The 56,819-nt window shown below is 63.9% G+C and carries 50 protein-coding genes and 3 pseudogenes; 36 read left to right on the top strand and 17 right to left on the bottom strand.

Features of this window, described 5'->3' with window-relative positions:
- Together YU9_RS0127235 and YU9_RS0127230 are read right to left on the bottom strand one after the other, a co-directional pair.
- Positions 1–250 (bottom strand): annotated as a pseudogene (locus tag YU9_RS0127235) (IS110 family transposase); the annotation flags it as partial.
- 106 nt (positions 251–356) lie between these two features.
- On the bottom strand, positions 357–539 hold the full coding sequence (locus tag YU9_RS0127230; RefSeq protein ID WP_156952148.1) for a hypothetical protein: 183 nt from the start codon (positions 537–539) through the stop codon (positions 357–359).
- Between the two features lie 183 nt (positions 540–722).
- Between YU9_RS0127230 and YU9_RS0127225 the strand changes: the two genes are divergently transcribed.
- A complete protein-coding gene (locus YU9_RS0127225; RefSeq protein WP_156952147.1) occupies positions 723–1,016 on the top strand; it encodes a hypothetical protein in 294 nt (97 codons plus the stop codon).
- A gap of 198 nt (positions 1,017–1,214) precedes the next feature.
- On the opposite strand, the gene YU9_RS0127220 is transcribed toward YU9_RS0127225, so the two are convergent.
- A complete protein-coding gene (locus YU9_RS0127220) occupies positions 1,215–1,841 on the bottom strand; it encodes a LysR family transcriptional regulator (protein WP_027575638.1) in 627 nt (208 codons plus the stop codon).
- Between the two features lie 130 nt (positions 1,842–1,971).
- On the opposite strand from YU9_RS0127220, the gene YU9_RS0127215 reads away from it, so the two are divergent.
- Together YU9_RS0127215 and YU9_RS0127210 are read left to right on the top strand one after the other, a co-directional pair.
- On the top strand, positions 1,972–2,364 hold the full coding sequence (locus YU9_RS0127215) for a RidA family protein (RefSeq protein ID WP_027575637.1): 393 nt from the start codon (positions 1,972–1,974) through the stop codon (positions 2,362–2,364).
- A 46-nt stretch (positions 2,365–2,410) separates the two neighbouring features.
- The gene (locus YU9_RS0127210) at positions 2,411–3,112 is read left to right on the top strand and encodes an L-2-amino-thiazoline-4-carboxylic acid hydrolase (RefSeq protein WP_027575636.1); all 702 of its coding nucleotides are present in this window, start codon (positions 2,411–2,413) and stop codon (positions 3,110–3,112) included.
- A gap of 311 nt (positions 3,113–3,423) precedes the next feature.
- Here YU9_RS0127210 and YU9_RS0127205 read toward each other — a convergent pair whose 3' ends face one another.
- Genes YU9_RS0127205 through YU9_RS0127195 form a run of 3 tightly spaced genes read right to left on the bottom strand, consistent with a single transcriptional unit; the run spans position 3,424 to position 7,006 of the window.
- The gene (locus YU9_RS0127205; protein ID WP_027575635.1) at positions 3,424–4,449 is read right to left on the bottom strand and encodes an ABC transporter permease; all 1,026 of its coding nucleotides are present in this window, start codon (positions 4,447–4,449) and stop codon (positions 3,424–3,426) included.
- Positions 4,450–4,460: 11 nt separating this feature from the next.
- Complete coding sequence (locus tag YU9_RS0127200; protein WP_027575634.1) at positions 4,461–5,963, bottom strand: sugar ABC transporter ATP-binding protein; 1,503 nt, start codon at positions 5,961–5,963, stop codon at positions 4,461–4,463.
- 20 nt (positions 5,964–5,983) lie between these two features.
- Entirely contained in the window at positions 5,984–7,006 is a 1,023-nt protein-coding gene (locus YU9_RS0127195; protein ID WP_027575633.1) for a sugar ABC transporter substrate-binding protein, read from the bottom strand.
- 730 nt (positions 7,007–7,736) lie between these two features.
- Here YU9_RS0127195 and YU9_RS0127190 point away from each other — a divergent pair.
- From YU9_RS0127190 to YU9_RS0127155, 8 genes are all read left to right on the top strand, one after another.
- The gene (locus tag YU9_RS0127190; protein WP_027575632.1) at positions 7,737–8,111 is read left to right on the top strand and encodes a DUF2946 domain-containing protein; all 375 of its coding nucleotides are present in this window, start codon (positions 7,737–7,739) and stop codon (positions 8,109–8,111) included.
- Between the two features lie 95 nt (positions 8,112–8,206).
- The gene (locus tag YU9_RS0127185) at positions 8,207–10,633 is read left to right on the top strand and encodes a TonB-dependent receptor (RefSeq protein WP_027575631.1); all 2,427 of its coding nucleotides are present in this window, start codon (positions 8,207–8,209) and stop codon (positions 10,631–10,633) included.
- A gap of 26 nt (positions 10,634–10,659) precedes the next feature.
- Positions 10,660–11,871, top strand: coding sequence for a sialidase family protein (locus YU9_RS0127180; RefSeq protein ID WP_027575630.1), 1,212 nt, complete (start codon positions 10,660–10,662; stop codon positions 11,869–11,871).
- Positions 11,868–12,365: a TlpA disulfide reductase family protein gene (locus tag YU9_RS0127175; protein WP_027575629.1), complete on the top strand. Its 498-nt coding sequence runs from the start codon at positions 11,868–11,870 to the stop codon at positions 12,363–12,365. Before YU9_RS0127180 ends, YU9_RS0127175 begins: the two co-directional genes overlap by 4 nt.
- A 28-nt stretch (positions 12,366–12,393) precedes the next feature.
- Positions 12,394–12,930, top strand: coding sequence for a copper chaperone PCu(A)C (locus tag YU9_RS0127170; RefSeq protein WP_027575628.1), 537 nt, complete (start codon positions 12,394–12,396; stop codon positions 12,928–12,930).
- 246 nt (positions 12,931–13,176) lie between these two features.
- Positions 13,177–14,496: a proline--tRNA ligase gene (gene proS / locus YU9_RS0127165; protein ID WP_027575627.1), complete on the top strand. Its 1,320-nt coding sequence runs from the start codon at positions 13,177–13,179 to the stop codon at positions 14,494–14,496.
- A gap of 73 nt (positions 14,497–14,569) precedes the next feature.
- Positions 14,570–15,850 carry a lipoprotein-releasing ABC transporter permease subunit gene (locus tag YU9_RS0127160; protein ID WP_027575626.1) on the top strand — a complete coding sequence of 427 codons (1,281 nt, stop codon included), beginning with the start codon at positions 14,570–14,572 and terminating at the stop codon, positions 15,848–15,850.
- 7 nt (positions 15,851–15,857) lie between these two features.
- Entirely contained in the window at positions 15,858–16,562 is a 705-nt protein-coding gene (locus YU9_RS0127155; protein WP_027575625.1) for an ABC transporter ATP-binding protein, read from the top strand.
- A 93-nt stretch (positions 16,563–16,655) separates the two neighbouring features.
- Here YU9_RS0127155 and YU9_RS0127150 read toward each other — a convergent pair whose 3' ends face one another.
- Positions 16,656–17,735 (bottom strand): zinc-binding alcohol dehydrogenase family protein, encoded by a 1,080-nt coding sequence (locus YU9_RS0127150; protein ID WP_027575624.1) that lies wholly within the window; start codon positions 17,733–17,735, stop codon positions 16,656–16,658.
- 119 nt (positions 17,736–17,854) lie between these two features.
- Between YU9_RS0127150 and YU9_RS0127145 the strand changes: the two genes are divergently transcribed.
- On the top strand, positions 17,855–18,643 hold the full coding sequence (locus YU9_RS0127145; protein ID WP_027575623.1) for a helix-turn-helix transcriptional regulator: 789 nt from the start codon (positions 17,855–17,857) through the stop codon (positions 18,641–18,643).
- A gap of 145 nt (positions 18,644–18,788) precedes the next feature.
- On the opposite strand, the gene YU9_RS42630 is transcribed toward YU9_RS0127145, so the two are convergent.
- Entirely contained in the window at positions 18,789–19,091 is a 303-nt protein-coding gene (locus YU9_RS42630; protein ID WP_051380538.1) for a hypothetical protein, read from the bottom strand.
- 131 nt (positions 19,092–19,222) lie between these two features.
- Here YU9_RS42630 and YU9_RS42625 point away from each other — a divergent pair, with 131 nt between their 5' ends.
- Positions 19,223–22,243 carry a BTAD domain-containing putative transcriptional regulator gene (locus tag YU9_RS42625; protein ID WP_051380537.1) on the top strand — a complete coding sequence of 1,007 codons (3,021 nt, stop codon included), beginning with the start codon at positions 19,223–19,225 and terminating at the stop codon, positions 22,241–22,243.
- Here YU9_RS42625 and YU9_RS48160 read toward each other — a convergent pair.
- The 3 genes from YU9_RS48160 to YU9_RS0127120 all read right to left on the bottom strand — a co-directional run bounded on the left by YU9_RS48160 (position 22,240) and on the right by YU9_RS0127120 (position 24,510).
- On the bottom strand, positions 22,240–22,404 hold the full coding sequence (locus YU9_RS48160; protein WP_156952145.1) for a hypothetical protein: 165 nt from the start codon (positions 22,402–22,404) through the stop codon (positions 22,240–22,242). The genes YU9_RS42625 and YU9_RS48160 overlap by 4 nt on opposite strands.
- Positions 22,405–23,145 (bottom strand): helix-turn-helix domain-containing protein, encoded by a 741-nt coding sequence (locus tag YU9_RS0127125; protein ID WP_051380536.1) that lies wholly within the window; start codon positions 23,143–23,145, stop codon positions 22,405–22,407.
- Between the two features lie 456 nt (positions 23,146–23,601).
- Positions 23,602–24,510: a LysR substrate-binding domain-containing protein gene (locus YU9_RS0127120; RefSeq protein ID WP_027575621.1), complete on the bottom strand. Its 909-nt coding sequence runs from the start codon at positions 24,508–24,510 to the stop codon at positions 23,602–23,604.
- Between the two features lie 107 nt (positions 24,511–24,617).
- On the opposite strand from YU9_RS0127120, the gene YU9_RS0127115 reads away from it, so the two are divergent.
- Entirely contained in the window at positions 24,618–25,994 is a 1,377-nt protein-coding gene (locus tag YU9_RS0127115) for an FAD-binding oxidoreductase (RefSeq protein WP_027575620.1), read from the top strand.
- A 23-nt stretch (positions 25,995–26,017) separates the two neighbouring features.
- Here the strand turns inward: YU9_RS0127115 and YU9_RS0127110 are convergent, their stop codons facing one another.
- Positions 26,018–27,424: a PLP-dependent aminotransferase family protein gene (locus tag YU9_RS0127110; RefSeq protein WP_027575619.1), complete on the bottom strand. Its 1,407-nt coding sequence runs from the start codon at positions 27,422–27,424 to the stop codon at positions 26,018–26,020.
- A gap of 115 nt (positions 27,425–27,539) precedes the next feature.
- On the opposite strand from YU9_RS0127110, the gene YU9_RS0127105 reads away from it, so the two are divergent.
- Together YU9_RS0127105 and YU9_RS42620 are read left to right on the top strand one after the other, a co-directional pair.
- Positions 27,540–28,001, top strand: coding sequence for a carboxymuconolactone decarboxylase family protein (locus YU9_RS0127105; RefSeq protein WP_027575618.1), 462 nt, complete (start codon positions 27,540–27,542; stop codon positions 27,999–28,001).
- 41 nt (positions 28,002–28,042) lie between these two features.
- Positions 28,043–28,681: pseudogene (locus YU9_RS42620) on the top strand (HD domain-containing protein).
- Between the two features lie 13 nt (positions 28,682–28,694).
- On the opposite strand, the gene YU9_RS42615 reads toward YU9_RS42620, so the two are convergent.
- Together YU9_RS42615 and YU9_RS0127090 are read right to left on the bottom strand one after the other, a co-directional pair.
- Positions 28,695–29,000 (bottom strand): DUF3551 domain-containing protein, encoded by a 306-nt coding sequence (locus YU9_RS42615; protein WP_051380535.1) that lies wholly within the window; start codon positions 28,998–29,000, stop codon positions 28,695–28,697.
- 1 nt (position 29,001) lies between these two features.
- Positions 29,002–29,310: a DUF3551 domain-containing protein gene (locus YU9_RS0127090; RefSeq protein ID WP_027575617.1), complete on the bottom strand. Its 309-nt coding sequence runs from the start codon at positions 29,308–29,310 to the stop codon at positions 29,002–29,004.
- 253 nt (positions 29,311–29,563) lie between these two features.
- Between YU9_RS0127090 and YU9_RS0127085 the strand changes: the two genes are divergently transcribed.
- From YU9_RS0127085 to fabZ, 15 genes are all read left to right on the top strand, one after another.
- Positions 29,564–30,286 carry an outer membrane protein gene (locus YU9_RS0127085; protein ID WP_027575616.1) on the top strand — a complete coding sequence of 241 codons (723 nt, stop codon included), beginning with the start codon at positions 29,564–29,566 and terminating at the stop codon, positions 30,284–30,286.
- 453 nt (positions 30,287–30,739) lie between these two features.
- Positions 30,740–34,243, top strand: a complete 3,504-nt coding sequence (dnaE, locus tag YU9_RS0127075; RefSeq protein WP_027575615.1) for a DNA polymerase III subunit alpha — start codon at positions 30,740–30,742, stop codon at positions 34,241–34,243.
- Positions 34,244–34,508: 265 nt separating this feature from the next.
- A complete protein-coding gene (locus YU9_RS0127070; protein ID WP_027575614.1) occupies positions 34,509–34,871 on the top strand; it encodes a DUF2846 domain-containing protein in 363 nt (120 codons plus the stop codon).
- 217 nt (positions 34,872–35,088) lie between these two features.
- Entirely contained in the window at positions 35,089–37,743 is a 2,655-nt protein-coding gene (locus tag YU9_RS0127065) for a caspase domain-containing protein (RefSeq protein ID WP_027575613.1), read from the top strand.
- Positions 37,744–37,947: 204 nt separating this feature from the next.
- Entirely contained in the window at positions 37,948–38,943 is a 996-nt protein-coding gene (locus YU9_RS0127060) for a 30S ribosomal protein S2 (protein ID WP_027575612.1), read from the top strand.
- Between the two features lie 134 nt (positions 38,944–39,077).
- Positions 39,078–40,001 (top strand): translation elongation factor Ts, encoded by a 924-nt coding sequence (gene tsf / locus YU9_RS0127055; protein ID WP_027575611.1) that lies wholly within the window; start codon positions 39,078–39,080, stop codon positions 39,999–40,001.
- A gap of 61 nt (positions 40,002–40,062) precedes the next feature.
- Complete coding sequence (gene pyrH / locus YU9_RS0127050) at positions 40,063–40,779, top strand: UMP kinase (protein ID WP_027575610.1); 717 nt, start codon at positions 40,063–40,065, stop codon at positions 40,777–40,779.
- 67 nt (positions 40,780–40,846) lie between these two features.
- Positions 40,847–41,410 (top strand): ribosome recycling factor, encoded by a 564-nt coding sequence (gene frr / locus YU9_RS0127045; protein WP_027575609.1) that lies wholly within the window; start codon positions 40,847–40,849, stop codon positions 41,408–41,410.
- 12 nt (positions 41,411–41,422) lie between these two features.
- Positions 41,423–42,181 carry an isoprenyl transferase gene (locus YU9_RS0127040; protein ID WP_027575608.1) on the top strand — a complete coding sequence of 253 codons (759 nt, stop codon included), beginning with the start codon at positions 41,423–41,425 and terminating at the stop codon, positions 42,179–42,181.
- Positions 42,178–43,020 (top strand): phosphatidate cytidylyltransferase, encoded by an 843-nt coding sequence (locus tag YU9_RS0127035; protein ID WP_027575607.1) that lies wholly within the window; start codon positions 42,178–42,180, stop codon positions 43,018–43,020. The genes YU9_RS0127040 and YU9_RS0127035 overlap by 4 nt, the downstream gene beginning before the upstream one ends.
- Before the next feature lie 4 nt (positions 43,021–43,024).
- Positions 43,025–44,248: a 1-deoxy-D-xylulose-5-phosphate reductoisomerase gene (gene dxr / locus YU9_RS0127030; protein WP_027575606.1), complete on the top strand. Its 1,224-nt coding sequence runs from the start codon at positions 43,025–43,027 to the stop codon at positions 44,246–44,248.
- Positions 44,249–44,292: 44 nt separating this feature from the next.
- A complete protein-coding gene (gene rseP, locus YU9_RS0127025; protein WP_027575605.1) occupies positions 44,293–45,444 on the top strand; it encodes an RIP metalloprotease RseP in 1,152 nt (383 codons plus the stop codon).
- Positions 45,445–45,620: 176 nt separating this feature from the next.
- Positions 45,621–48,161, top strand: coding sequence for an outer membrane protein assembly factor BamA (gene bamA / locus YU9_RS0127020; RefSeq protein ID WP_027575604.1), 2,541 nt, complete (start codon positions 45,621–45,623; stop codon positions 48,159–48,161).
- Between the two features lie 125 nt (positions 48,162–48,286).
- Complete coding sequence (gene lpxD / locus YU9_RS0127015; protein ID WP_027575603.1) at positions 48,287–49,354, top strand: UDP-3-O-(3-hydroxymyristoyl)glucosamine N-acyltransferase; 1,068 nt, start codon at positions 48,287–48,289, stop codon at positions 49,352–49,354.
- Entirely contained in the window at positions 49,351–49,812 is a 462-nt protein-coding gene (gene fabZ / locus YU9_RS0127010; RefSeq protein WP_024341283.1) for a 3-hydroxyacyl-ACP dehydratase FabZ, read from the top strand. The genes lpxD and fabZ overlap by 4 nt, the downstream gene beginning before the upstream one ends.
- A gap of 6 nt (positions 49,813–49,818) precedes the next feature.
- Here the strand turns inward: fabZ and YU9_RS0127005 are convergent, their stop codons facing one another.
- On the bottom strand, positions 49,819–50,163 hold the full coding sequence (locus tag YU9_RS0127005; RefSeq protein ID WP_027575602.1) for a KTSC domain-containing protein: 345 nt from the start codon (positions 50,161–50,163) through the stop codon (positions 49,819–49,821).
- Between the two features lie 176 nt (positions 50,164–50,339).
- On the opposite strand from YU9_RS0127005, the gene lpxA reads away from it, so the two are divergent.
- The 4 genes from lpxA to YU9_RS0126985 all read left to right on the top strand — a co-directional run bounded on the left by lpxA (position 50,340) and on the right by YU9_RS0126985 (position 54,361).
- Positions 50,340–51,131 carry an acyl-ACP--UDP-N-acetylglucosamine O-acyltransferase gene (gene lpxA / locus YU9_RS0127000; protein WP_027575601.1) on the top strand — a complete coding sequence of 264 codons (792 nt, stop codon included), beginning with the start codon at positions 50,340–50,342 and terminating at the stop codon, positions 51,129–51,131.
- A 19-nt stretch (positions 51,132–51,150) separates the two neighbouring features.
- Positions 51,151–52,008: an LpxI family protein gene (locus tag YU9_RS0126995; RefSeq protein WP_036018239.1), complete on the top strand. Its 858-nt coding sequence runs from the start codon at positions 51,151–51,153 to the stop codon at positions 52,006–52,008.
- The gene (gene lpxB / locus YU9_RS0126990; protein WP_027575599.1) at positions 52,005–53,189 is read left to right on the top strand and encodes a lipid-A-disaccharide synthase; all 1,185 of its coding nucleotides are present in this window, start codon (positions 52,005–52,007) and stop codon (positions 53,187–53,189) included. Before YU9_RS0126995 ends, lpxB begins: the two co-directional genes overlap by 4 nt.
- Positions 53,190–53,341: 152 nt before the next feature.
- A complete protein-coding gene (locus tag YU9_RS0126985) occupies positions 53,342–54,361 on the top strand; it encodes a glycosyltransferase family 2 protein (RefSeq protein WP_371259202.1) in 1,020 nt (339 codons plus the stop codon).
- 231 nt (positions 54,362–54,592) lie between these two features.
- Here YU9_RS0126985 and YU9_RS44735 read toward each other — a convergent pair whose 3' ends face one another.
- Both YU9_RS44735 and YU9_RS0126975 read right to left on the bottom strand, forming a co-directional pair.
- Positions 54,593–55,588: a dienelactone hydrolase family protein gene (locus YU9_RS44735; RefSeq protein WP_198028306.1), complete on the bottom strand. Its 996-nt coding sequence runs from the start codon at positions 55,586–55,588 to the stop codon at positions 54,593–54,595.
- A gap of 334 nt (positions 55,589–55,922) precedes the next feature.
- Positions 55,923–56,384, bottom strand: coding sequence for a MaoC/PaaZ C-terminal domain-containing protein (locus tag YU9_RS0126975; RefSeq protein ID WP_027575596.1), 462 nt, complete (start codon positions 56,382–56,384; stop codon positions 55,923–55,925).
- Positions 56,385–56,624: 240 nt separating this feature from the next.
- Here YU9_RS0126975 and YU9_RS42605 point away from each other — a divergent pair.
- Positions 56,625–56,819 (top strand): annotated as a pseudogene (locus YU9_RS42605) (IS5/IS1182 family transposase); the annotation flags it as partial.

Below are 56,819 nucleotides of genomic sequence, written 5' to 3'. Positions count from 1 at the left end.
ATTTCGCCGGCATCAGGCGGGCGTCGTGGCCAAGCATTTGGAGCTTGCGGCTGAGATGATGCGCACCGACGCAAGCCTCCATACCGATCAAGCACGGCGGCAGGTTGGCGAGCCGCGTTTCCACCTGGCCGCGTGACCACTTCTGCCGGAGCACGATGGCACCGCGGTGATCATGACCCACGAGGTGGAACGAGTTCTTGCCGATATCGATGCCGATCACGGCGATCGCTGCATTGAGCTTCCGAGACATGGTGTGCTCCTTGTCTTGAGCGCCCCNTGCCAGCTTCTCGCACTGGCAGGGCCGGAGCACGGCCGGACCATTCCATTAGCGGGCGTGAAACTTCGAATGCGAGTCCTTACTTGGCCGCACGATTGCGGGCCAGTTTGAAAAATCCCAACCCAACGATGAGAAATACTGGAAAAATCATGAATGAGAGGGCGAATGTAAGCATGCTGAGATACGCAACCAGAAAATAGATAACCAAGCCGACGACAATCAGCGCAAAGGTCGCCCCTGTGACCAGGAGCGTCTGCTTCATACCCTCCAACATGCTTGACATGATAGCACAACAGCCCCCTCGGTTCACCGCTCTTCAGACCAGGAGTGTAGGCTTTAACGAGGTTCAACGTGTAGAACTCTACCCATTTCTCGGGCCTATCGTTTGACGTGCTAGAGCTAAGTTGGTGGGCATTGCAGCTTGGTCCAGCCCGGAGTGGAGATCATGCCGATAAACAAGATGCCGGATTTTCCCTCGTATATTGGCTATTGGCTTCTTTGGCTGGTTGCGGGTTTCGTCGTTTGGCTATTCAGCATTGCGCTATTCTGGTCTGGACACTGGATCATTGGCGTTATCGTCATTCTCGCGACCATCGCTCTCTACTTCCGTCACGGAAGGGCAATCGCAAAGCAGCGGGAACGATGGCTGCGCTTTTCATACGGCGCCCGCTATCGGCCGCATTCTCTCCGAAAGCGTTTCGGCACGGCTTTTCTGTTTCGACGTCGCAACGAGAGCTGATCCGGCGCAAATCAGACTTCCGCTTGTGGCCCAACTCTGACGTGATGAGACCGGCTTCTGCGCGACTATGAAGAGCACAGCGGACCTCATCCGTGCTTCAACCGCGGCGCGGGTTCATGACGACGCGCCCTGGACGGTCATCGCGATCTTCCCTGTAGGGGTAAACTTGGCTTGAGTTGAACGGCAACGTTGGCCCCGTCAACTCCCGACGCCGCCGACCAGACGCGGGCGGCGGTTTGCGAGCGGTTTCGCCGCGGGCAGGGCGCGTAGCCACACGCGAAGACTGACGATCTCCGGACAATCTGCCGTGCCTTCCGGCGCAACCAGCCAATCACCCGGGCCCGATCCCTCATCGATCCGTTCGCAGCGATAGCCCGGATGGCGGCTCACGCCGCGGCCGATCAGCACGTCCACCTTGCCCTCAACGAGCTCGTGCAGGCCGGCGGGCTGCAGCACGCGCAAACCGAGCTCTGCATGTGAGCTACGAAACGCCGCAAGTTCGAGGCGGCGCAGGTCGCAACTGCCGTGGACGCCCAATTGCAGCAGCACTGCACCTGCCGGCTTCAATTGCGAGGTCGCCTCGGCAATGTGGCGGAAGCCTTCGGAGATCCCGGGCAGATAGGCCTGGCCGGCCTCGGTGAGGATGAGCTGCTTGTGCAGCCGCTCGAACAGCTGCACGCCGAGGCGCGCCTCCAGCGCTTTCAACTGCTGCCCTACCGCCGCGGGCGTGACGTGCAGTTCGTGCGCGGCCAGCTTGAAACTGAGATGGCGCGCGGCGGCCTCGAAGGCGCGGAGCGCATTGAGTGGGGGAACGGCGTAGGTCATCGCAACTGCACTTTGACACCGATAGGAGGCGTCCCTGCAGTAGATTTTCTTGCGCTGAACCGCAGGAATGATGCTTTGCGCAGCCCTGATGTCGCCGGCTAGGCTTGACGCGCAAATCCGGAGAAACGTCATGCCCCCCGCTCACATCGTCAGCCACAATCCCGCAACGGTTCACCCGCCCGCCGGCGGCTACAGCATGGGCCTCGAGTTGAAGCAGCATCGCCGCCTGCTGTTCATCAGCGGCCAGGTGCCTGAAAAGTCCGACGGCAGCGTGCCTGACGGCTTCGAGGCGCAATGCGAGCAGGCCTGGCGCAATGTCAGGGAGGTGCTCGCCGCGGCAGGTCTTGGCGTCGAGCACCTGGTCAAGGTCACCACGTTCCTGACTGACCGCAGCCAAGTCATCGCCAACCGGGCCATTCGCCGCGCCATGCTCGGGGAGCACCAGCCGGCGTTGACCGTCGTGGTTGTCGAGACCGTCGACAGCAAATGGCTGCTGGAGATCGAGGCGATCGCCGCGGAATGAGGCGGCGTCGTCGATGTTGCAATGAGCCAATCATATCGGGTGTCCAATGGCTGAGATCCATCCGTTCTACCAGACGCACCGGCTCGCGATGGAAGCCGCCATGCGCGAGCGACTAGACCTTGCCGAAGCGATGCTCCGCGAGCGCACGCATCTCTCCGATATCGACGGAATCAGGCAGGACGTGATGGACGAGTTCGAGATCGTCCTCACCCAGATGCCCTATGTCGGTGGCGCGGCAAGCCGCATGAGTGATTTCTTCATGCGCCTGACCGGCTTCATGGCCATCAGTCGGGTGCTGCGGCGCCATGGCGTGCCGGTGCCCGTGATCGGCGAGATCGAGCGGGAAATTTACAGGGCGCAGCTGCTGACGACACCCGAAGCCGAGCGTCTTGCCGCAGGGCGGCAGTTCATGTCACGGGAGAACCAGGCCTTAATGCGCGAACAGGCCGCAAGAAGCGCTACAGAAGCTCACCAAACGGAGTTTCCGGAAGATTTCGTCTACGATTTCGTCGAGCCGGGTCCGCAAGACAGCTTCGAATTCGGCATCGACTACAAGGCCTGCGGCTTCTGCAAGCTCGCGGCGCGCCGCGGCGACAAGGAGATCCTGCCGAACATCTGCGGCCTCGACTTCGACGCCTACGCCACGCGAGGCATCCGCCTCGAACGGACCCAGACGCTGGCGGGCGGCGCAACCCACTGCAATTTCCGATTCTCGCGGCTCGCTGATACCGAAGCACCGTCACCCTGAGGTGCCGGAGCGCAGCGAAGGCCTCGAAGGGCGACGGCCCGGCTAGAGCTCGGCCGCTCATCCTTCGAGGCTCCCCATGGGGCGCGTTGCGTCCCCTGCCTCGCACCTCAGGATGACGGGTTATCTTTTCGGCAGCTGGGGAGAGCTGTCGGCGGCATCGGCCATGATGACATCATGCCCCTGTTTTGCCCGACGAGTCAAATCGACTTCGCCAAATCGCAAGTCAACGACGCCGCCGGCAAGCCATTGATTCCACTAGCCCCGGCTACTGTGCATGGGGTTGTTTTCGCAGTTTTTGTTTTGACGGCCGTCTACTCAGCCGCTTTCTCCCTCAACCGCTGCGCATAGACGTTGATGACCAGCGCCGCCAGGAGGATCAGGCCGCGGATCAGGATCTTCAGGAAGCTGTCGATGTTGACGTGGTCGAGGCCGTTGTTGAGGACGCCGAGCACGAACAGGCCGACGATGGTGTTGCCGATGCCGCCGCGGCCGCCGAACAGGCTGGTGCCGCCGACCACGACGGCGGCGATGGAATCGAGCAGGTAGGTGTCGAACTCGTTCTGCTGCGCGCTGCCGAAATGGGCGACGCCGAGCATGCCGCCGATGCCGGAGCAGACCGCCGAGATCACCATGACCGCACCGAGGATGAGCTTGACGTTGAGGCCGGAATATTCGGCTGCCTCGCGATTGCCGCCGACCATATAGACGTAGCGGCCGAAGCGCGTGTAGGTCAGCACCAGATGGCCGCCGAGCAGCATGATTGCGGCGACGATGACGATCCAGGGGATGCCTCCGATCGAGCCCGAGCCGAGCGTGGTGATCAGGCTCGGCACCTTGTAGGCGATCTGGCCGCGCACCAGGAGCGCCGAGATGCCGGCGGCGATCTGCATCATCGCCAGGGTCATGATGAATGAAGGGATGCCGATCACCGTCAGCCCCAGCGCGTTGACGAGGCCGAGCAGGGCGCAGAGCAGGATCGACAGGATGATCGCGACTGCGCCGGGCAGGGGGATGTTGGCGATGTTGACGTAGGATTCCTGCAGCGTGAAGTAGGCGACCGCGATGCCCGTGACGTTGGCGATGCTGGCGATCGACAGGTCGATCTCGGCGCAGAGGATCACGAAGGTGAGGCCGACCGCGATGATGCCTGTCACAGAGACCTGCGTCAGGATGTTGCCGAGATTGTCGAGCGTCGCGAAGGAAGGGCTGGCGAAGGCGAAGAAGGCGGAGAGGAAGATCAGCGTCAGGAACGGCGCGATGTTGCGCATCTGCGAGCGCAGGAAGGGCGCAAGGCCCCGCGCCCGCTGTCCCGTCGCCAAAGCCGTCTCGCTGCTCATGTGCTTCTCCGTCACGCCGCTTCCAGCAGGCGGTCCTTGCTGACCGGCTCGTTCTTGAATTCCCGCACCAAGGCGCCGCGCTTGAGCACGAGGATGCGGTCGGCCAGCGACAACACCGTTTCCGGCTCGGTCGACAGCACGATGATCGCCAGCCCTTTTGTGCGGAGGTCGCGGACGATGTTGATGACGTCGTTCTTGGCGCCGACATCCATGCCGCGGGTCGGCTCGCACAGCACCAGGAGTTTCGGTGGGTAGGTGAGCCATTTCGCCAGCGCGACCTTCTGCTGGTTGCCGCCCGAGAGCATGCCGAGATCGAGGCCGACCACGGGAGGCCGGATCTGCAGCTGATCGACCTGGCGTTTGGCGATGTCGCGCTCCTGTGCCGGCTTGAGCAATAGCGCCGAGATGCGGTCAAGAATGCTGATCGAGATGTTCTTGTAGACCGGCTCCTGGTGAAACAGCATGTCGCGTCGGCTCTCCGGCACTAGCGCCACGCCGGCGCGCCGCGCCGCCGCAGTGCTGGCAAAGGTCTTGCGCGTGCCGTCCACGGCGAGCGTGCCGCTGTCCGGCTTCAGCTTGCCGAACAGGATGCGTGACAGCTCCTGCTGACCGCAGCCCATGAAGCCGTAGATGCCGAGCACTTCGCCGGCGCGGGCCTCAAACGAGACGTCCTGAAGGCTGCGGGACAGCGACAGCTGGTCGACCCTGAGAACGACCGAGCTGTCGCTCGGCTGCGGCAGCATCAGATCGTCGGTATAGCTGTGCTCGAGCGCCTCGCCGCCGCGGCCGATCATGGCCTCGATCAGTGCGCCCTTGCTGGTCGCAGCGCTTGCCGTCTCCGCAACCTTCCGGCCATTGCGGAACACGGTCACCGTGTCGGACACAAGCAGAATGTCCTCGATGAAATGCGAGATGAAGACGATTGCAGTGCCTTCCTCGCGCAGCCGCCGGAGCGTTGCGAACAGCCGCTCGACCTCGGGTGGGGAGAGGGCGGAGGTCGGCTCGTCCAGGATGACGATGCGAGCGCCGGAGAACAGCACGCGCGCGATCTCGATCAGCTGCTGCAGCCCGATCGGGAGATCGCCGAGCCGCGCCATCGGGTCGACGTCGATGCCGAAGCGGGCCAGCTGCTCGCCCGCCTCGCGCGCCATCCGCCGCCATTGCACGAGGCCGAGCGCGTTGGTCGGCTGATTGCCGAGGGAGACGTTCTCCGCGACCGTCAGGTCGGGCGCAACGCTGAGCTCCTGATGCACCATGGCGATGCCGGCGGCGTGCGCATCGCGCGCCGAGCGGAAATGCATCTCCCGGCTGTCGACCAGGAAGCGGCCGGAGAACTCGGTGTGCACGCCGGCGATGATCTTCATCAACGTGCTTTTTCCGGCGCCGTTCTCGCCGACGAGACCGTGGATCTCGCCGGGATAGAGCGCGAAGTCGACACCACGAAGCGCTTCGACGCCGCCGAAGCTCTTCGTGATGCCCTGGAGTTCCAGGATGGGCTGTTGTCCCGCAGTCATGGAAGTTCAGATCTGGAGACTCAGATCAGGAAGTGATCCTGCATCCACTGCATCCCGGCGGCGTTGGCTTTGGTTACGACCGGGCCGTCGGTGACGACGTTCTTCGGGATTCCCTGTCCGCTCTTCTCGCCGCCGACCACGGCCGACACGCCTGCAATGATGGAGCCGCCATGGATGCGGCAGGAGGGATTGCGGACGGTCGCGAACATGCGGCCTTCGCTTACCGCCTGGATCGCCGGCGGCATGGCGTCGACGCCGCCGATCAGGATGTTGGTGCGGCCCCGTGCCTTCATGATGTTGGCCGCCGCAAGCGCCATGTCGTCATTGTGGAAGAACGCCGCGTCGATCTGGGGATATTTGGTGAGGTACGTTTCCCACAGACGCGCCGTCTTGGACACGTCCCAGTCGGCCGGCTGGGTGTCGAGCACCTCGATGTTCGGAAATTGTTTGACAACCGAGTTGAAGCCCTTGGCCCGGCCTTGCGCTCCTGTATGCCCGAGCGCGCCCTGGGTCATGATGATCTTACCCTTGCCGCCCATGGCGTTGCACAGCGCCTGCGTCACCGAGGCGCCCATGAACTCATTGTCGGGAGCGAGGAAGGAGTGGACGTTGATTTGATCGAGCGGCGCAATCAGCGTGTCCATGTCGATCACGGGCGTGCCGGCGTCGATCATCTTCTGCACGGGCTGGGTGAGGGTGCCGATGCCGAAGGCCTGGATCGCGACGAAGTCCCATTTCTGCGAGGCCATGTTGTCGATCGCGGCGCGCTGCTTCACCGCGTCGAGCTGGCCATCGAACCAGGTGACCTCGACATTGAACAGCTTGCCCCAGAATTCCGCAGCCTGCTTTCCTTGCGCGCACCAGGTGGCCTGGAGGCCCGCATTGGAGAATGCCGCCTTCAGCGGCTTTTCGCTGCGTCCGACTTCGGCTGCAAGTGCAGGGTTTATGCCCATGCTGCCGAGGATGGCAGTTGCGGCGCCGGCGGTCGCTGCCGCCTGAAGAAGATCGCGCCTGGTCGTCGAGAAATCTTTCGTCCCGGACATCGCTCGCTCCCATATATCTTGTCGTCGGCGCGTCATTGCTTGCGCGACCGATGTCCGAAAGTCTCTCACAAGAGTTGTTGCCACTCAATCTGCAATCAACCGCGAGACAGGCGTCGCATCAGCCGGGAGTGTCCGCTGCGCGCTACCGGTCGAGCATCGCCTGTCAGCGCGCGCATCGATCCTTGCGCGAGCGGGAAGCCTCGTGCGCGCAATGCTCGGCTACGATGACTGCTCGATGTGGTCGGAAGAACCGTTCATCGGCCATGCACGCAAAAAAAGAGCGGGGCCCTGGCCCCGCTCAAAAATTGTGTCGACCCTATTATCCCCGATCTTAAGATTTGCTCTTGATTGACGGGGCGACGCTGCGTTTTGCGCGCCAGGGGCTCCTCCCGAGACTTGGACCACCAGGCCTCGACCTCGCGGTCAGCGCCTGAGCAAGAGGATGCTAGATCAACTTTTCTCACTTGTCATCATTTTCGGCAACGAATGTTCAAAATTCGAGCAGCTGACGAAATGATCGGGCTCTCAGCCATATAACCATATGACAAATATAAGAAATTTGTGGACAAGCGGGGTGGGTTGCCCTGCCTCAAATGCCGGACCGGCGCCGGTGGCACACGCCGACCACAGCTTTCGAGAAAGTTGCGCGGGGCCAAGAAGGCGGCGGAACTGACCTCGACTCGGCTCCGGCCGCAGTGTTTAGTTAGCGCACGAACGAATGGTTCGGCGAATGCGCGCGCGGCTACAGAAATACTTACCTTTGGTCCTGCTCGCCCTGGTGATGCAGGTGCTGGCGCCGATTGCCGCCTGTTTGGCGGCCGGCCAAGCCGTTGCCGATCCATTGTCCGCCGGCGTGATCTGCCACAGCGCGAGCGAGCAGGGCGGCCTGAACGATCAGACGGGCGGGCCGACCGCGCATGCCGGCGCGTGTGCCCTGTGTTGCCTGGCCCAGGCCAACGCGTCGCTCGATTCGCCGACGCATGCGGCACTCGCGATTCCCGTCCGCCATGCCGAGCGGGTGGTATGGCATCCGGCGCATGCGTCCGCGATCTCCGCTTACAAGGGCTCGAGCGCCCAGGCACGCGCACCGCCTCAATTTTCCTGACGTAGCGACAAACCGAACCATTGGCGCGTGCCGTTGCCGTGCCGGTGGCGTCCTCAATGGACCGGCCGACGTGCCGGATGTCAGGAATTCAACAGATGTTACGCATTCGTGCGATCAGCCGCGCGGGCTTGCCCGTGCTTTGTGGGCTGGTGTCCTCGATCGGCTCAGGCGCGCTGGCCCAGGGTGCCTCGGAAGCGCTTCCCGCGGTGACAGTGGAGGCGCCGCAGGCTCCCCGTCCCAAACCAATCACCCGGCCGTCGCCACTGCCCTCCACTTCCGCGCGACGCGCAGCGAAACCCGCTGCGCAGAACGCGGCTGCCAGCGCGCCGAGCCAAAACCTGGCCGCATCCGCCGGCGCAGTGCGTGCCGGTCTCAATCAGTCGCCGGCCGGTCAGACCGCGACGACGATCGATCGCAGCCAGTTCGACAACCGCCCGGCGTTCTCGGTCAGCGACGTCTTGCGGGACAGCCCGGGCATTTCGGTCAAGCAGGGTAATGGCCCCCGCGATTTCGGCATCTCGATTCGTGGCTCCAATGCCCGCAACGGTTTCGCTATCCGTAATCTCGTGATCTTCGAGGATGGCTTTCCGGTGACACAGCCGGACGGCCTGTCGCGCAGCGACCTGATCGATCCCCATGCCTATGGTGCAATCGACGTGATCCGTGGCCCCTCGTCGGCGCTCTATGGCAACTACGCGACCGGTGGCGCGCTCAATTTCCGGACACCGCCGGGCGGCGCGATCGATGGCGTCGAATATGGCGTCGACGGCGGCAGTTACGGCTACCTCAACAATTACCTGACGGCCGGCAAGAAGGTCGGGAATTTCGAGGGCTCGCTGTTCGCAAGCGACGTGCGAGGCGACGGCTACATCGGCAATAGCTGGTTCAATACGCAGACGGTCAACTTCCTCGGAACGCTCAAGGCGACGCCGGACGACCGCTTCACGGTCAAGATCATCAACAACGACCTCAGCGCGCGGCTGCCGATCCGGCAGTCGCTGAACCAGTTTTACACCAATCCCTTCCAGCAGGGGTGTACGACCGGTGCGACAGCGGCCGCCGGATGTCCCACCGTGTCTCTTTTCAACAACGGCTTCAACGCAAGAACGGGCGTCGCCGCCGACAAAGACACCGAGACGGCGACGCAAGCAGGTCTCGGGCGAAACGATCGACGAACCATTGTAGGAGCACGATGGGAGCACGACTTCGATAACACGATGACTTGGCGGAACCAGTTCGTTTTCGACGACAGGAACATCAGCCAGCCCACCGGCACGACCAGCGCTATCGGCGATTTCCCCTCGTACAACTACGTGAGCGACATCACGAAGCGCGGCGAAATCTTCGGCATGGAGTCCACCACATTGGTCGGCGCTTGGTACAATACACTCGTGGCGTCGAGCGATACGCGTAACGTCATGCCGGGCGGAAACGCCACGTTGGGACTGCTCTCGGCCAATACCTTCAGCGATACATCCAATTACGGGATACGGGCGAGGGAGGAGTTGAAGCTCACTCCTGACTTGACCGCGATAGCCGGAATTGGGTGGGAAACCACAATTCTGAAGGGCGTCAATACCCTCTACAAATACGACACGTTCAACGTTCCGGTAGCTGCGATACCTACGCCTACCACCGTCGATCGCAGGATCGAGAATACGGCTCCCGAATTGGCGCTCCTCTACAGACTCAATCCGGAATGGCAGTTTCGCGGACGGGTAGCGACCGGATACGGAACGCCGCAGGTGTCGAATCTGTTCGTCCTTCCGAACGGTGATTTTGGCAACAACACTCAGCTCCAGACGCAAACCAATGTCGGCTATGATCTCGGCTTTGATTGGACGCCAAGCAATGCGGTCAAGATGAGTGTGACGGCATTCTACGAGTTTTTCCGGAATGAGCTGGTCAGTCAGGCCGCCAGCAATCCCAGCGCGAGCAACGCGACCTATACGTTCAACGCGCCGCGCTCGGAACACCGAGGCATCGAGCTTGCCGCCGACTGGAAGTTCTATCCGGGCTGGCGGTTCATGGCCGCCTACACCTACCTCGACGAGGTCTATGCCGAATATGTCGAGAACATCACCAATGGCGCGGTGTTCAGCTTCAACCGGGCAGGCAACAAGATCCCCGGTATCTCGCCCAACGAGCTGACAGCTCGAATTGGCTACGACGAGTTCGCCGGGCCGCGGGTCGGCCTCGGCGGCTTCGTCGAACTCCAGTGGAAGGACTCCTTCTTCATGGACAATGCGAATTTGCTCAAGGCGCCCGGCTATGAGCTGGTCAATGTGAATGTTCACTACAAAACCGATCTGGTGTCCGACACCTTCAGATCCCTGAACCTGTTCCTGGAAGTCAGAAACGTGTTCGACCGCACCTACGTCGCTTCGGCGAACAACATCGCCAACACGGTTACGGGGGCCGGCCTTCAAAATCCTGCGAGCGTGCTCGCAAACACGACAGGATCGATCTATGCGGGCTCGCCGCGCACATTCGTTGCGGGTATGAAGGCGGCATTCAAATGATCCGGGCTCTCGAAGGAATTAGGGCGATGATCCGAACTGGCTTGCTCGGCATTGTCGCTCTCGCATTGCTGCAAGGTGCGGCGCTCGGGCAGATGCACGGTAAGCACGCGTCCGAAGCTGCGTGCGAGGAGCCGACGCTGCGCTGTGCGACCAAGGCGACGCCCGCCTTCGGTCCGGACGGTACGCTGTGGCTGCTCTGGATGGCGGGAGGCCAGGTCTCGGTCGCAAATTCGCAGGATGCGGGCCGCAGCTTTTCGGCGCCCACCCAGGTCACGACAAAGCGGTTGAACCTCGATTGGGGGCCGGATGCCCGGCCGAAGATCGTGGTCGATCACAAAGGCGGCATCGCCGTCGCGTTCTCGATCTTCAGGGACGAGGCCTTCAACGGCCAGGTGCTCTACACGCGTTCGGCCGATGGTGGAAAGAGCTTTGCCGAGCTGAAGCCTATCACCGCCAACAACGAGAGCCAGCGGTTTGAGGCGTTGGCGCTCGATCAGGATGGAACGGTCTTTGCAGCCTGGCTCGACAAGCGCAACCGTGTCCCTGCGAAAGAGGCGGGGCGGAAGTACGAGGGAGCGGCGCTGTTCTTTGCTTCATCGCGAGACGGCGGCGCCACCTACGCAGAGGCCGCTCTCGCGCGTGACGGCACCTGCGAGTGCTGCCGCTTAGGGTTGGCGTTCGCGGCACCCGGACGGCCGGCCGTGATCTTCAGGAACATCTTCGACGGCGGCGTGCGCGATCATGCGGTCATGACCTTCGCCGACGTATCGACGCCCGGCGAAGTTCATCGCGTCAGCACCGATGATTGGCAGATCAACGCCTGCCCGCATCATGGGCCGAGCCTCACCGTTGCGCCGAACGGGACCTATCATGCCGTCTGGTACACGAACGGGAAAGCACGAAAGGGATTGTTTTACGCGCATTCCCGCGACGAAGGCCGCATCTTCTCTGCACCCATGGCGCTGGGGCAGCCGGGCCGCAACCCGACGCGGCCCTTCGTGCTTGCAGGTCCTGCGGGAACAGTGATGGTCTGGAAGGAATTCGACGGCGAGAAGACCTCGATCCAGATGACGATCTCGCGTGATGATGGCGAAACATGGTCGCCGCCGAAGACGATATCAAGCACGAGCGACACGTCCGATCACCCCTTGCTCGTCTCCGACGGCAAGCAGACCTACCTGTCGTGGATGACCAAGGCGGACGGTTATCGGTTTACAGCTATCGAGGACCAGCCATGAGATTTCGATTTGCAGGCGTTGCGGGTCTGGCCGTTCTGATCGCATCGGTGGCTGCGCTCGACGCTTCTCCCGCTCTGAAACCGTTCGAACGCGGCACTTGGCAAGGCGTCCTCAAGGGACATGCCGGCCGCCCCGTGCTCGTGCATTTCTGGGGTGTGACCTGTGGTCCCTGTAAAGTCGAGCTGCCGCTGCTCGGGAAGTTTGCCAAGGATCATCCCGACGTCGACGTCGTCACGGTCAGCGCCGATCTGGTGCCGAACCTGCCGGCCGCCACGCAGTCGATGCTCGACAAGGCGGGGCTGTCGTCGACCGAGAATTTCATCTTCAACGACGGATTCGTCGAGCGCCTGCGGTTCGAGATCGATCCGGCCTGGCAGGGCGACATCCCTAGGACCATGCTCATCTCCCGGGACGGGACCATCACGACGATCGAAGGCTCGGCTGAAATTGCCGATCTCGAAAAGTGGTCGGCGCAACAACTCTCCAAATACTGAAGTTCAAGTCTGCAAAGGGAATACCGATATGAAGACAATCTCAGGAAATGTGCTGCTCGCGGCGTTCGCTCTCGCAATCAGCGCAGCACCGGCGTTCGCCGAAGACGTCAAGGCCGGCGATCTCGTCATCTCGCAAGCGTGGAGCCGCGCGACACCGGGCGGCGCGAAGGTCGCCGGCGGCTATCTCGTCATCGAGAACAAGGGGACAGGGGCGGACAAGCTGGTCAGCGTGTCCGCCGATATCGCCGGCAAGGCCGAGATCCACGAGATGGCGATGGACAACGGCGTGATGAAGATGCGCCCGCTCGACAAGGGGGTGGTGATCGATCCCGGCAAGACCGTTAAGCTCGCGCCGGGCAGCAATCATCTGATGCTTCAGGATCTGAAGGGACCGTTCAAGCAAGGCGACAAGGTGCCGGTGACGCTTCAGTTCGAGAAGGCCGGCAAGGTCTCCGTCTCCCTCGACGTCCAGGGCGTCGGCGCGCAGGCACCGGGCGATGCCGGGCACTCGGGTCACATGGACATGAAGAAAATGCCGGATCACTCGGGAATGAAGATGAAGTGAGACTAATCGAGCCGGCCGTCCCTACGCGCGGATCGACGGGTTGGTGACCGATTTCGAGCAGGTCACGCTGGAGAGCGGCTGAGCCGCCGCCGTAAGGAGCGCCGCGGCGGCTCAACCTGAATCTGAAGTCGACGGAAAAATGACAGGAATTCCGCCGCGTTAGCGGCTTTTCCTCATTCCCGGTCTTGTGTTTTCGCTCCCAATCCGGTTTCACTGCGGGCGATCACTGATTCCCAGAGTATTACCATGCGGTTGTCGCGGTTCTTTCTGCCCATCCTGAAGGAAAATCCGAAAGAGGCGGAGATCGTCTCGCATCGGCTGATGCTGCGCGCCGGCATGATCCGGCAGGAGGCCGCCGGCATCTACGCCTGGCTGCCGCTCGGCTTCCGCGTGCTCAAGAAGATCGAGCAGATCGTGCGCGAGGAGCAGGACCGGTCCGGCGCGATCGAGGTTTTGATGCCGACGCTCCAACTCGCCGACCTCTGGCGCGAGAGCGGTCGCTACGATGCCTATGGCCCGGAGATGCTGCGCATCGCCGACCGCCACAAGCGCGAGCTCCTGTATGGGCCGACCAACGAGGAAATGATCACCGAGATCTTCCGCGCATACGTGAAGTCCTACAAGAACCTGCCGCTGAATCTCTATCATATCCAATGGAAATTCCGCGACGAGCAGCGTCCACGCTTCGGCGTGATGCGCGGCCGCGAGTTCCTGATGAAGGACGCCTATTCCTTCGACCTCAACGAAGCCGCGGCACGCGTCGCCTACAACAAGATGTTCGTCGCCTATTTGCGGACCTTCGCACGCATGGGGCTGAAGGCGATCCCGATGCGCGCCGAGACCGGCCCGATCGGCGGCGATCTCAGCCACGAATTCATCGTGCTCGCGGAGACCGGCGAATCCGGTGTCTTCATCAGTCGCGACGTGCTGGACCTGCCGGTGCCGGGCGAGGACGTCGACTATGAGAGTGACCTCACGCCGATCATCAAGCAATGGACCTCGGTTTATGCCGCCACTGAGGACGTCCATGATGCCGCGCGTTTCGAAAAGGAAGTGCCCGAGGAGAAGCGGCTCAACACCCGCGGCATCGAGGTCGGCCAGATCTTCTATTTCGGCACCAAATATTCGGAGCCGATGAAGGCGCTGGTGGCGGGCCCGGATGGCGTCGACGTGCCGATCCATGGCGGCTCCTACGGCGTCGGCGTCTCGCGCCTGCTAGGCGCCATCATCGAGGCCTGCCATGACGATGCCGGCATCAAATGGCCGGAGGCGGTGGCACCGTTCCGCGTGTCGATTCTCAACCTCAAGCAGGGCGATGCCGCCGTCGATGCGGCCTGCGAGAAGTTGTATGCCGAGCTCATGGCCAAGGGCGTCGACGTGCTCTACGACGATACCGACCAGCGCGCCGGCGCCAAATTTGCCGCCGCCGACCTGATCGGCATCCCCTGGCAGATCATGATCGGCCCGAAGGGGCTCGCCGACGGCAAGGTCGAGATCAAGCGGCGCAGCGACGGGGCCCGCGAGACCATGTCGCCTGCGGACGCGGTCGCCCGGCTGGTCGGCTGAATATTGTTCATCGCGCGATATCGCGGCCGCCAATCCGGCCACAATTGACCCCGAATCATGGGATTATCGAGCGATGGATGAGACCATGACCGAAACCGTGCAAACCGCGCCTTTTGCGCCATTCGAGTGGATGCTGTCGGCGCGCTATTTGCGGGCGCGCCGCAAGGAGGGATTCATCTCGGTCATCGCCGGGTTCTCCTTTCTCGGCATCATGCTGGGCGTCGCGACGCTGATCATCGTCATGGCCGTGATGAACGGCTTCCGCAAAGAGCTGCTCGACAAGATTCTGGGGCTTAACGGCCACATCCTGGTCCAGCCGCTGGAATCGCCGCTGACCGACTGGAAGGACGTCGCCGAGCGCATCAGCCAGGTCGAAGGCATTCGCCTTGCGGCCCCCGTCGTGGATGGTCAGGCGCTGGCGTCATCGCCATGGAACGCCTCGGGCGTCCTGGTGCGGGGCATCCGCTCCGACGATCTCAACAACCTCACCTCGATCGCCAAGAACATCAAGCAGGGCTCGCTCGAGGGCTTTGACGACGGGCAGGGCGTCGCGATCGGCCGCCGCCTCGCCGACCAGCTGTCGCTGCATGCCGGCGACAGCGTGACGCTGGTGGCACCGAAGGGCGCGGTCACGCCGATGGGCACGACGCCGCGGATCAAGCCCTACAAGATCGTCGCCGTGTTCGAGATCGGCATGTCCGAATACGATCTCGGCTTCGTGTTCATGCCGCTGGCCGAGGCGCAGGCCTATTTCAACCGCAGCAACGATGTCACCTCGATCGAGGTGTTCACCACCAATCCCGACAGGATCGACGCCTTCCGCAAGGCGGTGACGGAGGCGGCGGGCCGGCCGGTATTCCTGGTCGACTGGCGGCAGCGCAACTCGACCTTCTTCAATGCGCTCCAGGTCGAGCGTAATGTCATGTTCCTGATCCTGACCATGATCGTGCTGGTCGCGGCGCTCAACATCGTCTCCGGCCTGATCATGCTGGTGAAGGACAAGGGCAGCGACATCGCGATCCTGCGCACCATGGGCGCCTCGCAGGGCTCGATCATGCGGATCTTCCTGATCACGGGCGCCTCGATCGGCGTGGTCGGCACGCTGGTCGGCTTCTGCGTTGGCCTCGTGATCTGTCTCAACATCGAGTCGATCCGGCAATTCCTGTCCTGGCTGACCAGCACCGAGCTGTTCTCGCCGGAACTCTACTTTCTGTCGAAACTGCCCGCCGAGATCGACGTCGGCGAGACCACGGCGGTCGTCATCATGGCGCTGACGCTGTCGTTCCTGGCGACGCTCTACCCGTCGTGGCGCGCCGCGCGCCTCGATCCGGTCGAAGCGCTGCGGTACGAGTGAGGGGCTGATGGAGCAGCAGCATGGGGCGGAGGATGTCCCGGTCATTTATCTCCACGAGATAAAGCGGCAGTACTTGCAGGGCGAGGTGCCGCTGACCATCCTCGATGGTGCCAAGCTGGCGCTGTGGGCCGGACAGTCGGTCGCGCTGGTGGCGCCGTCGGGCTCGGGCAAGTCAACGCTGCTGCACATTGCGGGCCTTCTGGAAGCGCCGGATTCCGGCGAGGTCTATGTCTCGGGCGCGCCGACCTCGCAGCTGCCCGACATCGAGCGCACGCAGCTGCGCCGCACCGATATCGGCTTCGTCTACCAGTCGCACCGGCTGCTGCCGGAGTTCTCGGCGCTCGAGAACGTCATGCTGCCGCAGATGATCCGCGGCCTGAAGAAGTCCGAGAGCGTCAAGCGCGCCAAGGAGATCCTGGGCTATCTCGGCCTAGGCGATCGTATCACCCACCGCCCGGCCGAGCTGTCCGGCGGCGAGCAGCAGCGCGTCGCGATCGCACGTGCGGTTGCCAATGCGCCGCGCGTGCTGTTTGCGGACGAGCCGACCGGCAATCTCGACCCCGGCACGGCCGAGCACGTATTCCAGGCCCTGATGCAGCTGGTCAAGGCGACACGCGTGTCGATGCTGATCGCGACCCACAACATGGAGCTCGCCGGCCGCATGGACCGGCGCGTCTCGCTGTCGCACGGCCAGGTGGTCGAGCTCGATTAAAAACCGCGAAAACAACCCCATGCACAGTAGCCAAGTGCTTGGCTGGACTAACGAAAAAATTCGGGCGATGGCGCTCCGCCGCCGCCTCAGGACTCAAGGCCTGATCACCGTCAATTTGAACGGCCCGCCATTGGCCGCGGCATGCGCCACCGCCTTATTGGCGTGGTCGAGGTCGAAGGCCGTGGTCTCGTACTCGTCGAGCCGCAGTAACCCGGTGCGTGCCAGCGCGATCAAGCGAGCCGCCGCATCACGCGGATACATCCAGACGCCATGGATCGTGATGCATTCGCGCATGATCCAGTTGTAGGGCAGCTCCAGGCCTGGACCGCCCTGCATGTTGACGCCGCCCATCAGCACGACGCGGCCATTGGGCCGCACCGTCATGATCGCGGCGCGCACCACCGTCGTGGCGACGGAAGGCGGCATGATATCGAACGCGCAATCGATCGGGTCAGGCGCTGCGCGCTTCATCAGCTCGCGGTCGTCATTCTCGTTGCCCGTCAGCTTCACCGGCCTGACGCGCGCGCCATGGCGACGTACGAGTTCGGCGAGCATCTTATCGTTGCGGCCCGGCGCCACGACATAGGCCGCGCCCATCGCGAGCGCCACGGCCACGGCGGCGCTGCCGAAATTGCCGGTCGCGCCGCTCACGAGCACGCTCTCGCCGGGCTGCAGCTTTGCAGCAAGGAAGCCGCCATAGGGCACGAGCATGGTGCCGAGCACGCTCCATTGCGAGGCCTCCGCTTCGCTGAGTTCGCCGAGCCGCGTCACGTTCTCCGTCGGCACCCTCATCTGCTCGGCGAAGGAGCCGTGGTGAAAATATTTCTGTAGCCGCATGCCGCCTTCGCCGCGCGCGCTCACACCCTGAAGGTGGATGTCGGGAGCGATCGCGTCGTCGCGCGAGCGCACCGTCGGATCGCAGAGCACCCAGTCGCCCACGGACAATTTCGTCGCGTCCGGGCCGATCGCGCGCACGCGGCCGACCCCGCCGGCTCCGGGAATGACGGGCAAGTCCAACGCGTACTTGCGTTCACCGCTGAACACTTCCTTGGAATAGGATAGCACGCGGGTGGCGACGACATCGACGATCACCTCGCCGGTGCCGAGCGCGGGTTCGGGGACGTCCTCGATGACCAGCGGGGATCCGAAAGATTTGAGTACGGCAGCCTTCATGATGTGACCTTCGTTCGCGCCTCATTGTGAGGTGCACGGAATATGCGAGGGCTGTCGCGCGGCAGGAAGGCCTGGTATTATCCTAGTATTGCCCTGTCCCTCCCTCACGGAGCACGTCCATGGCCGACCCCCGCCGCGTCGAATTCGGCGACTTTCTGCGGTCCCGCCGCGAGAAGCTCACGCCAAAAGCGGTCGGACTTCCCTTGAGCTCCAGGCGCCGCACCGCGGGCCTGCGGCGTGAGGAGGTCGCGCAGCTCGCCGGCATTGGGGTCGACTGGTACATCCGCCTCGAGCAGGGCCGTACCGTCAGCCCCTCTGTCACCACCGTCGACGCGCTGGCCCGTGCGCTGCGGCTCAGCAAGGCCGAGCACGCTCACCTGAAGGCGCTGGCACGCGACGGGGATAGGCGTCCATTCACGCGCGAGATCGTGCCGCCGCCGATCCGGCGGATGATCGAAAGCCTGAAGCAACCGGCCTACATCACCGGGCGGCGCTGGGACGTGCTGGCCTGGAACGCGGCGGCCGAGGAGGTTTTTGGCTTCGGCCAGCTGCCGGAGCAGGATCGCAATACGTTGCTGCTCGTGTTGACGAACAAGCAGACGCGAAAGTTCTACGGCGCAGGCTGGACCGAGGTCGCCAAGAGCATGGTGGCGATGTTTCGCGCCACCCACGACGTCTGGGCCGGCGATCCCGCCTTCACCGAGCTGCTGACGCGGCTGCGCCAGGGCAGTCCGGAATTTGTCAAATGGTGGGAGGCGCACGAGATCCGCAGCACCGCCTCGGGCCTCAAGACCATGAACCATCCGACCAAGGGCGTGCTCCGGTTCGAGCACACGAGCTTCCAGGCCAACGACGATCCCGCGCTGAAGCTCGTGATCTATACGCCGGTGCAAAGCGTAGAGGCGTAAGGGCTACACGATGATGGTGCGTTTGCGAGGTATACCCTGGCACGGGCGGCGGGTCGCCCGCCGGGGCAGGGAGTGCAGTGATCCTCGAAGTGCAACTGCCGCGTGGCGGCTACCGGGGCGGCGAGCCGCCACGCGATAGCGCTCCCTACCGCGCAGGGGCGATCGCGACGACCGGGGAGAGAACCAGTGCTGTAATCGCGCGTCCTCCGCTGCTGGCGGTCCGCTCATCGCGTGCCTTTTGGCGCGGCATAAGGACCGGCGCCGATACGCCAGCCGCAGGCGTTTCCTGTTGCGCGTTGGCCGGTCCCAATATCACGAACTGGTGCGGTGTGATCGGAAAGCCCATGACTTCATACGTGGGCAGTTCTGCAGCGTTGGCTCCGACCGTTCCCATCACGAGGGCTGCGGCGGCTGCGATCGACAATCGATTCCACATGATGATCTCCATTGGTAATGGTGGCCCTGACCTCGCGAGCAGACTACCGACCCGCCGCAATGGACCTGTCGGCGCACGCGTGATAAATTCGCAAAATCGTCGGACCGGGTGCTTTTTGCACCCTGAGTACAGGGCCGGCGGATATGGCGAAGGCAAACCTCGCACTTCTCGGCAGTTTCCGGCTCCAGACGGACACCGGAGAGCCCATCCCGTTGGCCACCAAAAAGACGACAGCCCTGCTGGCCTATCTGGCACTGCACCAGGGCGAAGCGCAGGCGCGACCGAAGCTTGCGGCGCTGCTGTGGGGCGACCACGATGAGGTGCAGGCCCGCGACAGTCTGCGACAGGCGCTGAGCCTTTTGCGCAAGGCCTTGTCACACACCTGTCGTACCGCATTGATCGCTCAGGAGGACACCATCCGCCTTGAGCCGGCCGCCCTCGAAATCGATGCAAAGGTGTTCGAGGATCTTATCGCGCGGTCGGGCGTGGCGAACCTGGAGCGGGCCATCGGACTCTATCGTGGCGAATTCCTCGAAGGCTTTCAGGTGTCGGCACCCGAATTTGAAAGCTGGGCAGCGGCGGAACGTCAGCGATTCCGTGAACTCGCGTTGGAAGGCATGGCGAAGCTGCTCGATCATCACCTGTCCGCAGGTGTGATCGAACGCGGCATTCACATCGCGACCCGCCTGCTTGCTGCAGATCCCCTGCAAGAGCGTGTTCATCGCAGCCTGATGGGGCTGTATGCCCGGCAAGGTAGACAGGGCGCGGCGCTTCGCCAATATCGAACCTGCGCCGAACTGCTCTCCAGGGAATTGGGAATTGAGCCCGACGCGCAGACCAAGACATTGTACCGCCATCTCTTGCGAGAGTGGAACCGTACGCAGCCCAAAGCCTCGGTGATACGCAGTTCCGTGCCACAGGGTCCGGTCGGTGAGATCAGCGATCAACTGCCCGGCGCGAAAGGCCTGAACAGAAGCATTCCGCCATCGATGCACGCGAATACCGCGCCGGGTAATCTACCTTTCCAGACAACGAGCTTTCTGGGCCGCGACAGGGATGTCGCCAGAGCCGGCGGGATCCTTTCCAGCGCGCGGCTGGTCACGCTGACCGGCCCCGGCGGGATCGGCAAGACACGGCTCGCACTCCAGCTCGCGGCGACGATGCACGACAACTATCCGGATGGCACATGGCTGGTGGAGCTTGCCGCTTTCGATGATCCCAATGCGACCGGTCACGCCGTCGCCGACGTCTTCGGCATCACGCAACAAGCCGGCAAGACGATCGAGCAAAGTGTCGCCAATGCGCTTGCCGGGCGAAGTCTGCTTCTCATTCTCGACAATTGCGAGCACTTGATCGATGCGGTAGCCAGCCTTGCACGTGAGATCCTATCGACATGTCGGCATGTCAGCCTGCTGGCGACCAGCCGGGAGACGCTGATGGTCGATGGCGAGCGGACCTACCCAGTGCTGCCACTCGAGTGCGGCGACGGAATCGATGCGCCAGCGGTGGAGTTGTTCGTGGAGCGCGCGCGATCCGTGGAACCACACTTCGAACTCAATGGTGACGCTGAGACGATCTGTGAAATATGCCGCCGCCTTGATGGGATTCCCTTGGCCATCGAGCTCGCAGCCGCCCGAACGCGGACAATGAGTCCCTGTCAGATTCGCGATCGCCTGCATGAACGCTTCCGCCTGCTCACCAGCGGGTCGCGACACGTCTCGAAGCGACATCAGACGCTGCGGCACGCCGTCGAATGGTCGTATGACCTTTTGTCGTCATCCGAGCAGGCCGTGCTTTCGCGCGCATCGGTATTTGCCGGAGGTTTCGGGCTGGAGGCTGCCGAGCGCGTCTGTAGCGGCCGCGACATCGCTGCCGCCGATGTTCTCTATCTCCTGGACGCGCTGGTACGAAAATCGCTGCTCGGCACCAAACGGGTCGGGAATGCAGTTCGCTACAGCCAGCTCGAAACGATCAGACAGTTCGCCGAGGAGCGGCTCGCGATGCTGGGGGAAACCGACGTGGTTCGGTGGCGCCATGCGCAATTTTTCGCGGAGGAAGCTGAGACGCACCACAGGATTTGGCGAAGCCCGCAGCAACTAATGGCCTATGCCTGGCTCGATCAGGAGGTGGACAATTTGCGCGCGGCGTTTCGGTGGGCGAGCAGCCAGGATGATATCGATGTTGCGGCCCGAATCGCATCTAGGATCCCGAGCATGGCGGTCCTCCGCGTGCGCAGCGAACCGCTCAATTGGCCGACGGAGATCGTCGATGCGGCACGGCGCGTCGGCCATCGACGGCTGGGCGCTCTGCTGACTTACGCAGCAAAAAGGGCGTGGAACCTGGGACGTGTTCAAGAGGCGACGCTCTACGCCGAGGAAGCGACAGCGCTGATAGGGAATGCCAACTTTGATCCGCCGGTCTGGGCGTTCTCTGTTCTGGCCATGATTGCGTCCCGCCAGGGCAATGCCGAAAGCGCCGTCAAATATGCGCGTGCCGGTGCCGAGCATCCGGCTGACCGGCGCGAGCGGCAATGCCTGGCCACGCTTCCCTTTTACCTGGCAATGGCCGGAGCGCATGAGGAAGCGATGGCGATCGCCGACGACATCGTTGACAAGGTGGCGGCCGCGCGAACGCCAAGTTCGCTTATCGCGGCGCTGTTTTCCAAGGGAAGAGCCTTTAGCAAAGCCAACCCAAGATGTGCCTTGGATGCGTTCGAGAAGGCTCTGGCTCTTGCGAGGACCTCCGGTAATCGCTACTGGGAGATCGTCATCATTCCTGCCGTCGCGGAGTTGCAGGTGCGGAGCGGTGATCCGGTCAAGACGTTGCGAACCCTGCCGCGAATGCTCGAAATCTGGGGCCAATCAACAGAGATAGGTCTTGCGACCCTCACGACCGCCACCCTGATTCTGCTGTTTGAGCGGCTGGGATACCCGACGGTCGCCGCTACCCTCAGCGGCGCCCTTTCCCAAATGATCCCCGCCACCGGCTTCTTCCAGGAACTGCCTGACATCCTCACCCGCGTTCGCCATGTGTTAGGTGACGCGGCCTTCGCGGAGGCCGAGCGGCGTGGTGCCGCGATGACTCACCGCGAGATGGTCGATTATGCGGCCAGTCAGGTCCAGCACGCGCTGGCCGCGATGGGCGCGTCCAATGCCCGTGCTTAGACCGCGCTGCCAAGCGCCGATGTGAGATGGGCGATCTTATCAGAGCCTTGGGCCACGGCCTGATCGGCCCGAAGAATCCGCATGCGTGAAGCTGCAATTTCCGCACCGTGTTCGCCGGATTCACCGGGCCGCTTCGAAACGGCCAGCAGCGCCCGTTTCATTTACTGCGTCGGCAGTGCCGAAACGCGAGATGACGCTGCATTCCCAGAGAAGATCTCCTCGACTTCGAGACGCATGGTGTCGCGGCATTCGCACGCCACTGCAGCGAGCCGCGATGAGTCGACCTCGATTTCGCCTCGCCGTTCCGATCTGATCGCTCCGGAAGCACGCAGATTGCGCATCAGAAGTGTCACCGTCGTTCGCCGTACGCCCAGTATTTGCGAAAGCGCCTCCTGGGTGAGCGGCAGGGTGTCTTGGTCGATGCGGTCGCGAAGTTGGAGCAGCCAGCGTGCCATGCGGGCCTGGACCGGATGCAGCGCATTGCAAGCCCCGCCAACTTGCAACTGTATCAGCATCGCCTTGAAGTGCATCTGGACCGCATGCCGGATCGCGGGACTCCGGCTGAAGGCGGCATGGAATCGCGCTGCGGGAATCCGCGAGGCGGTCCCCGCAGCACGAACGACGGCGGTTACGACAGCAGGGGACGGCCCCAGCACGGAAAGCGTGCCCACTGCTCCCTCGCGTCCTATTGCGGCGCTTGCGACCGTCTGCCCATTCGCCGTGTCGATCATGACCGTAACGGCGCCACTATGAGGGAAGAAGACGTACTCGGTATGGTCACCCGCCCGCGAGACGACCGCGTCCCGATCGAGCGTAACCATCTCTAGCTCGGGTGCCAGCAGATCGAGGTCCGCAGCCGGCAGTGCTGCCAGAAGCCGGTTAGCAACTCCGCTGGGAAGCATCACTGCAGCTCGCCGCAAACCATCCGCCGCATCGCATTTCGAGCGGTATAGGGAGAGAGCCTCAAACTTTGTTTGAATCTGCCTACGCCTTGCGCCGCGAACTCCAATTCAGCTGCGAAAGCTCTCAATCGCAAAAACAAGCTCCAAACACGCGACCGGACGCGAATATTCTTGGATCGCAAGATCTTTGACGAATTAAATCCAGTGCCATGCTGACACAATTGCAAAATGCGTATTGGTAACACCATAAGGAGTTCCAATTTCGCGGCGCGGCAAAGGGGGCTGGCGATGCCGGAACTACATCACGCAGGGCATCGAACGCATGATGTGTGCTGCGTAGCTGGGCAATGACGGTTGACGTAGGCTGCCGGATAAGGCGCGCACCCTGCGCGGGCTGTTCCCTGAAGACGCGTGAACGGCGCCAGTGTGGTGCGCGTCTGCTCACGGAGAGGCGGATCAAGGATTTGACCGCAACCACTGCGAAAAAGCCCGGATGGTCCGTGCGCGCGGATGGCTTGGCTTACTGACCACATGGAAGCCGTAGCCAGGCAAGCTCAACTTGAACGCCTTCACGAGCGTACCAGCGGCGAGGTCGTGTGCCACGAGCACGTCACTGAAAATCCCGACTCCCTGTCCGGCAATCACCGCCTCGATTGCGTGCAGTTCCTCCCGGAAGCTCAGATGCTGCATGTCCTTGAATTGGGGCACCTCGCGCCACCTGCGCTGAGCTGCGGCGAGCCATCTCTGCCATGTCGGCGGCTCACGATCGGCGGGCGACCAATAGGAGTGGATCAGAACGTGGTTCGCAAGATCGATTGGTCGCTTCAGGCGCTCCATTGCAAGCAAACGCGGACTGCAGACCGGCCAGAACGTATCGCTGAAGAGATCATCGACGATTCCGTCTGCCGGCCGTGCCCGGCTGGTCGCATAGCGAATGGCGACATCGCCATCTCCGGCCTGCAGATCGAGCACTGAATCTGTGCCGATGACTTCCAGCGGCACGTCGGGGTGCAGCTTCCGCCATAGGGGCAAGCGGGGCACGAGCCAGCGGCTGGCGAAAGCATTGGTTGTCGTCACACGGAGAGGCTGCTGGTCTCGTTCCTGCTTGACGGCCGCAATGGCCGCGGCAAACGCCTCAAGTCCGCCGCGAATGGCGGGGAAGAGCCGCGCGCCGGCATCGGTCAACGAAAGCGGCCTTGGTCTGCGCCGGAACAGAGCCCGACCGCAATAATGCTCGAGCAACCCGATCTGGTGGCTGATCGCCGTTGGGGTCACGCCGAGTTCTGCCGCAGCTTTCTTGAAGCTGAGATGGCGGGCAGCGGCCTCAAACGCGCGAAGCTCAATCAGCGGCGGCAGCTTGTGCATGCCGCCAGTCTAGGTGAAATCATTTCATCGTCACCTGAATTCTTCGGATTTGCTCCGAGACAGCCCTCGGCCGAGGATGTGGCGGATCAAGCTGAGGAGATCGTGTCATGTCATCCATCGCATCTGTCGCCAGCGCTGCCGCCGATCTAAACGCCTCCTTCGGAGGACAACTCCTCAAGCCAGCGGACGAGGGCTACGAGGAGGCGCGAAAGGTCCACAACGGGCTGATCGACAAACGGCCAGCATTGATCGCCAGGTGCCGCAGCGTGGCTGATGTCGTCGATGCGGTCGCCCTTGCGACCAAGCTCGGCCTTGAGGTCGCAGTTCGCGGCGGCGGTCATAATGTAGCAGGGCGCGCAACCATCGACGGCGGGATCATGATCGACCTCTCGCCCATGAAGGGCGTGCGGGTCGATCCTGTCGGCAAGACCGTCTGGGCGCAGGGCGGGGTCACCTGGGCCGAGCTCAATCGCGAAACGCAGCTTCATGGGCTTGCGGTCACCGGTGGCGTGGTCTCGACCACCGGGATTGCTGGTCTGACCCTTGGCGGAGGACTGGGCTGGTTGATGGGCAAGTACGGCCTAGCACTGGATAATCTGCGGGCCGTCGAACTTGTCACTGCCGACGGCAAGGTCTTGCGGGCCAGCAAGCAAGAGGAGCCCGATCTGTTCTGGGCCCTCCGCGGCGGCGGCGGAAACTTCGGGATCGCCACCGGTCTCGAATACGATCTTCATTCGGTCGGACCAATCGTCACCGGCGGCCCGATCGTTCATCCCATCGAACGCTCCCGTGATGTGCTCGAATTCTTCCGGAGCAGCACGCGATCGCTCGCGGACGAGCACATGCTGAACGCATCCCTGACGCATGCGCCAGACGGATCCGGCACGGAGGTCGCAGTCCTGGTCACCAGCCACTGCGGTCCGGTGACCGATGCCGAACGAGCGGTGCGGCCGCTGAAAGAATTCGGAACGCCGATCCTGGATGCAGTCGGGCCGATGCCCTATTGCGAGCTCAACCGCATACTCGACGCCAACTATCCGAAAGGCGCCTTCAACTATTGGAAATCGAACTTCCTGACGGAGCTGAGTGATGGCGCGATTGCAACCATGATTGAATGTTTCGCGCGCTGCCCGACACCCATGGGACAGTTCCTCGTCGAGCACGTCCACGGCGCGGCGGCCCGCGTCGATGCCGGGGATACGGCATTTCCGCATCGGCAGGAGGGCTACAATTTCCTGATTCTCACGCAGTGGATGCATCCCAGCGATAGCAGCCGCTGCATCTCCTGGACGCGCGAGACCTATGAAAGGATGCGGCCCTTCTTTGCCTCCGGCCGCTATGTCAATTATCTCGACGATGACGAGACGGGCGATCCTGTCGCTGCCGCCTATGGACCGAACTACCGGCGTCTGCAGCGGATCAAGGCCAAGTATGACCCGACGAACTTCTTCCGCATGAACCAGAACATCCGGCCACTGGCGTGATTTCCAGGTGAGGATTTCGTTCGTCACGCCAGACGATCGATGATCTGAAGGAGCCGATCGCAGGAGGCCTCGATCCTCTTGAGCGGAGACGTTGCGACCCCGAGCAACAGTCCTGGGCGCACTGAGCGCTTCGCCGCATACCAGAGCGATAGTGGCGTGGGCGCCAGTCCAAGCGGTGCTGCTTCCCTGGCGATGGCCAGATCGGGTGCTCCTTCCGGCAACCGAAGGACCGCCGCCAATCCGGCAATCGCAACGTTTGCAGTGCGCGGACGAAGGTATTTCAGCAATGCATCGCCTTGCGCTGCGTAGACCCGCTTGGTGCGCCGAAGATGCCGGAGATAATGGCCGTCGCGGATGAAATCGGCCATCGCGAGCTGCACCGCGGGTCCAGGCGCCGGCGCGAGGCACGCCGCAACTTCGGCAAATCGCGACGCCAGAGCGGCCGGTGCAACGACAAAGCCCAGACGGAGAGCTGGCGTCACGGTCTTGCTGAAAGAGCCGATGTGAATGACGCGGCCGGCGCGGTCGAGCGATGCCAGCGCCGGCGTCGCCCGGCCCTTGAGCTGAAGCTCGCTCAGATAGTCATCCTCGATCACCCACGCCTTGCTTTGCGCAGCCCAGTCGAGCAGGCGTGAGCGCCGCACAAGTGACAATGTCGATCCGAGCGGTGCCTGCTGGCCTGGCGTCACGACGACCAGCGCGGCATCAGGAGCATGTTTCAGTCCGAAATCGACGTCGACACCGTCGGCGTCAACCGGGATCGGCGCGATCGATAATCGCGCAAGCTCGAGACCGTGCCGGGTGAACGGAAAGCCCGGGTCCTCCAACCAGGCCTTCTTCTGCTCGAGTCCGAGGACACGGAGCGCCAGGCCAAGGCCGCCGCTGAAACCGCCGGTGACGATGATCTGGGAAGGCGCGCATTCGATCCCGCGCGCCAGCGCAAGGTAGGCGGCGATCTCGCGCCGCAGCGCCAGCTCGCCGCGCGGGTCAGGGTAGATCGCCGGCGCGCTCACCTCAATCCGGACCGCCTGCGCGCGCATCCGCGCCAGCAGCGTCGCAGGAAGGGTCTCCTGCGCAGGCACGCCCATCTGGAAGATCGCCGGCCCCGCCGTGAGCTCCTGGTACATCTCCATGAACGAGCCGGGGGCCGGGGCCTTGTCCCGCCGCACCGGCAAGGACAGCCGCTCCGCGACATGTGTTCCAGTCGCGCGGGCCGCGACGATCAGTTGGGCGGATGAGAGCTTTTCGTACGCGACGCGCACGGTGCCGCGCGCGACGCCGAGCTGGGCGGCCAGATCCTGCCAGGAGGGCAGGCGCGCGCCCGGGGCGAGCACGCCGCTCTCGATGGCGGTCCTGATTCCCCTGTGGATCTGCTCGGCCAGCGGCGTCTTCGCAGATCGATCGAGCTTCAGATGCAGCGGCCTGGTCATGCCTGCGTGGTACACGATTTTTGTGTATTCTTGGTGCTTTTTTATGGACCATGGCAGGGGCACCTAAGGGGCAACGGGGAGCGTTCATCCCCTCCGGTCATCAAGGAGAAAGCAAATGACCGAACGTCTCAACTACAACCACATCGCGCCGGCAGGCACGAAGGCACTTGGCGGCGTCTACGGCTACGTCATGCAGAGCGGGCTTCCCGCGACGCTGGTCACCCTGGTCTATCTCCGCGTGTCGCAGATCAACAACTGCGCCTATTGCCTCGACATGCATACGCGCGACTTGCTGAAGAGCGGCGTGAAGATTGAAAAGCTCGCGCTGGTCCAGGCGTGGGCCGAGGCCGGCAATCTCTTCGACGAACGCGAGCGCGCCGCTCTTGCCTGGGCCGAGACTGTCACCCGCGTCGCCGAGACCAACGTTCCGGATGTAGCCTATCAAGCCGCCCGCAAGGTCTTCAGCGAGCGCGAGCTGGTCGATCTCACCATCGCGATCAGCCTGATGAATGCGTACAATCGCATGTCGATCAGCTTCCGAAAGACGCCACAGGCTGCGCTCGAGAATGCAGCCTGACCGCGAAGGGCATCAGCCGAAAGGAAAGCAGGAGCCTGAAAATGACGAGCGTGATTTCCGGCGTCAAGATTCCCGACAGCCAATTGGCGCGCGAGGCCACCGAGCTGGTGCGCAGTTACGAAGACGAGATGTTGTTCAACCATTCGGTTCGCGTCTACGTGTTCGGCGCGATCAAGGGGCTGCGTCAGAAGCTGAAGTTCGATTCCGAGCTGCTCTATGTCGCGGCGCTGTTTCACGATCTCGGCCTCGTCGATCACTACCACACCGAGACCAAGCGGTTTGAGGTCGACGGCGCCGACGCGGCGCGCGACTTTCTGCAGGCGCGCGGCATTGCCGAGCCACAAGCCGACCTGGTCTGGGAAGCAATCGCGCTGCACACCACCCCCGGCATTCCGCAATATATGAGACCAGAGATCGCGCTCACCAACGCGGGCGTCCTGGTGGACGTCGTGGGCGTTGGATTTGACGAGTACACGCCGGAGCAGCGCGACCAGGTGATCTCAGCGTTTCCGCGCGGCGACTTCAAGAACGAGTTCTTGAAGGTGTAGACCTGCTCGGCGCTGAAGAAGCCGCAGACGACGTTCGGGACGGTCAACTTCGACTACATCGAAGATCACGATCCGAGCTTCCGCAAGCCGAACGCGTGCACGCGCATCCGCAACACGCCTTGGCAAAGCTGAGGAGACGCAGCCGCTACGCCACAGGATAAGTGGCTGCAGCCGAACGGTTTTGATCATCCGGTGCCAACGGCGGTGCGCTCGGGCGGCGAGGGACAGTTTGTTTCTTCGGTAAAAAGTACGGGTTCACGACGCAACTCGCGGAGCGCCCGACGGCGAGATATCGGCACTGCGCAAGCGAGCCGTAGCGGCAGTCGAAATAGCCGACGGGGCCGTAGATCTGCATGCAGACCGGATAGCTCGGATCATAGGTCTGCGCGTGCGCAGCTCCGCTTGCCGGGAGCATGCCGGTGAGGGCGAGCATCAGTGCGGCGCGGCGCATCTCAGCGCGGCAGGAAATAGCCTGGCGTCTGCGCGCGCGGACGATTTTGATACGCGTATGGATCGTCGCTCTGTCCGGCGAAATACGGATTGGCGATGCAGGTCAGCGCGCGACCGGACGCGCTCACTTGACACTGCGCGTAGGTGTCGAACCTGCAATTGCTCAGTCCCGGCCATTCATCACCAGTGAGGCAGAACGGATGATTTTTGCCGAATGCACGCGCGGGCGTGCTTGGAATTGATGCGAGTGCAAATGTGATCAATGCGAGCGAAAGTGTGGCGACAATAGGATGAGGAACTCGACCGCGCATTTCGATTCTCCAATCACGCGAATGTGCGCGCGACGTTGTTACGCGCGCGTGCAGTTTATGTCGTGTAGTCGACATTGGAACTCATGAAAACTCTTGTTTCAAAGGGTTTCCGCACACACGCCGATAAACATTCGTTAATCAGCGAGGTCCTTTCGACCGAACTGTTGCGTCGTGGTTACAGCAATTCCGTCGATCGCTGTTATGACGACAGTTACGGCCCGGGGGCCTCTGAAGAAACTGGAACGGGAATCAAATGAAAAAGAATTTGTTGCTCGCCGCTGTCAGCCTGATCGCGCTCAGCGCGGCTGCGCCGGCGCTGGCTGCTGACCTCGCGGCGCGGCCGTACACCAAAGCTCCGCCGGCGGCGATCGCTGCCGTTTACGACTGGAGCGGCTTCTACATCGGCATCAACGGCGGCGGGGGTTCGTCGCACGTGACCTGGGATTTCGTTGGCGTTGGTCGCGAAGGCTCGCACGATGCGACCGGCGGCACGGTCGGTGGCCAGATCGGCTATCGCTGGCAGTCGGGCCAGTGGGTGTTCGGCGTGGAAGGCCAGGGCAACTGGGCCGACTTCTCCGGCGACAATCTCAGCGCGCTGTTCGCCACTCGCAACCGCACCAAGATGGATGCGTTCGGCCTGATCACCGGCCAAGTCGGTTATGCCTGGAACAACGTCCTCATCTACGTGAAGGGCGGTGCGGCCGTGGTCAGCGACAAGTACGAGATCTACGACGTGGCCGGCCCGCTGCTCGCTTCGACCAGCCAAACCCGCTGGGGTGGCACCGTCGGTGCTGGCCTGGAGTACGGCTTCGCTCCGAACTGGTCGGTTGGCGTCGAGTACAACCACATCTTCCTGTCCGACAAGGACGTGACCTTCGCCGGTTTCGCCGGCACGGAGCGCATCCGTCAGGACGTCGACATGGGTCTCGTGCGCCTGAACTACAAGTTCGGCGGCCCGATGGTGGCTCGCTACTAAGACAGATCGCTCCACGCGAGCGGCTGACGAAAGCCCCGGCTTCGGCCGGGGCTTTTTTGTCGTTTGCATTCAGCGAGTTAACCATCGCTTTTCGAGGTTGTCCGCCGCGCTTGACTCCTTAGAACAAACTGAGAACAATGTTCTCCATACGTTCCAACAAGGGAGCAAGCCATGTTCAGGGTTTTCGTGGAAGAAGCCGCCGCGCTGGCGTCCATCACGCTGTTCGTCGGGATGATCGCGATCTGGGCGCAGGTGATTCCGCAGCTCTGATTGCTCAGCTCAGGCCAGGTCGGGTTGGGGAAAAGCGGGACGAGGCGGCGAAGCGGCCGCTCCGGCGTGGACTCTGGCGGCGCGAGACCCCACCATTGTGAGGCGAGTCGGCCGAGCAAGTGCATGATGCCTTGAGGAGTCGGCGACCGCTCCATCTCATCTGCAAGAGGCCGTCACGCGACCATGCCGAGCGCCGGATTTGTCCACCTTCACGTTCACTCGGCCTATTCGCTGCTCAAGGGCTCGATCAAGATCGCCAAGCTTGCCGAGCTTGCGAAGAAGGATCACCAGCCCGCGCTGGCGCTGACCGATACCGACAATCTGTTCGGTGCGCTGGAGTTCTCCGACAAGATGGCGGGCTCCGGCATCCAGCCGATCGTCGGCTGCGAGCTGGCAATCGACTTCGGCGATCAGGATCCCAATGCGCGCAACGCGATGGGGCCGTCGCGCGTGGTGTTGCTGGCCGCGCAGGAGCGCGGCTATCGCAGCCTGATGCGGCTGAACTCGCGCGCATTCCTGGAATCGCCAGACAGCCATGCTCCGTTCATCAAGTTCGACTGGCTCGAGGGCGAAACCGAGGGGCTGATCGCGCTGACCGGCGGACCGGACGGGCCGATCTCGCTGGCGCTTGCCGGCGGTATGGCCGACCTCGCGGCGACGCGCTGCGAGCGTTTGGCCAAACTTTTCGGCGACCGCCTCTACATCGAATTGCAGCGCCACAACACCGACAAGGAACGGCGCGTCGAAAGCGGCTTGATCGACATCGCCTATGCGCAGGGCCTGCCGCTGGTCGCGACCAACGAGCCGTATTTCGCCGCGACCGACGACTACGAGGCGCATGACGCGCTGCTCTGCATCGCCGGCGGGCGGCTGATCGCCGAGACCGAGCGCGAGCAGCTCACGCCGGATCATCGCTTCAAGACGCGCGCCGAGATGGCGGTGCTGTTCGCCGACATTCCGGAGGCATTGGCCTCGACGGTGGAGATCGCCGAGCGCTGCTCGTTCCGGCCGATGACGCGCAAGCCGATCCTGCCGTTCTTCACGGTCGGCGCCGCCTCGAGCTCGGATGCGGCCGCGGTCGAGGCCGCCGAACTGAAGCGGCAGGCGGAGGAGGGGCTCGCCAAGCGCCTGCATGTCCACGGCCTGTCGCAGGGCACGACGGAAGAGACCTACGCCAAGCGGCTCGCCTTCGAGCTCGACGTCATCACCCGCATGAAATACGCGGGCTACTTCCTGATCGTGTCCGACTTCATCAAATGGGCGAAGTCGCAAGGCATTCCGGTCGGGCCGGGCCGCGGCTCCGGCGCCGGCTCGCTGGTTGCCTGGGCGCTGACGATCACCGACCTCGATCCGATCAAGTTCGGCCTGCTGTTCGAGCGCTTCCTCAATCCGGAACGCGTCTCGATGCCGGACTTCGACATCGACTTCTGCCAGGACCGCCGCGGCGAGGTGATCAGTTACGTGCAGCAGCGCTACGGCCGCGATCAGGTCGCACAGATCATCACCTTCGGTACGCTGCAGGCGCGCGGCGTGCTGCGCGACGTCGGCCGCGTGCTGCAAATGCCCTATGGCCAGGTCGACAAGCTGACGAAACTGGTGCCGCAGAATCCGGCCGCGCCGGTGACGCTTGCCGCCGCGATCGAGAGCGAGCCGAAGCTGCAGGCGTTCCGCGACGAAGACCCGGTGGTGGCGCGCGCCTTCGACATCGCCCAGCGCCTGGAAGGCCTGACGCGCCACGCCTCGACCCACGCGGCCGGCATCGTGATCGGCGATCGTCCCCTGAGCGAGCTCGTGCCGCTCTACCGCGATCCCAAATCCGACATGCCGGTGACCCAGTTCAACATGAAATGGGTCGAGCCCGCAGGTCTCGTGAAGTTCGACTTCCTCGGCTTGAAGACGCTCACCGTGCTCGACGTCGCCTGCAAGCTGCTCAAGCCGCGCGGCATCGATGTCGATCTCGCCACGCTGCCGATCGACGATGCCGAGAGTTACCAGATGCTGGCGCGCGGCGACGTGGTCGGCGTGTTCCAGGTTGAAAGCCAGGGCATGCGGCGGGCGCTGATCGACATGCGGCCGGACCGTTTCGAGGACATCATCGCGCTGGTCGCGCTGTATCGACCGGGTCCGATGGCGAACATCCCGACCTATTGCGCGCGCAAGCACGGCGACGAGGAGCCGGAATATCTGCATCCCGTGCTGGAGCCGATCCTGAAGGAGACCTTCGGCGTCATCATCTACCAGGAACAGGTGATGCAGATCGCGCAGGTGATGTCGGGCTATTCGCTCGGCGACGCCGACCTCCTGCGCCGCGCCATGGGCAAGAAGATCCGCGCCGAGATGGACAAGCAGCGCGACATCTTCGTCGCGGGCGCGGTGAAGAACGGCGTGCCGAAAGGGCAGGCCGAGACCATCTTCGAGCTGCTCGCAAAATTCGCCGACTACGGCTTCAACAAGAGCCACGCGGCGGCCTATGCGCTGGTGTCCTACCACACCGCCTATATGAAGGCGCATTATCCGGTGGAGTTCATCGCGGCGTCGATGACGCTCGATCTGAACAACACCGACAAGCTCTCCGAATTCCGCTCAGAGGCGCAGCGCCTCGGCATCAAGGTCGAACCGCCCAACATCAACCGGTCGGGCGCCACCTTCGAGGTCGGCGAGAACACGATCTACTACGCGCTCGCCGCGCTCAAGGGCGTCGGTATCCAGGCGATAGAGCAGATCATCGCGGAGCGCACCCGAGGCGGCCTGTTCACCTCGCTCGCCGATTTCGCCGCGCGCGTCTCGCCGCGCGCGATCAACAAGCGCATCATCGAAAGTCTCGCCGCCGCCGGCGCCTTCGATACGCTGGAGCCGAACCGGGCGCGCGTCTTTGCCGGTGCCGATTCGATCCTCGCCGCCTGTCAGCGCGCGCACGAGGCCGCGACCATCGGCCAGAACGACATGTTCGGCAGCGCAGCCGATGCGCCGACCATCATGCTGCCGCAGGTCGACCCGTGGCTGCCGGCCGAGCGGCTGCGCCGCGAATACGACGCGATCGGCTTCTTCCTGTCGGGACATCCGCTCGACGATTACGCCACCGTGCTGAAGCGGCTGCGGGTGCAGAGCTGGGCCGAGTTCTCGCGCGCGGTGAAGACCGGCGCCACCGCCGGCAAGGTCGCCGCCACCGTGGTCTCGCGCATGGAGCGTCGTACCAAGACCGGCAACAAGATGGGTATCATGGGGCTGTCTGATCCCACGGGCCACTTTGAGGCGGTGCTGTTCTCCGAAGGCCTTGCGCAATATCGCGACGTGCTGGAGCCGGGCGCGGCCGTGCTGCTCCAGCTCGGCGCCGAGCTTCAGGGCGAGGACGTCCGCGCCCGCGTGCTGCATGCCGAGCCGCTCGATGACGCCGCGGCCAAGACGCAGAAGGGCCTGCGCATCTTCCTGCGCGACACCAAGCCGCTGGACTCGATCGCCAAGCGTCTCGCCGGGCCCGACATGGCCGCTTCGAACGGCGCCGCGCCAAAAGTCGGCAGTCCCGGCATCGCGCCGCGCTCGAATGGCGACGGCGATGTCTCGCTGGTGATGATGCTCGACCTCGAGACCGAGGTGGAGATGAAGCTGCCCGGCCGCTTCAAGGTCTCGCCGCAGATCGCCGGCGCAATCAAGGCGGTCGCGGGCGTTGTCGACGTGCAGCAGCTCTGACACCCGGTCCACGCAAGCCACGCAGTGGCCGTCGGATGTTGTTGCAACCTGTCGCTGATCCGAGCTAGCCTGCATCCAGGGGATTGAACTGGGGTGTGCGATGCTGCGACGGGGCACGTTGTTGATGGCCGTTGGCGCGATGCTGGTGGGCTGTGTCAGCGATCAGGTTGGAACCGACTTTGCGTCTGTAACAAAAAAGGTCGGCCCCCCGCGCGCCGGGCATTCACGCGTCGTCCTGCTCCAGGACAAGAGGAATGGCCTCAGCATGGCCATCTGTGCCTGCGAGGTGAAGCTCGATGGTGCGCCGCTCGGTAAAATCGTGGCGGGGAAATATGCCTATGCCGATCGGCCGGCGGGTCGCCACGAATTGCTGGTGACGGAGCTGATGTTTCCGGGCGACACCAAGCGCGAGATCGTGATGGAAGCCGGCCGGACGCATTTCTATCTCATCAAGAGCAGCCCCAGGCACGATGCTGCCACCGGCGGAGCGGTGCTCGGCGGGCTGGTCGGGCTTGCAGCCGTTTCCATCGCGACCGCCGGTGAGGCGAATCCCGGGCCAGCCGAGCTCGTGCCGCTCGACGAGGCGACCGCGCGAACGAAGCTCGCCGAGTTGCAGGCGGTGGAGTGAGGTAACACTAGAGATCCTCGACCTGATCGCGCGGCGTAGGGATCTGAAGGAGCCTCGCGGCCTTTCGAGCTGACGTGAGGCTGACCTCGAGCTGACGCTCGCTGCGGCGTGGCCATGCCGCCGCCTCAATCCGAGCCTTTCGTTCAAGCGCCGTTCAGGCGGCCGCGCGCCTGATGCGCGGTGACATATCTCAACGACAAAAACGGGCAAGCAAGCCATGCGTGGGACGCTCAGAGCCTTCATCTGCCTTCTGCTGCCGATCGTGGCCCTTGCCGCCGGCGTGCCGGACCAGGCGCGTGCGCAGCAGCAGGAAAAGCGCATTGCACTCGTGGTCGGCAACGGCGCCTATGCCAAGTCGCCGCTGGCAACGACGGCCAATGATGCCGGCCTGATCGCGCAGACGCTCCAGGCCGCCGGCTTCGACGTGGTCGGCGCGCGCGATCTCGACGGCGACACGCTGCGCAAGAGCTTGCGCGATTTCATTCAGAAGGCCCAGGCTTCGGGACCGGGCACCGTTGCGATGATCTATCTTGCCGGCTACGGCGTGCAGCTGGCCGGCGAGAATTATTTCATCCCGGTCGATTCCAACATCACCCGCGACACCGACATACCAACCGAGGCCCTGCGCATCAGTGACTATGCGCGCCAGCTCGCGTCCATTCCGCTCAAGGCCAACATCGTCGTGCTCGACGCGGCCCGCGCGCAGCCCTTCATCGAGGGCGGTCAGCCGATCGCGAGCGGCCTGGCGCTGGTCGAGCCCGAGGCGAACATGCTGATCGCCTTCAACGCCGCGCCCGGCACGGTGGCGCCGGAGGAGCCGGGGCCTTACGGCATCTATGCGCAGTCGCTCGCCGAGATGATCCGCACCGGCGGCCTGCCGCTGCCCGAGGTGTTCGATCGCGTGCGCCTGCGCGTCAACGAGGCCTCCAAGGGCGCGCAGGTGCCCTGGAACGAGCAGAAGATCTCGGCGCAATTCTCGTTCTTCGAGCGTGGGCCCGACGCGCCGCCGCCCGAGGCTGCGCCCGACCAGGTCGCCGCGATCCGGAGCAAGCCGATCCGCGATCTCGGCGTGCAGGATGCCTATGCCGCCGCGCTCGAGCGCGACACGCTGCCGGCCTATGAGGAGTTTCTCGCGGCCTATCCCGGCGATCCGCTCGCCAAGCGTGTGATGGCGATCGTCGCCGCACGCCGCGAAGCCATCACCTGGCGACGGACCTATCGGACCGACACGCCGGAGGCCTATTGGTCGTATCTGCGCCGCTATCCACGTGGCCCGCATGCGGCGGATGCGCGCCGACGCCTGGCGATCCTCACCGCGCCGGCCGAGCCGCCGCCGACCTTCGCGATGATCGACTACGACGTGCCGCCACCGCCGCCGGAGGAGGTGGTCTATGTGGATCGTCCCGTGCTGTATTTCAGCGATCCCGATTTCGGCTTCGCGCCGCCACCGCCGCCGCCGGTCTACTATCTGCCGCCGCCGCCGCCGGATTTCGTTGTGCTGCCGCCGCCGCTGCCGGTGGTCGGCCTGTTCGTGCTGCCGCAGCCGGTGTTCGTGCCGATCCCGGCATTCTACAGTCCGCCGATCTATGTCGCGCCGCCACCGAACAACATCATCTTCAACAACATCCACAACACGACCGTCATCAACACCGTGATCAACCGCCCGCCGGCGCCGCCGCCGGCCGCGGGGCCGGCGCCCGGACCGGGCAATCTGGCGCCGGCCGTTGCCGGCCGTGCCACGCCGGCAGGTCCCGCCCTGCCGCAGGCGGTCACACAACGCGCCGCGCTGATCCAGCAAGGCAAGGCGCCGATGCCGCCGAGCGCGACGATCCAGCCAACGGCGAGACCGGGTCTCGCGACACCGGCTCCGGCCAATGTCGCTCCTGCCATGACCGCGCAGCCGCCGGCTGCGGCCAAGCTGCCGCAGGCCAACACCTTGCCTGGAGCGGCAGCTCCCGGCAGCCCGCCGGCCCGAGCGGGGGCGGCGCCCGGCGCCGTCACGCCGAACGGCACACCCGGTCCGACCGCGACCGCTCCCGCGGGCAACGCTCCTGCCGCGAGACCGCCAGCGCAAGCGCCGACCAAGCTGCCGCAGGCCAATACGCTGCCGATGCCCGGAACCCCTGGCGGACCGCCGGCGCCGGCCGGGCCAGGGGCCGCGCCCGGCACAGTCCCGTCTCATGGCAGACCCGCTGCGACCGCCACGGCGCCCACCGGCAACGTCCCGCCGGCGCAGCCGAACGCGGCAACCGCAACGGCGCCCAATCAACCGCCGGCTTCTGGAAATGCGACGAGCCCTTCCGCGGGCCTGCCCAGGCCGCCGGGGACCGCGACCTCGCCTGCGCCTGACCTGCGCGGCAGGCCGGCCGGGCTCCAGCCGGGCGCCTTGCCGCCGCCGAGCGCGGCCACTGGCAAGCCGGCCGCCCCGACCACGGTCAAACCCGCGACAGCTCCGCCGCCGCCAGTGGCTGCGCGGGCACCGTCCGGAGTGCAGGAACATCGGCCAGCGCCACCGACGCCGCAGGCCGCCAGGCCCGGCGCACCGCCGCCGCATCCTCAGGCCCTGGCGAGACCGACGCCGCCGCCTCCGCCCCGGGTTGCACCACCCGCGCCGCCGCGGGCGGCACCTCCGCCAGTGGCTGTGGCGCGGCCGGCGCCACCGCCGCCCGTTGCCCGACCGGCGCCGCCGCCTGCGATGGCGCGGCCGGCACCGCCTCCGCCTCCGATCGCACGGCCTGCGCCGCCGCCACCGCCGGTTGCGCGGCCGGCGCCGCCGCCGATGGCCGCCGCACCGCATGCGGCACCGCATGCGCCTCCACGGCCGGCCGGCCCGCCACCAAAGAGCTGCCCGCAGGGCCAGCCGAAGTGCTAGGAGGCTCAAGGGCAGGGGACGCCGGGAAGCGACAGCCGGCGTCCCGGACGGTCCCTTATTTCCTTGCTTCTGGCGGAAATGGCGCTATATAGCGCGCCATCTCACACGGAAACATGGCTCACAAGGCCGTCCGGTGGCAGCCGGGGCGAGAACGCTCCGTTTTGCTCACACGTTTCCGGAGGAACCAACCGGAGAACTAGAACGATGGCGCTACCCGACTTCACCATGCGTCAGCTGCTCGAAGCTGGCGTGCACTTCGGCCACCAGGCCCACCGCTGGAATCCGAAAATGGCTCCGTTCATTTTCGGCACCCGCAACAACATCCACATCGTCGACCTCGCCCAGACCGTGCCGATGCTGCACCAGGCCCTCCAGGCCGTCAGCGACACGGTGGCCAAGGGCGGCCGCATCCTGTTCGTCGGCACCAAGCGCCAGGCTCAGGACGGCGTCGCCGACGCGGCCAAGCGCTGCGCGCAGTATTTCGTCAATTCGCGCTGGCTCGGCGGCACGCTGACCAACTGGAAGACGATCTCGGCCTCGATCAAGCGCCTGCGTCACCTCGACGACGTGCTCTCGGGCGGCGAAGCCAATTCCTACACGAAGAAGGAGCGTCTGACGCTTCAGCGCGAGCGCGACAAGCTCGACCGCTCGCTTGGCGGCATCAAGGACATGGGCGGTCTGCCCGACCTGATCTTCGTGATCGACACCAACAAGGAAGACATCGCGATCCAGGAGGCCCAGCGGCTCAACATCCCGGTCGCCGCGATCGTCGACACCAATTCGGACCCGAAGGGCATCACTTATGTGGTCCCCGGCAATGACGACGCCGGCCGCGCCATTTCGCTGTACTGCGATCTCATTGCGCGCGCGGCGATCGACGGCATCTCGCGCGCGCAGGGTGATTCGGGCATCGACATCGGCGCCTCGGCCCAACCGGTTGCCGAAGAGCTGCCGGCGCCCTCGTCGAGCGGCTTCCAGGGCCTTGCAGGTCCCCGCGGCACCGCCGACGACCTCAAGAAGCTCCCGGGCGTGTCGGGTGCGATCGAGAAGAAGTTCAACGACCTCGGCATCTTCCACTATTGGCAGCTCGCCGAGCTCGACCACGACACCGCGCACACGATCGGCGAAGAAGTCGGTCTGCCGAGCCGCGCGGATGCCTGGGTGGCCAAGGCCAAGGCGCTGACCGCGGAAGCGGAATAGTCAAAAAGAGCGATGGGTTGGCCGGATAGGATCCGGCCACCATTTCAGTTGACGCGAATCCCTGAGATGGACCGCGGCGGGGGCGATTGGATGCCGCGCCGCGGCAAACCGGCAGGCACAAAGGATTTTCAACGATGGCAACGATCACAGCTGCGATGGTCAAGGACCTGCGCGAGTCGACCGGCGCAGGCATGATGGACTGCAAGGCCGCGCTCACGGAGACCAGCGGCGACATGGAGGCGGCGCAGGACTGGCTGCGCAAGAAGGGTCTGTCCAAGGCCGCCAAGAAGTCGGGCCGCGTCGCGGCCGAGGGCCTGATCGGCGCGCTCACCAAGGGCACCAAGGGCGTCGTGGTCGAGGTCAACTCCGAGACCGACTTCGTTGCGCGCAACGGCCAGTTCCAGGGTCTGGTCAAGATGATCGCCCAGGTCGCGTTCGACGTCGGTGCCGATGTCGAGAAGATCAAGGCCGCCAAGGTCGGCGACGTCACGATCGAAACCGCGATCAATGATGCGATTGCCACCATCGGCGAGAACATGACCCTGCGCCGCGCCGCCCAGCTCGAAGTGAGCCAGGGCGTGGTCTCCCACTACGTCCACGGGGCCGTCGTCGAAGGCGCCGGCAAGATGGGCGTGATCGTGGCGCTTGAATCGCCGGGCAAGGCCGACGAGCTCGCCGCGCTCGGCCGTCAGATTGCGATGCATGTCGCGGCCGCCAACCCGCTGGCGCTCGATCCGTCCGGCCTCGATCCGGCCGTGGTCAAGCGCGAGAAGGATGTGCTCGCCGACAAATACCGTCAGCAGGGCAAGCCCGAGAACGTGATCGAGAAGATCGTCGAGTCCGGCCTGAAGACCTACTACAAGGAAGTCTGCCTGCTCGAGCAGGCCTTCATCCACGACACCGGCAAGTCGGTGGCGCAGGCGGTGAAGGAGGCCGAGGGCAAGGTCGGCGGTCCCGTGAAGATCGCCGGGTTTGTGCGCTATGCTCTCGGTGAGGGAATCGAGAAGCAGGAAAACGACTTCGCGGCCGAGGTTGCGGCGGCCAGCGGCAAGAAGTAAGCGCCGGAACACCTCCTTCCGGCGTGCCGCCGGAAGCGGCGCCCGGACAAGGAAAGTGCCCATGACTGATCCGGTCTATCGTCGCGTCGTGATCAAGCTGTCCGGCGAATATCTCGCGGGACAGCAGGGGTTTGGCATCGATCAGCCGACCATCGACCGGGTTGCGGACGATCTCATCGCCGCCCGCCGTCTCGGCACCGAGGTTGCGGTCGTGATCGGCGGCGGCAACATGGTTCGCGGCGTCGAGGTCTCCTCCCGCGGGGTGTCGCGCACGACCGGCGACACCATGGGCATGCTCGCCACCGTGATGAACTGCCTCGCGCTGGAAGCGGCGATCGAGCGCAAGGGCACGCCGGCGCGCACGCTGTCGGCCTTCGTCATGCCCGAGATCTCCGAGCTGTTCACCCGCACTGCGGCGCACAAATACCTCGCGGAGGGCCGGATCGTGCTGCTCGGCGGCGGAACCGGCAATCCGTATTTCACCACCGATACGACCGCGGTGCTCCGCGCCGCCGAGATCGGCGCGGAGGCGGTCCTGAAGGCGACCAATGTCGATGGCGTCTACTCGGCCGACCCGAAGAAGGATCCGAGCGCCACGCGGTTCGACCGGCTGACGCATTCGCAGGCGATCGCGGGCGGCTACAAGGTGATGGATGCGACCGCCTTCGCGCTTGCCCGCGAGACATCGCTGCCTATCATTGTGTTCTCGATCGCGGAGCCGGGCTCGATCGGCGCGATTCTGCGTGGCGTCGGCCACGGAACCATCGTCGCCGGCTGACGGCTCATCCGCCGCGCCCCGAGGGAAGGGCGTGGTGAGGTCGCCGGGATTTTGAAGGAGAAACGTGATGGCCACGGGTAATTTCGACCTCAACGAAGTGAAGCGCCGCATGCAGGGCGCCGTCCAGTCCCTCAAGCACGAGCTCGGCGGCCTGCGCACCGGCCGCGCCTCCGCCTCGATGCTCGATCCGGTGCAGGTCGAGGCCTATGGCAGTCACATGCCACTCAATCAGCTCGCCACCGTCAGCGTGCCGGAGCCTCGGCTGATCTCGGTGCAGGTCTGGGACAAGTCGATGGTCAAGGCGGTGGAGAAGGCGATCGTCGATTCGAATCTCGGCCTGTCGCCGGCGACCGAGGGGCAGGTGCTGCGCCTGCGCATCCCCGAGCTCAACGAGGAGCGCCGCAAGGAGCTGGTGAAGGTCGCGCACAAATACGCGGAAGCCGCCAAGGTCGCCGCGCGCCATGTGCGCCGCGATGGTCTCGACGTGCTCAAGAAGCTCGAGAAGAATCACGAGATGTCGGAGGACGATCAGAAGCGTCACGCCGACGAGGTGCAGAAGGCGACCGACGGCACCATCGCCGAGATCGACCAGTTGCTGGCCGCCAAGGAAAAAGAAATCCTCACCGTTTAAGGCATCGCCTTTATGTCCAACGCCACCGCGCCCGCAACGGAAGGACCTGATAGGTCCGAAGCGCCTGCGCATGTCGCCATCATCATGGATGGCAACGGGCGTTGGGCGGCCGCACGCGGCTTGCCGCGTGCGGAAGGACATCGCCGCGGTGTGGACGCGCTGCGCCGCGTGGTGCGCGCCTCGCACGAGCTCGGCATTCGCTATCTCACCATCTTCTCGTTCTCTTCGGAGAACTGGTCGCGCCCGGCGAGCGAGATAGGCGACCTGTTCGGGCTGCTGCGGCGCTTCATCCGCAACGATCTGGCGAGCCTGCATCGCGACGGCGTCAAGGTTCGCATCATCGGCGAGCGCGAGGGGCTCGAGAGCGACATCTGCGCGTTGCTCAACGAGGCCGAGGAGCTGACGCGCGACAACACGCGCCTGACGCTCGTCGTCGCCTTCAACTACGGCTCGCGGCAGGAGATCGCGAAAGCGGCGCAAAAGCTCGCCCGCGAGGTTGCGGAAGGCAGGCGCGATCCTGCCACGATCGACTCCGAGACACTGGGCGCGCATCTCGACGCGCCCGACATTCCCGATCCCGATCTCATCATCCGCACCAGCGGCGAGCAGCGCCTGTCCAATTTCCTGATGTGGCAGGCCGCCTATAGCGAGCTCGTGTTCGTTCCGATCCACTGGCCCGACTTCGACAAGGCTGCGCTTGAGAGCGCGATCGCCGAATTTGCCAGGCGCGAGCGCCGTTTTGGCGGCCTGGTCGCGAAAACTGCCTCGTGAGCGAACCCGACGCCGCACCGGCGGGCTCTAAGCCTGCCCCGAGCAATCTCGTGCTGCGAGTCCTCGCAGGTCTGGTGCTGGCGCCGCTTGCCATTGCGCTCGCCTACGCCGGCGGCTGGCTTTGGGCACTTCTCGTCACCCTGGTGTCGATCGGCCTGTTCGCGGAATGGCTGACGGTGGTGGGCGCGAGCTCGGTCGCACTGACGGGGGTGGGGACCATCGTCATCGCCACCATGGGATTCTGCGTGACCTTCGGTGCGCTGAAGACCGCCGTCATCACCGGCTGCATCGGCGGTGCGATCGTGATGCTGATTGCGCGAGGCAAGTTCGTCTGGGCGGCGACGGGCTTTGCCTATGCAGCGGCGGCGCTGCTGGCCTCGATCCTGGTGCGGAAGGATCTCGTCAACGGCTTCTCCGCGCTGATGTTCGTGCTGCTCGTGGTGTGGGCGACCGATATCGGCGGCTATTTCGCCGGCCGCAGCATCGGCGGTCCGAAATTATGGCCGCGCGTGAGCCCGAAAAAAACCTGGGCCGGAGCGCTCGGCGGCTTTGCGGCGAGCCTTGCGGTTGCGGCCGGCTTTGCCGCGGGCGGGATCGGGAAGGCGGTTCCACTGCTGGTCGTCAGCGCCGTCCTGTCGGTGGTCTCGCAACTCGGCGATCTCTTCGAATCCGCAGTGAAGCGGCGCTTCGGTGTCAAGGATTCCAGTCACTTAATTCCCGGCCATGGCGGGCTTATGGACCGCCTGGACGGTTTTGTCGCCGCCATCCTGGCGGCATGGATTATCGGCTTTGTCCGCCATGGTGTGCATAGCGCCGGAAGCGGTCTTATGGTTTGGTGAGGAAATGAGCGCGGTCCCATTGCGTAACAACAGGCTTGCGGCGTCCGCCGTCCGCAGCGTCACGGTCCTCGGCGCCACCGGCTCGATCGGCGACAGCACGATGGATTTGCTGCGCGCGGCGCCCGAGCGCTACCGTGTCGAGGCGCTGACGGCGAACGGCAATGTCGCAGCACTGGCCAAGCTCGCCAAGGAATTCTCCGCGCGCTTTGTGGCGATCGCCGACAGCTCCAAGCTAGCGGAGCTCAAGGCCGCACTCGCGGGCACCAGCACCGAATGCGGCGCCGGCGAAAGCGCGGTGATCGAGGCAGGCGCGTGTCCGGCCGACTGGGTGATGGCGGCTGTGAGCGGCGCCGCCGGACTGAAGCCGGCGCTGGCGGCGGTCGACCGCGGCGCTCATGTCGCGCTTGCCAACAAGGAGTGTCTGGTCTGTGCCGGCGATTTCTTCATGCAGCGCGCGGCAAAGGCGGGCGCCTGCATCCTGCCGGCCGATTCCGAGCACAATGCGCTGTTCCAGGCGCTGAGCTCAGGCAATCGCGACGAGCTCGTCCGTGTCATCATCACCGCCTCCGGCGGCCCGTTCCGCACCTGGAAGCCTGCCGACATCGAGCAGGCGACGCTCGAGCAGGCCCTGAAGCATCCGAATTGGAGCATGGGCCAGAAGATCACGATCGATTCCGCCTCGATGATGAACAAGGGGCTCGAGGTGATCGAAGCATCCTACTTGTTCGCGCTCGCGCCGGACGAGATCGACGTCCTCGTTCATCCGCAGTCGATCATCCACGGCATGGTCGAGTTTTCCGACTGCTCGGTCGTGGCCCAGCTCGGCGCGCCCGACATGAGGACGCCGATCGCGCATTGCCTCGGCTGGCCCGACCGCATCAAGGGACCGGCGGCCAAGCTTGACCTCGCCAAGATCGGTCAGCTGACTTTCGAAGCGCCGGACTTCGAGCGGTTCCCTGGACTACGGCTGGCCTACGATTCGCTCCGGACCGGGAAGGGGGCCACCACCGTTTATAATGCCGCCAACGAGGTCGCGGTCGCCGCCTTCATCGCCGGCAAGATCCGGTTCGGCGCGATTGCCCGGCTGGTCGAGGCGACCCTTGACGATTGGATCAGAGGCGGGAACCAGGCCCCCCTGACGTCCGCCGACGACGCAATCTCCGTTGACCATGTTGCGCGAAATAGGGCTGCCGCCCTATTGCCTCAAATTGCCTTAAAGGCATCCTAGTTGGTTCGGAACCAGGGCCTTGCGGCGCTGGGTGAGGGAAATCGATGATCGACTTTTTCGTCCATAGTTTCAATACGTTGAGCCATGGGCTCCTCGGCTACGCGGTTCCCTTCCTGTTCGTCCTGACCATCGTCGTGTTCTTCCACGAGCTCGGCCATTTCCTGGTCGCGCGCTGGGCGGGCGTACGCGTATTAACCTTTTCGCTCGGGTTCGGGCCTGAGCTGGTTGGCTTCAACGACCGCCACGGCACCCGCTGGAAGATCTCGGCGATCCCGCTCGGCGGCTACGTCAAGTTCTTCGGCGACGAGAGCGAGGCCTCGACCCCGTCGGCCCAGACGCTCGCGGCCATGACGGCTGAGGAGCGCGCCGGCAGCTTCCATCACAAGAAGGTCGGCCCGCGTGCCGCCATCGTCGCGGCCGGACCGGTCGCCAATTTCATCCTGGGCGCGCTGATCTTCGCCGGCATGGCCCTCTATTACGGCAAGCCGAGCACGATTGCGCGGGTCGACGGTGTCGTCGCCGATGGCGCGGCCGCCGCTGCCGGCTTCAAGATCGGCGACGTCGTCGTCCAGATCGACGGCAAGCCGATCGAGAGCTTTGCCGACATGCAGCGAATCGTTGCGATGAACGCCGGTTCGGCGCTTACCTTCCGGGTGAAGCGTGAAGGCGCCATCGTCTCGCTGACCGCGACCCCGGCGCTGCTCGAGCGCAAGGATCCGTTTGGCAACAGTCACCGTCTCGGCGTGCTCGGTGTCGAGCACAAGTCGCAGGCCGGGGAGGCCTCGACCACTCCGGTCGGCATCGGTGAAGCGCTCAAGATCGGGGTCGAGCAGGTCTGGTTCATCATCACCAGCACCTTCAAGTTCCTGGGCTCGCTGTTCGTCGGACAGGGCAATCCGAACGAGGTCAGCGGCGTCCTGGGAATCGCGAAGATGTCGGGGCAGGCGGCCAGCGCCGGGTTCCAGTTCGTGATCAATCTCTGCGCGGTGCTGTCGGTCTCGATCGGCCTGTTGAATCTGTTCCCGATCCCGCTGCTCGATGGCGGCCACCTGATGTTCTATGCGGCCGAGGTGGTCCGGGGCCGGCCCTTGTCCGAGCGGACCCAGGAGATGGGGTTCCGAATCGGGCTCGGTCTGGTGCTGATGTTGATGGTGTTTGCGACCTACAACGACATCCTGCGGATGGCCGCTTCCTGATAGGGGCTTTTTTGTGGCGTTGCTGTTGAGCAACGTCCTGGAATGAAATTGAAATTACGGCGCTTTCGGCCGTTTGCGGCGTCGGCGAAATTGGCTACAAGCGGCCTGAACTTGGGGAATCTCCGGACCGGCGTTGGGGTTGGGTCTGGCACGGAATGATAAGGGCGCGTTGCGCGATGAAGTTTGGACTGCGACTCCGGGGGGGCTTGCTCGCAACCCTGATCTTGTTCGGCGCGCCGGTGGTTGCCCCGGTTGGGGCTGTTTTGGTGTCTTCGTCTGCGCTCGCTCAGACCGTTCAGTCGATTTCCGTCGAGGGAAATCGCCGCGTCGAGGTGGAGACGATCCGCTCCTATTTCAAGCCGGGTCCGGGCGGCCGGCTGGATCAGGCCGCCATCGACGACGGCCTCAAGGCGTTGATCGAGACCGGCCTGTTCCAGGACGTCAGGATCAACCGCGGTTCCGGCGGCCAGATCATCGTCTCCGTGGTGGAAAACCCGGTGATCGGCCGCATCGCCTTCGAGGGCAACAAGAAGATCAAGGACGAGCAGCTCACCGCTGAAGTCCAGTCCAAGGCGCGCGGCACCTTCTCCCGCGCCATGGTGCAGTCCGACACGCTGCGAATCGCCGAAATCTATCGCCGCTCCGGCCGCTATGACGTGCGCGTCACGCCCGAGATCATCGAGCAGCCGAACAACCGCGTCGACCTCATTTTTACGATCGAGGAGGGCGCCAAGACCGGCGTCAAGTCGATCGAGTTCGTCGGCAACAATGCGTTCTCGTCCTACCGCCTGCGCGACGTGATCAAGACGCGTGAATCGAACCTCTTGAGCTTCCTCGCCAGCGGCGACATCTATGATCCCGACCGCGTCGAAGCCGACCGCGACCTGATCCGCCGCTTCTACCTCAAGAACGGCTTTGCCGACGTCCAGGTGGTGGCTGCGCTCACCGAATACGATCCGGAGAAGAAGGGCTTCAACGTCACCTTCAAGATCGAGGAAGGCGCGCAATACCGCGTCGGCGCGGTCGACTTCCGCTCCAGCATCCCGAACTTCGATCCGTCCTCGATGCGCGCCTATTCGCGCGTCAATGTCGGCTCGCTCTACAACGTCGAATCGGTCGAGAAGTCGGTCGAGGAGATGCAGATCGAGGCCTCGCGCCGCGGCTATGCCTTCGCCGTGGTTCGGCCCGGCGGCGACCGCAACTTCGAAGCGCACACCGTGTCCGTCGTTTTCAACATCGACGAGGGCCCGCGCACCTATATCGAGCGCATCAACCTGCGCGGCAACACCCGCACGCGCGACTACGTGATCCGCCGCGAGTTCGACATCTCGGAAGGTGACGCCTACAACCGCGCGCTGGTCGACCGTGCCGAGCGGCGCCTGAAGAATCTCGACTATTTCAAGAGCGTGAAGATCACGACCGAGCCGGGCTCCTCGAGCGACCGCGTCATCCTGATCGTCGACATGGAAGAGAAATCGACCGGCGACTTCTCGATCTCGGGCGGTTACTCCACCACCGACGGTGCGCTGGCCGAAGTTTCGGTCTCCGAGCGCAATCTGCTCGGCCGCGGCTTGTTCGCCAAGGCGTCGGTGACCTATGGCCAATACGCCCGCGGCTATTCGCTGTCGTTCGTCGAGCCGTATCTGCTCGACTACCGCGTCGCGCTCGGCCTCGACCTCTATCAGCGCCAGCAGCTGTCCAACAGCTACATCTCCTACGGCACGAAGACGCTCGGCTTCTCGCCGCGTCTCGGCTTCTCCTTGCGTGAAGATCTGGCGCTCCAACTGCGCTACTCGATCTATCAGCAGGAAATCACGCTGCCGAACTACTTGGCGAACTGTAATAACGTGCAGTTTCTGCCCGACGGCAGCGCAAATCCATCGTTCAATCCGAGCCCAGCCTTTGCCAATGCGAATGGTATTAGCCTTGCTTCGACAAATGGCCTAGGCTGCTACAGCGACGGTGAAGCCTCACTGCCGGTGCGCAGGGAGCTTGCCAACGGCAAGACCCTGACCTCGGCGCTCGGCTATACGCTGACCTACAACACGCTGGACAACAACAAGAACCCCACCGACGGTCTGCTCATCGACTTCCGCCAGGATTTCGCCGGCGTCGGCGGCGACGTGTCCTATCTGAAGTCGGTCATCGATGCGAAGTACTACACACCGCTGGTGTCGGACATCGTCGGCCTCGTACGCCTGCAGAGCGGCATGCTGAACAAGATCGGCAGCGACTTGCGCATGCTCGACCACTTCCAGATGGGCCCGAACCTGGTCCGCGGCTTTGCCCCGAACGGCATCGGCCCGCGCGACTTGAACCCCTTTGGTACGCAGGATGCGCTCGGCGGCACCAAGTATTGGGGCGCTTCGCTCGAACTGCAGATGCCGTTCTGGTTCCTGCCGAAGGAAGTGGGTCTGAAGGGCGCGGTCTATGCCGATGCCGGCGGCCTCTACGATTACAAGGGACCGACGAGCTGGACCGCCACCAACGAGGTCAATGTGCCGGGCTGTATACCATCGACCGTCAATCCGTCGAGCACCGGAACCTGTACCGGCCTCGTCTATGACGACAGCAAGGTGGTCCGCTCCTCGGTCGGTGTCGGCTTGATCTGGCAGTCGCCGTTCGGTCCGCTGCGCTTCGACTACGCCGTGCCGCTCACCAAGGGCAAGTACGACCGCACCCAGGAGTTCCGGTTCGGCGGCGGCACCACGTTCTAGTTCGATCAGCACGGCACGATCCGGATCTCTGGAGCCGGTTTCCGAAAGGGATCGTGCCAATCCAAGACATGAGGCATGATGCGGCCCGACCGCTTCATGCCGAAGCCGGACCGCGACGGGGTGGAATGGCGCAGCCGACCTTCTTCACAAAGCCGCCTGCCACAGCGTTGGCCGAGATTGCCACGCTGGCCAAGGCGCAGCTGGTCGACCCCGACAGGGGCAGCCACGTCATCACCGGCCTTGCTTCGCTCGACGAAGCGGGCCCGATGCATCTGGCATTCTTCGACAACCTCAAATATGCCGATCAGCTCAGGGCGACCAAGGCGGGGGCCTGTCTGGTCAGCCCGCGCTTCGAGGCCGAGGTGCCCGCGCATGTGGCCGTGTTGCGGGTCGCGCAGCCGTTCCGCGCCTTCGTCCGGATCGCGCGGGAGTGGCACGGCGAAGCGCTGCGGCCGCAATCCTGGGTCGGCAATGACGGTATCGCGCCCTCGGCGATCATCGATCCCTCGGCCCGGCTCGAGGACGGCGTGGTCGTCGATCCGCTCGCCGTAATCGGCCCGGACGTCGAGATCGGCAGCGGCACCGTGATCGGCGTCGGAGCGGTGATCGGCCCCGGCGTCAAGATCGGCCGGGACTGCAATGTCGGCGCACGCACCGCGATCCAGTGCGCCCTGATCGGCAACAACGTGCTGATCCATCCGGGCTGCTCGATCGGGCAGGACGGCTACGGCTTCATCTTCTTCGGTCCCGAGGGCCATCTGAAGGTGCCGCAGACCGGACGAGTGCTGATCCAGAACGACGTCGAGGTCGGCGCCAACACCACGATCGACCGTGGCTCCTTGCGCGACACCGTGATCGGCGAGGGGACCAAAATCGACAATCAGGTCCAGATCGGCCACAATGTGACGATCGGCCGGCACTGCCTGCTGGCGGCCCAGATCGGCCTCGCGGGCAGCCTGACCATCGGCGACAACGTGGCGCTCGGAGCGAAGGTTGGCATCAACAATCACCTCAAGATCGGCGACCGGGCCCAGGTGACGGCGATGAGCGCGGTCAAGGACGACATCCCGCCGGGCGGTCGCTGGGGCGGACATTTCGCCAAGCCGACCAAACAGTGGTTCAAGGAGATCATCGCGGTGGAGCGCCTGGTACGCGACAGCAAGGCCGATCCGAAGGACGAGGGACGGGAATGACGGCGGAATCACCTGTTAAGTTCGAGCTGGTGGATATCAACGCGATCCTCCAGACCCTGCCGCACCGCTTTCCGATGCTGCTGATCGACCGCGTGATCAACATCCGCGCCGATTACAGCGGCATCGGCATCAAGAACGTCACCTTCAACGAGCCGGCCTTCCAGGGGCATTTCCCCGAGCGCCCGGTCTATCCCGGCGTCATGATGATCGAGGCGATGGCGCAGACGGCGGGCGTGATCGGCATCAAGTCGGTCGAGGGCACCGAGAAGCCGCGGGCGGTCTATTTCCTCACCATCGACAAGTGCAAGTTCCGCAAGCCGGTGCTGCCCGGCGACACCATCGAATATCACATGCGCTCGCTCGGGCGCCGCAAGGCGATGTGGTGGTTTCACGGCGATGCCAAGGTCAACGGCCAGGTCGTCGCGGAAGCCGACGTCGGCGCCATGCTGACGGACTGAGCGAACTCAACCCTTCTGGACCGGCTCGCGCGTCCGGCACGCGTAGCGCCCGGCGGTCGTCTCGCGCTTGATGTTCTGGTTGAAGAACTGCCCCATGGACGGCGCGCCCAGGAGGCGTTCGACCGCCCCCGCCGTCACGCCGCAATAGCGGTCATAGGCGCCATTGCTCGCGACAATCAGGTCCTGCCGCGCGCGATCGTAACAGACCCGCTGAAGCACCGTGCTGCGGGTGATGTCCCGGCATTCAAAGGTCCCGAGATCGACGAGACGGTGTTCGCCGGTCTCGATTGTCTCCGACACGATCGGCGTAGCCGCGAGCTGTGCAAGCAGAAGGACCAGGGCCCTGACCACGATCGTTGAAGCTCCGCATGAACGTGTTGATGGGCCGGGACGCCGGCCTCATCCGGCACTTGAAACACGGCGAGATGTTACGTCACTGGACAGATCGGGCATAGTCGCGCTAACCACCCGAAAACCAAGCGACTTCAATACATAACCAGACCTTCTTGACGAGTAAGATTGGCTTGATGAGCAAGATTGATCCCACCGCACGGGTCGCGGACGGCGCCGTGATCGGCGATGGTACCGAGATCGGACCCTATTGCATCATCGGCCCGAACGTCGTGATCGGCGCGAACTGCAAGCTGATCGGACAAGTCACCGTCATCGGCCACACCTCGCTCGGCGATGACTGCGTGATCTCGCCATTCGCAGTGCTCGGTGGCGCCCCGCAGGATCTCAGCTACAGGGGTGAGCCGACCCGGCTCGAGATCGGTTCGGGCTGCACCATCCGGGAAGGCGCAACGATGAATGTCGGCACGATCAAGGGTGGCGGGCTGACCCGCGTCGGCAACGGCGGCTATTTCATGAACAACAGCCATGTCGGCCATGACTGCATGGTCGGCGACAACGTGATCTTCGCGACGTCAGCCACGCTCGGCGGTCACTGCGAGATCGGCGATTCCGTTTACATCGGCGGCCTGTCCGCGGTGCACCAGTTCACGCGCATCGGCCCCTATGTCATGGTCGGAGGCGTGTGCGGCGTGCGCGACGACGTGATCCCCTATGGGCTGGTCAACGGCCAGTATGCGGTGCTGGAGAGCCTCAATTTGATCGGCATGAAGCGGCGCAAGTTCACCAAGCAGCGGCTCGCGACCGTGCGCGGCTTTTACCAGAAGCTCTTCCACGGGGCCGGCACCTTTGCCGAGCGGCTGGAGGCAGTGCGGCCGCTCGCGGGCGAGGACCCCGCGATCGCCGAAATTCTCGACTTCATCGGTAAGGGCAAGCGCCCGCTCTGTCTTCCCGCCATCGCGACGTGATCCTGTGATGGCCGCGGGCATGACATCGGCGGCTTCGCAAGTTTCGTCACCGGTCGGTATCGTCGCCGGTGGCGGCGCCATGCCTTTCGCGGTCGCCGAGTCGCTCGCCGCGCGCGGCATCACGCCGGTGCTGTTTCCGCTGCGCGGGGCCTGCGATCCGGCGCGGGTGGAGCAGTTCCGCCACCGCTGGATCTCGGTCGGCCAGCTCGGCCGCGCGATGCGGCTGTTTCGCCAGGAAGGCTGCCGCGACCTGATCTTCATCGGCACCTTGGTGCGGCCCTCGCTGTCCGAGATCCGTTTCGACGTCAAGACGCTGCGCCTGCTCGGCAATGTCATCCGCGCCTTCCGCGGCGGCGACGATCATCTGCTGTCGGGTGTCGGCCGCATCCTCGAGCAGGACGGCTTCCGCATGGTCGGCATCAAGGATGTCGCGCCGGATCTGCTGATGCCCGAGGGCTGCATCAGCCGCGCCTGGCCGAGCGACACCAGCAAGACCGATATCGAACGCGGCCGGGCGGTGCTGACCGCGCTCGGTCCGTTCGACATCGGCCAGGCTGCGGTGGTGATCGACGGCCATGTGGTCGCGGTCGAGGACATCGAGGGCACTGACGCGCTGCTGGCGCGGGTCGCGCGGCTGCGTGAGGAGGGGCGCATCCGCGCCGCCACGGGACGCGGCGTGCTGGTGAAGGCGCCGAAGAGCGGTCAGGATCTGCGCTTCGACCTGCCGACGATCGGCCCGCGCACCATCGAGGGCGTCGCGGCCGCCGGCCTTGCCGGCATCGCCGTCATCGCCGGCAACACCATTGCCGCGGAGCCGCAAGCGATGATTGCGCTTGCCGACGCAAAGTATCTCTTCGTCATCGGCCTGCCCGCGTGATGCAGGACCGCGATCCCAAGCGCAAGATCTTCCTGATCGCGACGGAGGAATCCGGCGACAGGCTCGGCAGCGCCTTGATGAAGGTGCTGCGCCAGCGCCTCGGTGACGGCGTGCAGTTCGTCGGTGTCGGCGGCCGCACCATGGCGCGCGAGGGCCTCGACTCGCTGTTTCCGATCGAAGAGCTGTCGATCGTCGGCTTTGCCGCGGTGGTGCAGCAATTGCCGAAGATCCTGCGGCTGATCCGAAAGACGGCTGACGCCGTGACCGAGGCCGCGCCCGACGCGCTCGTCATCATCGACAGCCCCGACTTCACCCACCGCGTCGCCCGCCGGGTACGCTCGCGCAGTCCGGCGATCCCGATCGTCGACTACGTCTCGCCGCAGCTCTGGGCATGGCGGCCGGGACGGGCGCGAACCATGCTCGGCTATGTCGATCACGTGCTCGGCCTGTTGCCGTTCGAGCCGGAGGAATATCGCAAGCTCGGCGGGCCGCCATGCAGTTATGTCGGCCATCCCCTGATCGAGCAATTGGGCTCGCTGCGGCCGAGCGTGGAGGAGCAGAAGCGCCGCGATGGCGCGCCACCGGTGCTGCTGGTGCTGCCGGGCAGCCGCCGCAGCGAGATCCGGCACCACCTCGAGGTGTTCGGCGCGGCGCTCGGCCGTTTGCAGGCGGAGGGGTGCGCGTTCGAGCTGATGCTGCCGACCATGCCGCATCTCGAAGCCACCATCCGCGAAGGCATCGCGCATTGGCCGGTCAAGCCTCGAATCGTGATCGGCGAGAACGAGAAGCGTGCCGCCTTCCGCATTGCCCACGCCGCGCTGGCCAAATCCGGCACGGTAACGCTCGAGCTCGCACTGTCGGGCATTCCGATGGTGACGGCCTATCGCGTCGGTGCCATCGAGGCCTTCATCTTGCGCCGCGCGATCCGGGTCTCCTCGGTGATCCTGGCCAATCTCGTGATCGGCAAGGATGTCATTCCGGAGTTCCTGCAGGAGGAGTGCACGCCGGAGAAGCTGGCCCCGGCGCTCGCCGAATTGCTGACGGATTCGCCGCTCCGCCGGGAGCAGGTCGAGGCATTCGCCAAGCTCGATCAGATCATGTCGACCGGCAACAAATCGCCGAGCGTGCTCGCCGCCGACATCGTGCTCGCGACGATGCGCAAGGGGAGGCGAACGAGCTAGGGCGTGTCCTCATACACGTCTGCCGGCGACGGCCCAGCGGAAGACACTGGGCCAGGCCGGATTTGATCGGCAGCAGACGAACTACCGGTCGTGGCAGCCGCCAGGAACCCATTCAGTCGCATTTTGTTGAACAGATAGGTCTCGACGCTTTTGTGAGTCGGTGGAATCCGACAATTAACGTGAGCTCTGTAGACGTCGTTGTTCCCTGTTTCGGGTACGGGCACTTCCTGCGAGAGTGCGTCGAGAGCGTTTTGACGCAATCCGGTCCCGAATTGCGCGTGCTCATCATCGATGATGCGTCGCCCGACAATACTGCGGAAGTTGCGCAAGATTTGGTTGGCTCCGATGCCCGCGCCAATTACCGCAGGCACACCTCGAATCAAGGTCTCATCGTTACCGCCAACGAAGGCATCGCCTGGGTGAAAGCCGACTACATGCTTCTGCTGTCCGCGGACGATTACTTGTTGCCCGGTGCCCTCAAGAGATCGGCCGATCTAATGGACGATCATCCTTCTGTCGCTTTCACCTTCGGAGGCGCGGTCGTGCTGGGTCAACGGGGGGAGCGCTCGCGCCATAGAACAGGAGTGGGATCCAGAACCCACGTCTTATCCGGACTTGATTTCATTGCACTTAGCGGCGCAAGAAACATTGTGCTGTCACCGACCGTAGTGGTTCGCACGAGCCTGCAGAAAAGAGTGGGCGGGTATTTGGCTGACTTGCCCTACGCCTCTGATATGGAAATGTGGTTGCGGCTCGCCGCACACGGCGACGTGGGGGTCATTGCTGCTGATCAAGCCGTGTATCGATCGCACTCGGCCAATATGTCAAGTGAGCCTTCGCGGGAGCGAGACCTGCTCCAACGCAAAGCGGCGATTGAGCACTTCCTGAATAGTTGCGCCGCCAGGTTGACGAACGCTGATGACCTTCGTGCCTGGTTGATCCACATGTTGGCGCTTGAAGCGATCGGCTGCGCAAGCGCTGCCTTCAACGAAGGAGCGATGGAAAGCTCAGCACGCCTTTCTAAGCTTGCGGTGAGTATCGATCCGAGCGTTCAAGGAACGCGGCGGTGGTGGTTTCTCGCCTGCAAGAAGGCTCTTGGGTTGCGAGGTTGGCTGCTGGTGCGGCCTTTAGTTGAGTGGTTTAGATCGATCTTCCAGAACGAGCGCCACTGAGTCTGCCAAAGCCGCGTCGGCCGGCAACAGATCGCCGAGCGTGCTCGCCGCCGCCATCGTGCTCGCGACGATGCGCGAGGGCGGGCGGGCGAGCTAGAGCGCGTACTCATGAACGTCTGCTCGCGACGGCTCAGCGGAAGTCACTTGGCTTGGCCGCGACCGGCGGCTTGTTGGCCCAGAGTGGGGCATCTGATGCACCCGTCGAATGTGCAGCAAAGACGCAGTGCTGCTCTACGGTCGCATGCTTCGTCGAAGGAAGGAAATCGTATCAGCGATCGATTGGGCGCGAACTGCCGCGTCAAATCCCATCGAATAGCCCGGCGCTGCGGCGAGGCAGGTACCAAAGGCGGCCGGGTCGAACGGCTTCGCCTCGCCGTCGATGAGCAAGGCCGGCCGCTTCGGCCCGAGCAGGATGAGCGGACATTTTTTCGTGCTCACGAGGTCCGGGTAGAAGCGAACAGTGGTGAGATCGGGGACGGTCCATGCATGGTAGGCGCCCGGATAGATTACAGTTTGGATCGGGGCCGGCGCCCCGGCGGCGCGCGCGTAAGCCAGATATCTCTCGATCTTGGTCAGCGGAAGATTGTCGTCCTTGTCGCCGAGCAGCAGCAGGACCGGAGAGCCGGTATAGGCGCCGGGTTCGGCGCCCGCGCCAAAAGTCCCGCCGGGATAGAATGAGACGTGAGCGGCAAATCGGTCTGGTCCCGGACTGAGCGCGGATCTCACCGCCTCGAATGCCGCAAGGTGAGCCACTTCAGCGCCATACGAAAATCCGATGATCGCAATATGCGCGGCGTCGATGCGACTGTCGCGGGAGAGAAGCCGCAGCGCGGCGTACGCGTCCGCAACGCCAACCGTCAGATAGCCCGGTGATCCCTGCAGGGCTGTCCCCGTGGTTCCGCGCGCGGAAAAACTGTCATACGTCAATGTGGCGAAATCTACCTTGCGCAATTCCGCAGCGACGTAGCCTTCGTTGGCGTCACGATAGCCGGCGAGCGTGTGGACGACGACGACGATTGGATAGTGATCCTTCACCTGCTCGGGAAAGCCAAGCGTCGCCTTGACCGTCACTGCTGCGGTCGCTGCCTCCCGCGCCAAAAGTTGGCGCATGTCGCCGTAGGTGGCCGATTGAAACGTGATTGTGGATGTGCCTGCCTGCGTCTGACAATGTCCAGCCGCTGTGCTAAATACGACACTCGCCATCAGTACGCATAACATTCGGTACATCGAAGTCTCTTCGCCTCGCTGCCGTGCGGGCAAGCCTAACTGTCCAACTCTGCGAATGCTACGTCTGATGCTGGCCCATCGCTGCCTAGCGGGATCCTCGTGCAGGTGTTGGCTGTCGGGTGTAGACCACAAGCGGATTGCAGTGGGTCTTGACCGCCGATTTAGACCCAGAGCCCGCATTGGTGGAGATTTCTTCGCCAGCGATCTGCCGAGACAAAGCTCGCTCCCACCAAGTCCCTAATACGATCGCTACCTCGGCCAACGTCATCCGCCGCGCTCGCTTCGACCGCCGCTTGTGGACCCAAAGCAGACAACCGACCTAGCCGACAATGGCTTACATTGATGCTTTCGCATCCGGTCGTCTCGCAACGAGACCGTTGCCGACGCACTGCAGCACCGTATCGCCTTTTTGGTTGCGCAAGCGGAACTGACCGCGAACGACTCCACTGTCGGGCCTCGACTTCGACGCGCGCTTTTCCAACGTGGTCGCTTCGAGATAGAGGTCGTCGCCGGGACGCACTGCGTTGGGCAGCCGCAGCTCATCATAGCCCAACCCGGCAATCGCACGGACCGGAGGCTTTAATTCGTTTGTTAGCGAGATGAAGATCGCGAACGTGTGGGCAGCAGATGCGGACAGTCCTCCAAAAGCGGAACGAGCAGCGGCTGCCTCATCGATATGGAAGGGCCTCGGGTCATACCGCTTGGCGAACTGAATGATTTCTTCCTTGGAGACAGAATAGGGACCAGCCTTCTGGCTGTCACCAACCTCAACGTCTTCAAAATATCCGCCAGTCATTGGTCAAATCCTCTATGCACGGGCCGACGAAAGGACGGCATAAGCTGACTTTGAGGACTATAGCCCAGTGCCGGTCAAAATCACCACGTCCCCCTCTGGCCTTAATCCGTCATAATGCTTGGACGGGCCGATGAAGTGATCGAATAGCATGCAGGTCCGGTTGTGGCCCAGGCCGTGTGAAAAGGCTCTGTTTGCTGTGATTCGGGCGATAAGATTTCCTGCGATTTTGCGGGGCATCTGATGAAGCGCTTTGTTGAAGGGGTGGATCGGGGGCAGAGCACGCTGTTTCCGTCGTCGCTCGATGACTATGTGAGCGAGGACAATCCGGTCCGCGCGGTCGACGTGTTCGTCGACGGTCTCGATCTCGGCAAGCTGGGGTTCGTCGGTGTCCAGCCACTCGACACTGGCCGACCGAGTTACCATCCCAGCACTATG

The organism is Bradyrhizobium sp. WSM1743 (assembly GCF_000473065.1).
Lineage (GTDB): Bacteria > Pseudomonadota > Alphaproteobacteria > Rhizobiales > Xanthobacteraceae > Bradyrhizobium.
This window is presented reverse-complemented; position numbering and strand designations above follow the sequence as displayed.

What these genes read in the sequence shown, in the direction of transcription:
- YU9_RS0127120 (WP_027575621.1), bottom strand. Translation starts at nt 24,510, where the DNA reads ATGCACAAGCTGCCGCCGCTGATTGAGCTTCGCGCGTTTGAGGCCGCT.
- tsf (WP_027575611.1), top strand. Translation starts at nt 39,078, where the DNA reads ATGGCAACGATCACAGCTGCGATGGTCAAGGACCTGCGCGAGTCGACC.
- YU9_RS0127170 (WP_027575628.1), top strand. Translation starts at nt 12,394, where the DNA reads ATGAAGACAATCTCAGGAAATGTGCTGCTCGCGGCGTTCGCTCTCGCA.
- YU9_RS0127200 (WP_027575634.1), bottom strand. Translation starts at nt 5,963, where the DNA reads ATGACTGCGGGACAACAGCCCATCCTGGAACTCCAGGGCATCACGAAG.
- YU9_RS0127180 (WP_027575630.1), top strand. Translation starts at nt 10,660, where the DNA reads ATGATCCGAACTGGCTTGCTCGGCATTGTCGCTCTCGCATTGCTGCAA.
- YU9_RS0127145 (WP_027575623.1), top strand. Translation starts at nt 17,855, where the DNA reads ATGGCCGACCCCCGCCGCGTCGAATTCGGCGACTTTCTGCGGTCCCGC.
- pyrH (WP_027575610.1), top strand. Translation starts at nt 40,063, where the DNA reads ATGACTGATCCGGTCTATCGTCGCGTCGTGATCAAGCTGTCCGGCGAA.
- YU9_RS0127210 (WP_027575636.1), top strand. Translation starts at nt 2,411, where the DNA reads ATGGCTGAGATCCATCCGTTCTACCAGACGCACCGGCTCGCGATGGAA.
- YU9_RS0127060 (WP_027575612.1), top strand. Translation starts at nt 37,948, where the DNA reads ATGGCGCTACCCGACTTCACCATGCGTCAGCTGCTCGAAGCTGGCGTG.
- YU9_RS44735 (WP_198028306.1), bottom strand. Translation starts at nt 55,588, where the DNA reads ATGTACCGAATGTTATGCGTACTGATGGCGAGTGTCGTATTTAGCACA.
- YU9_RS0127205 (WP_027575635.1), bottom strand. Translation starts at nt 4,449, where the DNA reads ATGAGCAGCGAGACGGCTTTGGCGACGGGACAGCGGGCGCGGGGCCTT.
- frr (WP_027575609.1), top strand. Translation starts at nt 40,847, where the DNA reads ATGGCCACGGGTAATTTCGACCTCAACGAAGTGAAGCGCCGCATGCAG.
- dxr (WP_027575606.1), top strand. Translation starts at nt 43,025, where the DNA reads ATGAGCGCGGTCCCATTGCGTAACAACAGGCTTGCGGCGTCCGCCGTC.
- YU9_RS0127230 (WP_156952148.1), bottom strand. Translation starts at nt 539, where the DNA reads ATGAAGCAGACGCTCCTGGTCACAGGGGCGACCTTTGCGCTGATTGTC.
- proS (WP_027575627.1), top strand. Translation starts at nt 13,177, where the DNA reads ATGCGGTTGTCGCGGTTCTTTCTGCCCATCCTGAAGGAAAATCCGAAA.
- YU9_RS0127150 (WP_027575624.1), bottom strand. Translation starts at nt 17,735, where the DNA reads ATGAAGGCTGCCGTACTCAAATCTTTCGGATCCCCGCTGGTCATCGAG.
- YU9_RS0127215 (WP_027575637.1), top strand. Translation starts at nt 1,972, where the DNA reads ATGCCCCCCGCTCACATCGTCAGCCACAATCCCGCAACGGTTCACCCG.
- YU9_RS42630 (WP_051380538.1), bottom strand. Translation starts at nt 19,091, where the DNA reads ATGGAGATCATCATGTGGAATCGATTGTCGATCGCAGCCGCCGCAGCC.
- YU9_RS0127125 (WP_051380536.1), bottom strand. Translation starts at nt 23,145, where the DNA reads ATGCTTCCCAGCGGAGTTGCTAACCGGCTTCTGGCAGCACTGCCGGCT.
- YU9_RS0126995 (WP_036018239.1), top strand. Translation starts at nt 51,151, where the DNA reads ATGACATCGGCGGCTTCGCAAGTTTCGTCACCGGTCGGTATCGTCGCC.
- YU9_RS0127185 (WP_027575631.1), top strand. Translation starts at nt 8,207, where the DNA reads ATGTTACGCATTCGTGCGATCAGCCGCGCGGGCTTGCCCGTGCTTTGT.
- YU9_RS0127105 (WP_027575618.1), top strand. Translation starts at nt 27,540, where the DNA reads ATGACCGAACGTCTCAACTACAACCACATCGCGCCGGCAGGCACGAAG.
- lpxD (WP_027575603.1), top strand. Translation starts at nt 48,287, where the DNA reads ATGGCGCAGCCGACCTTCTTCACAAAGCCGCCTGCCACAGCGTTGGCC.
- YU9_RS42615 (WP_051380535.1), bottom strand. Translation starts at nt 29,000, where the DNA reads ATGCGCCGCGCCGCACTGATGCTCGCCCTCACCGGCATGCTCCCGGCA.
- YU9_RS42625 (WP_051380537.1), top strand. Translation starts at nt 19,223, where the DNA reads ATGGCGAAGGCAAACCTCGCACTTCTCGGCAGTTTCCGGCTCCAGACG.
- YU9_RS0127195 (WP_027575633.1), bottom strand. Translation starts at nt 7,006, where the DNA reads ATGTCCGGGACGAAAGATTTCTCGACGACCAGGCGCGATCTTCTTCAG.
- fabZ (WP_024341283.1), top strand. Translation starts at nt 49,351, where the DNA reads ATGACGGCGGAATCACCTGTTAAGTTCGAGCTGGTGGATATCAACGCG.
- YU9_RS0127155 (WP_027575625.1), top strand. Translation starts at nt 15,858, where the DNA reads ATGGAGCAGCAGCATGGGGCGGAGGATGTCCCGGTCATTTATCTCCAC.
- rseP (WP_027575605.1), top strand. Translation starts at nt 44,293, where the DNA reads ATGATCGACTTTTTCGTCCATAGTTTCAATACGTTGAGCCATGGGCTC.
- YU9_RS0127115 (WP_027575620.1), top strand. Translation starts at nt 24,618, where the DNA reads ATGTCATCCATCGCATCTGTCGCCAGCGCTGCCGCCGATCTAAACGCC.
- YU9_RS0127220 (WP_027575638.1), bottom strand. Translation starts at nt 1,841, where the DNA reads ATGACCTACGCCGTTCCCCCACTCAATGCGCTCCGCGCCTTCGAGGCC.
- dnaE (WP_027575615.1), top strand. Translation starts at nt 30,740, where the DNA reads ATGCCGAGCGCCGGATTTGTCCACCTTCACGTTCACTCGGCCTATTCG.
- lpxA (WP_027575601.1), top strand. Translation starts at nt 50,340, where the DNA reads ATGAGCAAGATTGATCCCACCGCACGGGTCGCGGACGGCGCCGTGATC.
- YU9_RS0127110 (WP_027575619.1), bottom strand. Translation starts at nt 27,424, where the DNA reads ATGACCAGGCCGCTGCATCTGAAGCTCGATCGATCTGCGAAGACGCCG.
- YU9_RS48160 (WP_156952145.1), bottom strand. Translation starts at nt 22,404, where the DNA reads ATGAAACGGGCGCTGCTGGCCGTTTCGAAGCGGCCCGGTGAATCCGGC.
- YU9_RS0127175 (WP_027575629.1), top strand. Translation starts at nt 11,868, where the DNA reads ATGAGATTTCGATTTGCAGGCGTTGCGGGTCTGGCCGTTCTGATCGCA.
- YU9_RS0127190 (WP_027575632.1), top strand. Translation starts at nt 7,737, where the DNA reads ATGCGCGCGCGGCTACAGAAATACTTACCTTTGGTCCTGCTCGCCCTG.
- YU9_RS0127065 (WP_027575613.1), top strand. Translation starts at nt 35,089, where the DNA reads ATGCGTGGGACGCTCAGAGCCTTCATCTGCCTTCTGCTGCCGATCGTG.
- YU9_RS0127085 (WP_027575616.1), top strand. Translation starts at nt 29,564, where the DNA reads ATGAAAAAGAATTTGTTGCTCGCCGCTGTCAGCCTGATCGCGCTCAGC.
- YU9_RS0127090 (WP_027575617.1), bottom strand. Translation starts at nt 29,310, where the DNA reads ATGCGCGGTCGAGTTCCTCATCCTATTGTCGCCACACTTTCGCTCGCA.
- YU9_RS0127225 (WP_156952147.1), top strand. Translation starts at nt 723, where the DNA reads ATGCCGATAAACAAGATGCCGGATTTTCCCTCGTATATTGGCTATTGG.
- YU9_RS0127160 (WP_027575626.1), top strand. Translation starts at nt 14,570, where the DNA reads ATGGATGAGACCATGACCGAAACCGTGCAAACCGCGCCTTTTGCGCCA.
- YU9_RS0127070 (WP_027575614.1), top strand. Translation starts at nt 34,509, where the DNA reads ATGGCCATCTGTGCCTGCGAGGTGAAGCTCGATGGTGCGCCGCTCGGT.
- bamA (WP_027575604.1), top strand. Translation starts at nt 45,621, where the DNA reads ATGAAGTTTGGACTGCGACTCCGGGGGGGCTTGCTCGCAACCCTGATC.
- YU9_RS0126975 (WP_027575596.1), bottom strand. Translation starts at nt 56,384, where the DNA reads ATGACTGGCGGATATTTTGAAGACGTTGAGGTTGGTGACAGCCAGAAG.
- YU9_RS0127040 (WP_027575608.1), top strand. Translation starts at nt 41,423, where the DNA reads ATGTCCAACGCCACCGCGCCCGCAACGGAAGGACCTGATAGGTCCGAA.